The 57,671-nt window shown below is 40.8% G+C and carries 44 protein-coding genes and 1 tRNA gene (1 of these 45 running past the window's edge); 23 read left to right on the top strand and 22 right to left on the bottom strand.

The features are described from left to right. Positions 1-91, top strand: partial view of a DUF3067 family protein gene (locus AACW45_RS27815; protein WP_096646535.1) — the 3' end only. Its footprint begins 218 nt before the window's first position; 91 of the gene's 309 nt are visible here — the last part of the coding sequence; the start codon falls outside the window, past its left edge; its stop codon occupies positions 89-91. A gap of 39 nt (positions 92-130) precedes the next feature. Here the strand turns inward: AACW45_RS27815 and AACW45_RS27810 are convergent, their stop codons facing one another. From AACW45_RS27810 to ruvC, 3 genes are all read right to left on the bottom strand, one after another. Beyond that, a complete protein-coding gene (locus AACW45_RS27810; RefSeq protein ID WP_190546423.1) occupies positions 131-730 on the bottom strand; it encodes a cytochrome b/b6 domain-containing protein in 600 nt (199 codons plus the stop codon). Positions 731-814: 84 nt separating this feature from the next. Beyond that, a complete protein-coding gene (locus tag AACW45_RS27805; protein ID WP_313933735.1) occupies positions 815-2,158 on the bottom strand; it encodes a DUF3131 domain-containing protein in 1,344 nt (447 codons plus the stop codon). 427 nt (positions 2,159-2,585) lie between these two features. Continuing rightward, positions 2,586-3,077, bottom strand: a complete 492-nt coding sequence (gene ruvC / locus AACW45_RS27800) for a crossover junction endodeoxyribonuclease RuvC (RefSeq protein WP_190629328.1) — start codon at positions 3,075-3,077, stop codon at positions 2,586-2,588. A gap of 170 nt (positions 3,078-3,247) precedes the next feature. Here ruvC and AACW45_RS27795 point away from each other — a divergent pair, with 170 nt between their 5' ends. The 3 genes from AACW45_RS27795 to AACW45_RS27785 all read left to right on the top strand — a co-directional run bounded on the left by AACW45_RS27795 (position 3,248) and on the right by AACW45_RS27785 (position 5,394). Next, positions 3,248-4,618: a gluconeogenesis factor YvcK family protein gene (locus AACW45_RS27795; protein ID WP_190629327.1), complete on the top strand. Its 1,371-nt coding sequence runs from the start codon at positions 3,248-3,250 to the stop codon at positions 4,616-4,618. 1 nt (position 4,619) lies between these two features. Then, on the top strand, positions 4,620-5,108 hold the full coding sequence (tsaE, locus tag AACW45_RS27790) for a tRNA (adenosine(37)-N6)-threonylcarbamoyltransferase complex ATPase subunit type 1 TsaE (RefSeq protein WP_313933737.1): 489 nt from the start codon (positions 4,620-4,622) through the stop codon (positions 5,106-5,108). Positions 5,109-5,253: 145 nt separating this feature from the next. After that, the gene (locus AACW45_RS27785) at positions 5,254-5,394 is read left to right on the top strand and encodes a hypothetical protein (RefSeq protein ID WP_190629325.1); all 141 of its coding nucleotides are present in this window, start codon (positions 5,254-5,256) and stop codon (positions 5,392-5,394) included. Positions 5,395-6,267: 873 nt separating this feature from the next. Here the strand turns inward: AACW45_RS27785 and AACW45_RS27780 are convergent. After that, entirely contained in the window at positions 6,268-7,449 is a 1,182-nt protein-coding gene (locus AACW45_RS27780) for a patatin-like phospholipase family protein (RefSeq protein WP_190629324.1), read from the bottom strand. 136 nt (positions 7,450-7,585) lie between these two features. Beyond that, the gene (locus tag AACW45_RS27775; protein WP_190629323.1) at positions 7,586-8,905 is read right to left on the bottom strand and encodes a dihydroorotase; all 1,320 of its coding nucleotides are present in this window, start codon (positions 8,903-8,905) and stop codon (positions 7,586-7,588) included. 253 nt (positions 8,906-9,158) lie between these two features. Between AACW45_RS27775 and lepB the strand changes: the two genes are divergently transcribed. The 7 genes from lepB to AACW45_RS27740 all read left to right on the top strand — a co-directional run bounded on the left by lepB (position 9,159) and on the right by AACW45_RS27740 (position 20,803). Continuing rightward, a complete protein-coding gene (gene lepB / locus AACW45_RS27770; RefSeq protein WP_190629322.1) occupies positions 9,159-9,797 on the top strand; it encodes a signal peptidase I in 639 nt (212 codons plus the stop codon). A 144-nt stretch (positions 9,798-9,941) separates the two neighbouring features. Then, positions 9,942-10,727, top strand: a complete 786-nt coding sequence (locus tag AACW45_RS27765) for an MOSC domain-containing protein (protein ID WP_190629321.1) — start codon at positions 9,942-9,944, stop codon at positions 10,725-10,727. 558 nt (positions 10,728-11,285) lie between these two features. Beyond that, positions 11,286-14,186: an ATP-binding protein gene (locus AACW45_RS27760; RefSeq protein WP_199330979.1), complete on the top strand. Its 2,901-nt coding sequence runs from the start codon at positions 11,286-11,288 to the stop codon at positions 14,184-14,186. Further along, entirely contained in the window at positions 14,183-16,018 is a 1,836-nt protein-coding gene (locus tag AACW45_RS27755) for a two-component system response regulator (protein ID WP_190629320.1), read from the top strand. Before AACW45_RS27760 ends, AACW45_RS27755 begins: the two co-directional genes overlap by 4 nt. 178 nt (positions 16,019-16,196) lie before the next feature. Next, positions 16,197-17,474, top strand: a complete 1,278-nt coding sequence (locus AACW45_RS27750) for a hybrid sensor histidine kinase/response regulator (RefSeq protein WP_190629319.1) — start codon at positions 16,197-16,199, stop codon at positions 17,472-17,474. A 430-nt stretch (positions 17,475-17,904) separates the two neighbouring features. Beyond that, positions 17,905-19,023, top strand: a complete 1,119-nt coding sequence (ldpA, locus tag AACW45_RS27745) for a circadian clock protein LdpA (RefSeq protein WP_190629318.1) — start codon at positions 17,905-17,907, stop codon at positions 19,021-19,023. Between the two features lie 40 nt (positions 19,024-19,063). Beyond that, the gene (locus AACW45_RS27740; RefSeq protein ID WP_190629317.1) at positions 19,064-20,803 is read left to right on the top strand and encodes a R3H domain-containing nucleic acid-binding protein; all 1,740 of its coding nucleotides are present in this window, start codon (positions 19,064-19,066) and stop codon (positions 20,801-20,803) included. A gap of 127 nt (positions 20,804-20,930) precedes the next feature. Here the strand turns inward: AACW45_RS27740 and AACW45_RS27735 are convergent, their stop codons facing one another. Then, entirely contained in the window at positions 20,931-21,503 is a 573-nt protein-coding gene (locus AACW45_RS27735; RefSeq protein WP_190629316.1) for a nitrate transporter, read from the bottom strand. Between the two features lie 584 nt (positions 21,504-22,087). Next, complete coding sequence (locus AACW45_RS27730) at positions 22,088-22,666, bottom strand: TIGR04376 family protein (protein ID WP_190629315.1); 579 nt, start codon at positions 22,664-22,666, stop codon at positions 22,088-22,090. A gap of 503 nt (positions 22,667-23,169) precedes the next feature. Between AACW45_RS27730 and AACW45_RS27725 the strand changes: the two genes are divergently transcribed. After that, the gene (locus tag AACW45_RS27725; RefSeq protein WP_190547615.1) at positions 23,170-23,364 is read left to right on the top strand and encodes a type II toxin-antitoxin system HicB family antitoxin; all 195 of its coding nucleotides are present in this window, start codon (positions 23,170-23,172) and stop codon (positions 23,362-23,364) included. Between the two features lie 252 nt (positions 23,365-23,616). Here the strand turns inward: AACW45_RS27725 and AACW45_RS27720 are convergent, their stop codons facing one another. Next, on the bottom strand, positions 23,617-24,465 hold the full coding sequence (locus AACW45_RS27720; RefSeq protein WP_190629314.1) for a D-alanyl-D-alanine carboxypeptidase family protein: 849 nt from the start codon (positions 24,463-24,465) through the stop codon (positions 23,617-23,619). A gap of 180 nt (positions 24,466-24,645) precedes the next feature. On the opposite strand from AACW45_RS27720, the gene mnmG reads away from it, so the two are divergent. Together mnmG and AACW45_RS27710 are read left to right on the top strand one after the other, a co-directional pair. Continuing rightward, entirely contained in the window at positions 24,646-26,589 is a 1,944-nt protein-coding gene (gene mnmG / locus AACW45_RS27715) for a tRNA uridine-5-carboxymethylaminomethyl(34) synthesis enzyme MnmG (RefSeq protein WP_190629313.1), read from the top strand. A gap of 211 nt (positions 26,590-26,800) precedes the next feature. Beyond that, positions 26,801-28,114 carry a hypothetical protein gene (locus AACW45_RS27710; protein WP_190629312.1) on the top strand — a complete coding sequence of 438 codons (1,314 nt, stop codon included), beginning with the start codon at positions 26,801-26,803 and terminating at the stop codon, positions 28,112-28,114. A 596-nt stretch (positions 28,115-28,710) separates the two neighbouring features. Here the strand turns inward: AACW45_RS27710 and AACW45_RS27705 are convergent. The 7 genes from AACW45_RS27705 to AACW45_RS27675 all read right to left on the bottom strand — a co-directional run bounded on the left by AACW45_RS27705 (position 28,711) and on the right by AACW45_RS27675 (position 37,965). Further along, positions 28,711-29,490, bottom strand: coding sequence for an N-acetylmuramoyl-L-alanine amidase (locus tag AACW45_RS27705; protein WP_190629311.1), 780 nt, complete (start codon positions 29,488-29,490; stop codon positions 28,711-28,713). 286 nt (positions 29,491-29,776) lie between these two features. Next, entirely contained in the window at positions 29,777-30,361 is a 585-nt protein-coding gene (locus AACW45_RS27700) for an HPP family protein (RefSeq protein ID WP_190629310.1), read from the bottom strand. Between the two features lie 1,002 nt (positions 30,362-31,363). Then, complete coding sequence (locus AACW45_RS27695) at positions 31,364-31,594, bottom strand: EF-hand domain-containing protein (protein ID WP_190629309.1); 231 nt, start codon at positions 31,592-31,594, stop codon at positions 31,364-31,366. A 145-nt stretch (positions 31,595-31,739) separates the two neighbouring features. Beyond that, a complete protein-coding gene (locus AACW45_RS27690) occupies positions 31,740-32,474 on the bottom strand; it encodes an ATP-binding cassette domain-containing protein (RefSeq protein WP_190629308.1) in 735 nt (244 codons plus the stop codon). Then, complete coding sequence (locus AACW45_RS27685; RefSeq protein WP_190629307.1) at positions 32,467-33,954, bottom strand: ABC transporter permease subunit; 1,488 nt, start codon at positions 33,952-33,954, stop codon at positions 32,467-32,469. Before AACW45_RS27685 ends, AACW45_RS27690 begins: the two co-directional genes overlap by 8 nt. 1,081 nt (positions 33,955-35,035) lie before the next feature. Continuing rightward, positions 35,036-35,266 (bottom strand): DUF433 domain-containing protein, encoded by a 231-nt coding sequence (locus AACW45_RS27680; protein ID WP_190547598.1) that lies wholly within the window; start codon positions 35,264-35,266, stop codon positions 35,036-35,038. A gap of 101 nt (positions 35,267-35,367) precedes the next feature. Continuing rightward, positions 35,368-37,965, bottom strand: a complete 2,598-nt coding sequence (locus tag AACW45_RS27675) for a M1 family metallopeptidase (protein ID WP_190629306.1) — start codon at positions 37,963-37,965, stop codon at positions 35,368-35,370. A 738-nt stretch (positions 37,966-38,703) separates the two neighbouring features. On the opposite strand from AACW45_RS27675, the gene AACW45_RS27670 reads away from it, so the two are divergent. From AACW45_RS27670 to AACW45_RS27655, 4 genes are all read left to right on the top strand, one after another. Continuing rightward, complete coding sequence (locus AACW45_RS27670) at positions 38,704-40,398, top strand: DUF3352 domain-containing protein (RefSeq protein ID WP_190629305.1); 1,695 nt, start codon at positions 38,704-38,706, stop codon at positions 40,396-40,398. Between the two features lie 257 nt (positions 40,399-40,655). Next, positions 40,656-41,315: a Uma2 family endonuclease gene (locus AACW45_RS27665; protein ID WP_190629304.1), complete on the top strand. Its 660-nt coding sequence runs from the start codon at positions 40,656-40,658 to the stop codon at positions 41,313-41,315. A gap of 822 nt (positions 41,316-42,137) precedes the next feature. Next, a complete protein-coding gene (locus tag AACW45_RS27660) occupies positions 42,138-43,058 on the top strand; it encodes a class I SAM-dependent methyltransferase (RefSeq protein ID WP_190629302.1) in 921 nt (306 codons plus the stop codon). After that, the gene (locus tag AACW45_RS27655) at positions 43,051-44,004 is read left to right on the top strand and encodes a PrsW family glutamic-type intramembrane protease (RefSeq protein ID WP_190629299.1); all 954 of its coding nucleotides are present in this window, start codon (positions 43,051-43,053) and stop codon (positions 44,002-44,004) included. The genes AACW45_RS27660 and AACW45_RS27655 overlap by 8 nt, the downstream gene beginning before the upstream one ends. A 173-nt stretch (positions 44,005-44,177) precedes the next feature. On the opposite strand, the gene AACW45_RS27650 is transcribed toward AACW45_RS27655, so the two are convergent. From AACW45_RS27650 to psbD, 6 genes are all read right to left on the bottom strand, one after another. Continuing rightward, a complete protein-coding gene (locus AACW45_RS27650) occupies positions 44,178-44,864 on the bottom strand; it encodes a J domain-containing protein (RefSeq protein ID WP_190629297.1) in 687 nt (228 codons plus the stop codon). A gap of 16 nt (positions 44,865-44,880) precedes the next feature. Then, positions 44,881-45,843, bottom strand: a complete 963-nt coding sequence (gene cysK / locus AACW45_RS27645; protein WP_096646484.1) for a cysteine synthase A — start codon at positions 45,841-45,843, stop codon at positions 44,881-44,883. Positions 45,844-45,958: 115 nt separating this feature from the next. After that, entirely contained in the window at positions 45,959-46,396 is a 438-nt protein-coding gene (locus AACW45_RS27640) for an RrF2 family transcriptional regulator (RefSeq protein ID WP_190629295.1), read from the bottom strand. 557 nt (positions 46,397-46,953) lie between these two features. Beyond that, positions 46,954-48,699, bottom strand: a complete 1,746-nt coding sequence (locus AACW45_RS27635) for an iron uptake porin (RefSeq protein WP_190629293.1) — start codon at positions 48,697-48,699, stop codon at positions 46,954-46,956. Between the two features lie 424 nt (positions 48,700-49,123). Next, the gene (locus AACW45_RS27630) at positions 49,124-49,405 is read right to left on the bottom strand and encodes a 4a-hydroxytetrahydrobiopterin dehydratase (protein WP_190629290.1); all 282 of its coding nucleotides are present in this window, start codon (positions 49,403-49,405) and stop codon (positions 49,124-49,126) included. A gap of 725 nt (positions 49,406-50,130) precedes the next feature. Next, the gene (gene psbD / locus AACW45_RS27625; RefSeq protein WP_096643895.1) at positions 50,131-51,186 is read right to left on the bottom strand and encodes a photosystem II D2 protein (photosystem q(a) protein); all 1,056 of its coding nucleotides are present in this window, start codon (positions 51,184-51,186) and stop codon (positions 50,131-50,133) included. Between the two features lie 332 nt (positions 51,187-51,518). Between psbD and AACW45_RS27620 the strand changes: the two genes are divergently transcribed. From AACW45_RS27620 to AACW45_RS27600, 5 genes are all read left to right on the top strand, one after another. Beyond that, positions 51,519-51,791 (top strand): hypothetical protein, encoded by a 273-nt coding sequence (locus AACW45_RS27620; RefSeq protein ID WP_096646489.1) that lies wholly within the window; start codon positions 51,519-51,521, stop codon positions 51,789-51,791. Between the two features lie 13 nt (positions 51,792-51,804). Beyond that, a complete protein-coding gene (locus AACW45_RS27615) occupies positions 51,805-52,482 on the top strand; it encodes an ABC transporter ATP-binding protein (RefSeq protein WP_190629288.1) in 678 nt (225 codons plus the stop codon). A 361-nt stretch (positions 52,483-52,843) separates the two neighbouring features. Continuing rightward, positions 52,844-53,395 carry an NYN domain-containing protein gene (locus AACW45_RS27610; RefSeq protein ID WP_190629286.1) on the top strand — a complete coding sequence of 184 codons (552 nt, stop codon included), beginning with the start codon at positions 52,844-52,846 and terminating at the stop codon, positions 53,393-53,395. Between the two features lie 151 nt (positions 53,396-53,546). Next, positions 53,547-53,618 (top strand) — tRNA-Asn (locus AACW45_RS27605). A gap of 23 nt (positions 53,619-53,641) precedes the next feature. Further along, entirely contained in the window at positions 53,642-54,835 is a 1,194-nt protein-coding gene (locus tag AACW45_RS27600) for an aminotransferase class V-fold PLP-dependent enzyme (RefSeq protein WP_190629607.1), read from the top strand. Positions 54,836-55,368: 533 nt separating this feature from the next. Here the strand turns inward: AACW45_RS27600 and AACW45_RS27595 are convergent. Next, positions 55,369-57,564: a CHASE2 domain-containing serine/threonine-protein kinase gene (locus AACW45_RS27595; protein ID WP_190629284.1), complete on the bottom strand. Its 2,196-nt coding sequence runs from the start codon at positions 57,562-57,564 to the stop codon at positions 55,369-55,371. Positions 57,565-57,671 lie beyond the last annotated feature (107 nt).

Genomic DNA, 57,671 nt, shown 5'->3' with positions numbered 1-57,671 from the left:
TATTACACAGACAAGGGAGCGTCCCCGCTTAGGCAAGGCTGTGAGCATCCCCCTAGATTTAGGCGAACGCAGCTCCGAATGGATATTATGACTTGATTGGGTGCAAATTGCACGCTTTTTGCTGTTGAGTTCACCAAAACATCGATTCTGTTAGTTGCTCACCCCCTGCTTTGCGTCCTAGTAGAGAATGAGCGATCGCAAATCCAATGACTATTGGGACTGAACAAAAGTGAGCAATTCGCAGTCCTTGCCAACTTCCAAATAAATTAACTATCCAAGGAAACTGTGCAGGTTTATACATACCTATGCCTGTAAATATAGCGATAAGCAAAATAGGAATAATCGCTGTATATACTAGGCGATGCCAAGCATAAATTAGCCGCTTGGAGTTGTGGCTTTTTTGTAATGCTTTCATATCGTTCCCACCCACAAATCGATGTCGCCAACGACGGGTAATTAAAATATAAACTCCATACCACAATAAATTTACAGAAAAAAACCACATGGCAAAAAAATGCCAGTGTCTACCTCCTGCTAACCAACCTCCTAAGGTAAATATGGGCGGAATATGTAAACCTGCACGTCCGCCAAAAACCGGATTAGCATTGTAAATTTGTAGTCCACTGGTAAGCATAAGAAATAAGCTAATAATATTTCCCGTATGGAAAATCTTAGCCCCTATGGCTTGTTTGGGTAACTTACCTCTTTGCGTGGGAATGGTCGAACTCATAGATATTTGATCTAGCCGCGATTGTCTATTTCCTACCTCCAAAATAATTTCACAACTTGCATCAAATAGCTATAGATCTAATTTTTAAGTAATCTTATTCGCCGCCCCACGTGTCAATTTTACTCCAGCCCAAACAATCAATGGTTGTCCCACAGATTTATAGAGCAAACTCTCCAGAATTAGCCCGTTATTATTAGCTGTTAAAGCTTGATTTATTTGCTTGAGAGATTCATAAAAGCCGTTGTACCAGCCTTTATTAGACATGAGATTTCTTTGGACAAAATTAAATAGCTGACGAGTGTAAGCAGTGTTATACAATACATGCCAGCCAATCGCCGCTTTGGTACTCAAAAAGCGTAAATCATGGTGTTTTTCGAGATTTTCTGTAATTGTCGCCCAAGGTTCTTTATTCACAAACAAACTACTGTAAACAAAGTAGGGAGGACGATCTATATAGTCGGCGGTTAAGGCTGTTAATTGTTTTGTCGTTAAATAACGAGCTTCTTGGGCGGCTAAAACTCTATCGGCGTAAGCTTTTGGTACAGTTTGAAAACCGGTTTCAATCCCATCGAGAATATAAGGTTCGCTGACAACGTAATTATTCGCTCCCGAATTTTCGTGATTGCGTTCGTCATAGGGTACGCCCTTACCATAAAGATTCACAAAGGCGACATGAGACTGATAATTTAAAGCTTCCTTTACAGGTAATCCCCAAAGTTTTAACCCAAAGGCGGCATAATTTTCATAACCTAAACGTCCTTCTTGATGGTAATGTTCTTTACCATTAATTATGGTAGTACCGTACAATTGTCCGTTTTTGGTGAGGCGTTGTACTTGCCAATGCTGCCAAATAGCTTCGGTTTGCTGGAGAAATTGGGGATATTTTGTGCCTAAAATCTTCAGCCAAATGGCCAAGCGTCCGATATCAATGGCAGACCAGCCAATTTCTTGTTTTTGCTCTAGCTGACCATAATTTATTGGTACTAAAGTTTGAGAATTATAAACTTTGTTGGGTAGTTCGCCTTTATACAAAGGTAGAGATGCTAGAGTTTGCAGCATTCTGCCGATTTTGACTTCAAATTCATATCCAGAGACAAATTTGAGTTCTCTAGCACTAATTAAAGCTGCGATCGCCACCGCTTGATCGGACATAGTCACAGAAGTCACGCCATCAAGGGAATTCACTAAGCCTGTTTGCTCATTCCAGTTTCGTTGGAAATATAACCAAGCTTGATGAGCGATCGCAGTTTCTTCCAGACTTAACGATCCGGCTTGAGGCGCGATATAAGGAGTTTTAGCGATTGTCGCCTGACTAGGACTAATAGGCGTACCTGGTAAGGCTAAGGATTGAGCATCAAGTGTGGCAATGGCTTGGGCAGCATTGCCCGTAGTATCAGAGTGAGATGTAGAAATTTCCGTTTTTAGCACAGTATCAGTACTATTAAGCTGGTTGTAATTAATAATTTAGACTAAAAAAGCTATTATAGCTGTAACTATTACTTACACAGAAGCTTTAATAGATAAGCCTTTGGGTATTGATTTTACATCATAGAATATATATTAGTTAGCAAGTATGTGTTAAATGCTACTTTTTGTGGTTAAATCCGAAATTTCTAGGAGATTACAGCAGAAATTAATACAAATTAATTAAGAAAATAGTACCGATATAGTTAAAATGCATAAATCATTACAAAATTAAACAAGATTTACGCAAAAATTACCAAAAATCTTAATTTATTAACAGGTAATACCAATTGAAAAAAAGAATGCGCCAGATTGTAGGGGCACTGGCACTGCCATGCCCTCTAGCATATTTTGATGTGTCGCAAAGACTATTTGAATTGGTATAACAAGGTTAAATCTGAAACCAAGCCGTTAAAGCTACCGCCAAAGCATCCGCCGCATCATCTGGTTTAGGAATTTCCTCTAAATCTAACTCCCTAGCCACAGCCTCTTGCACTTCATATTTTTCAGCATTACCATATCCCGTTAACGCTTGTTTGATTTGAGCAGGAGTAAATTCGACATAGGGAAGACGACGCTGTGCTAAGACTAACATGAGTACACCCCTAGCTTGTGCAACCAAAATAGTACTTGACATACGATAGAAGAATAACTTCTCAATCGCCACTAAGTCAGGTTGCAACTCCTCTACCAGGGTGTGTAAATCGTCAAATAAGGTACACAAGCGTTGTCCCATTTCCGCAGATGCAGGCGTACTAATCACGCCAAAATCGAGCATTTGCACGCTTGTGTCTTGGATCTTGGCTGGATTTTGTTTACAGGTAATTACTCCAAATCCTAAAATCGCCAGTCCTGGATCTAATCCTAAAATGCGTTTTTCCATTCAATTTACTTTGACTATACAGGTGTTTTTGACTGGGGATGCTGGCAACTTTAATAACTTACTCCAAGTCTAAGGAAATGAAAAATTTTCATCAGTCTATGCTTGCTGTTTCAAGCAGGTAGTGTACATTTTCTGTTAATTATTGTTTGTTCCACTGCTTTGAATCAGGTATGTCAATGGTTTTTTTTAGACAAGCCCTCCACGCCCTGCAACAGCAGTCCCGCCGGCGTACTCCCTATCGAGTTAACCAGTGGTTCAAGTGGTTATCTCCTGGACTATCCATCAAACGTTGGTTACTCATTAGTGTTGGCGGCGTACTAATGGCAAGTCTGGGTTTGGCTATTTGGATTAAGCTGACCCCAATTTTTTGGACAATAGAATTGCTCAGAGGGTTATTAGGATTCATAACTGACATCTTACCCAACTATATCAGCGGCCCTTTAGTCCTGCTGTTTGGTTTGCTGTTGCTACTTTGGGGACAAACTCGTACAGTAGGCTCAATTACGAAGGTACTTAGACCAGAAGGCGAAGAGGAACTGATTGATGTTCTGTTAGCCCATCATCGCTTGTACCGAGGGCCGAAAATTGTCGTGATTGGTGGTGGTACAGGTCTTTCGACTTTGCTGCGGGGGCTAAAAACCTACAGTGCGAATATTACGGCGATTGTGACTGTCGCTGATGATGGCGGATCTTCTGGGCGGTTGCGTCAAGAATTTGGCGTATTACCACCAGGGGATATTCGTAACTGTTTAGCTGCACTTGCAGATGAAGAAAAATTACTTACAGAATTGTTTCAATACCGCTTTCGGGCTGGAGATGGGTTAAGCGGTCATAGTTTTGGTAATTTATTTTTAACAGCGATGACGGAAATTACTGGGGATTTGGAAAGGGCTGTTGCAGCTAGTTCCAAAGTTCTCGCAGTCAGGGGACAAGTTTTACCAGCTACCCTCAGTGATGTGCGTCTTTGGGCAGAATTGGCGGATGGTCGGCGGATTGAAGGGGAATCGAGTATTCCCAAAGCAGGGGGTAAAATTGTCAAACTGGGCTGCATTCCTGCTAATCCCCCAGCTTTACCGGCAGCTTTAAAAGCAATTAAAGAAGCAGATTATATTATTATTGGCCCCGGCAGTCTTTATACTAGTTTAATTCCTAATTTATTAGTCCCAGAAATTGCTGATGCGATCGCTCAATCTCAAGCCCCCCGCATTTATGTCTGCAATATTATGACTCAACCGGGAGAAACTGAAGGTTATACTGTTGCCGATCATATTCGCGCTATCGATGCGGCTACTTCTCATCGTAAGCTATTTGATGCTGTACTAGTACATAAAAAATCCCCCTCAGCTAAATCACTGATTCGCTACGCCCAACAAAATTCTCATCCTGTGTTTTTAGATAGAGAAGCTGTGACTTTGTTAGGGCGAAGAATTGTCCCAGCTAATGTGTTATTTGAAGATGATACTGGTTATGTCCGTCACAATCCTCAAAAACTAGCAAAAGTTTTATTTCGCTGGTACAGTGGTGCGCATCATGGGAAATGAAATCAAGATTTCGCTCAAAAATGCGGAAGCTACGGTGAATTTGGGTATAAGTTTGGGTCAATGTCTGGATGCTGGGATTGTAATTTTGCTTGCTGGTGATTTAGGCGCGGGTAAAACTACCTTAGTCCAAGGTATTGGTAAGGGTTTGGGGATTAGCGAACCGATTGTGAGTCCGACTTTTACCATCGTTAATGAGTACACAGAAGGAAGGCTTCCCCTTTACCATTTGGATTTATACCGCTTAGAACCACAGGAAGTTGCTGATTTAAATTTAGAATCTTATTGGGAAGGTTTTGAAGTTACACCGGGAATTGTTGCTATCGAATGGGCACAAAGAATGCCCTACCAGCCAGATAATTATTTAACGGTCAATTTGATTTATGGAAATCAGGGCGATCGCCAAGCTAAAATAACTGCATTTAATTATTCTCTTAGCCAGATAATCGCCGCGATTACTCCTGAAAATCAGGATGCTGAATGGGAAAAATAGAGTTATTTCCGCGATTAGCTATCTACCGCTACCACGTTCATCAGTTGCATTAATTAACATAATTTTCTTAATCTCTCCGATTTTTATCAAATAGGTAAAAAACCAAATACCGAATGTTATTTTTCAATCAAATCCTTTATTGCTGATGAGTCATCAGCTAATAGCAATTGCAAAGAGTTATCGACAGTCAACAGTCAACAGTCAACAGTCAACAGTCAACAGTCAACAGTCAACAGTCAACAGCCAACAGTCAACAGCCAACCGATATTTTTCACAATTGAAATAAGATTGCAATAGATGGATCTTGGCTGATACCTCACCAAACTACACATCTGTTTTCTTGTTTTCCTAAATTGTGATTAGCAATTACTAGGTGTTATCAGTCCAGACAATCTAGCAAGATTTATTGGCAGGATTGTGCTGATTTTTTCGGCAAATATTGCTAAAATGCTCGGATTTTATGGCACTGTATTGTTTCATCCTGAAATTACTTTGATAATTGGGATGTTTGTTTTTGGTGAAACACTTTTTGGTCATTCCTGTGCAAATTTGCCAATCAGTAATAGTTTATCTGGCTGTATTTTCCCGATACAACAAGTAATTTTGTTAAACCACAGATTTTGTTACTGTGTAAATTAAGCATATATAGACTTGTATTTCTCTGCAAACAGAGTTTTTACAGAATAAATTTAAATTTATTTATCCAAAGTATTTTCTTAAATTACGGCAGTATGAGAATATAAATACCTACATTTCCCCAGCTAAACGCCCAAAATTATAAATTTACTCCATTTTTGTCAGCACTACAACTTATATTGGTACTAATTTTTTACCTACAAGTTCATTATTTATACAGATAAATATCAGATTGAGCGGTTCGGAGTAAAAATAAATTAATCAATTATTCTATTTATAAAAGATATTTTTATACTAGGAATATCGATAAAGGATAAATAATTATCAGATTTAGGTAAGCAAACCTCTATGAATCTATTTTTAATCTGCTTTTTTTAGGTATGAGTTATAGTCTATCTCACATATAAATAACATTGGATAAATAAAGGTTAAGATAAACACGCAAAAATATCGTATAAATACGAGATTGGCGGCAAAATAGTTTGATAATTAAACTTTATCAAGAAATTTTTCCGTAGATATACTAATTAATGGCGATAAAAGATGCGATCGCCTGTTTGACCTTCGGCCCTAAATCATTTCTGGTAGAGTAAGCATGGCCTTGCTCGATAAATGCAGCAGTTGCTTCTATCAAATTTTGAATCACATCCGGGCTAGCATCATCTATTTCTTCGCTAACTTTTCTACCTGTATACTGGTTTGTGCGCTCATGAGGTTTTAAGAGAATGCGAGTATCTTTAGCTGTTTCGCCTGGTTTCGCCTTAAATCTCTCATTTAAGTCAAATTGCAACCGTAAATAGCGTTTGGATTCATAGCCACCCATTAATTGACGGCAAATCGTGCTATCAATCTCAGATGTAGGCTCCATAAATACATCAGTAATATGTTGCGCCCATTCCAAAGGCTTCCATTGATGTATTTGCTCAAATTGGTAAGGTTCGCCAGTTTGTCCGGTTCCAATGGAGAGAATGGAGATATCTTCCATCTGTAGGTTTTCTAGCTTATATTTGCGCTTCGTTTCTGGAGAAACCAATAAATCTGAACATTGACTAATGCGCATCGCCAAACTTAGCGCGGCTAAAGCGGGATTATTCGCCGATACTCCACCATCTATATGGGGAAACACCCAATCACCAAATTTTTCTTTATTGACAGGCTCTAATTTATACGGAGGAAAAAACGTAGGGGCGGATGCAGAAGCTACACATATTTGCCATAAATAGCATTCATCGTACCAACGGTAGCCTAAATCTGGATGGCAATTAGTAAAAAATGTAGTGTTGCGATATAGGGTATCGTAAGCCAGAATCAAAATTATCGGACTATCGATATCTTTGATTCTCTTATATCCCAATTTTTCGATTAAGACATCGATTAAGCCATCATGAGAATATTTGCTGGCTGAAAATGCTTCGAGAATTGGCTGGATAAATGCGGGAAACTTATGATAACGGTGTTTGCGTTTGAGGGGAAATATTCGCTGACCTTCGTTGATGTATAAATCAATTAATTCTCTAGTAGTTTTACCTACAGCCAGTCCAGCAGCGAGAATTGAACCTGTAGAAGTACCTGCAATCAAGTCAAAATACTCATTTAAACTCTGACCTTTCTGTTTTTTTACCTGTTTTTCAACTTCTTGGAGGATTCTGGCGGAAATTACTCCCCGCATCCCACCACCATCTAAACTGAGGATTTTGAATGTCATATTGATTAGTCCAAAGTCAATCGTCAATGGTCAATCGTCAACAGATGAGAGATTCTTAACTGCTGACAATTGACCAAACACTTAGAAGTGTAACGATTTACAGTTGTATGCTAAGTAAGTTGAAAATTAAGATTGACTACAAGAAAGTTAAAACTTGACCTCGGACTGCGGTATTTAATTTACCTTTGTCATAGACAATTTCCCCACCAACAATAGTTGTTACAGCCCAGCCTGTCAAATTCCAACCTTCAAAAGGACTCCAACCACATTTAGTTAAAAGTTCTTCCCGGAGGACTGGGCGGTAAGTATCTAAATCTACCAGCACTAGATCGGCATCATAACCGGGTGCGATCGCTCCTTTGTTGGGAATACCATAAGCTACAGCGACAGCTTTGGACATCCAATGCACAACTTGAGCAACTGTACATTTTCCTTCTTTAGCAGCAGTTAACATCACCGCTAGAGAAGTTTCTACGCCAGGCATACCAGAGGGACTGTTAGGATATGTTTGAGCTTTTTCGGCTAAGGTATGGGGTGCGTGATCTGTGGCGATAAAGTCAATGACACCATCACGTAAAGCTTGCCATAAAACTTCATTATCATGGGGCGATCGCAACGGCGGATTCATTTGCGCCAGAGTGCCAATTGTCTCATAGGCGCTGGTATTTAAAACTAAATGCTGTGGTGTTACCTCTGCGGTTACCCAACTAGGTTTATCTTGACGCAGTAACTCGGCTTCTTCGGCTGTGGACATGTGGAGAATATGCAAGCGTCGCTGATATTTTTTAGACAGCTTTAATGCCAGTTTAGTTGCTAATAATGCCGCTTCATTATCTTGAATTTGGGAGTGAATCGCCAGATCGTGAATTCCCGCAAATTCTTGACGACGTTGATTAATTCGCGCTTGATCTTCCGCATGAACCGCAATTAAGCGATCGCCTTGCGAAAATATTGCCTCTAAAGCTGCATCTTGGTCAACTAGTAACTGACCATGCATTGACCCCATGAAAATTTTAATGCCTGGTGTCGGTTTGGCGGTGAGTAAATCTGGCAGATTATCTGCTGTTGCCCCGATAAAAAAGCCATAATTAACTAAGCACTTATTGGAGGCACGTAGTAGTTTATCGTCTAAAGCTTCTTGGTTAATTGTCAACGGACGAGTGTTGGGCATTTCCAAAAAGGAAGTTACGCCACCTTTAGCACAAGCACAACTGGCTGTAAACAAATCTTCCTTGTGTTCTAACCCAGGTTCGCGGAAATGCACTTGAGGATCGATGACTCCTGGCAACAATGTTAAGCCAGTTGCGTCAATTTCACTAGTAGCTGTGTTTGTGGAGATTTCTGGTGCAACTTCGACTATTTGGCGATCGCGCGTCAGCACATCCCCAACCATTAATTCCCCATTGGGTAAAATTATTTGGGCATGGCGAATCAGTAAACTTTTTGCAGATGACATGGAGTTAACAATATTGGTGATAGAGGACTATGCATAACAGAGAACTATCTTTTTAGGTTAAACTTGGTTGCACTCTTAGTAGTCAATTTTTGCCGCAGGTGAAAAAAAAGTTTATTGTATCGTATGTATATTCCTGTCACCATGACAACATAAATACCAAATCAGAGTTCTGCGGTTAAAATTCATAAATATAGTTCATAGTTCCCCCTTGGTAATTTAATTACCTGCATCTTTTCGTTACTTCAGCAATTTCATGCAAAATCAAGTGTCTGATAAAAATTCTAGTCAACAACCCGATCATTCCTGGATTGGAGAGCTAGGTAGAACGGTTATATTAAGCATAGTTCTAGCCTTAGGAATTCGTACTTTTGTTGCCGAAGCGCGTTGGATTCCTTCGGGATCTATGGAACCCACCCTGCATGGTACTCCAAACCAGTGGGAGGCAGACAAGATAATTGTAGATAAATTGAAGTATAAGTTTTCTCAGCCACAGCGAGGAGACATCGTAGTCTTTTCGCCCACAGACGAGTTAAAAAGAGAACAATATCACGATGCCTTCATTAAACGCATCATTGGTTTACCTGGGGAAAAAGTAGAACTCAAAGATGGCAAAGTCTATATCAATAACAAACCCCTACCAGAAGATAGCTACATCAAAAACCAACGTACAGTAATTGACGTTTGTACCTCAGGCGCACAAGTACCCTTTTTAGCAAAACCCCAAACCATACCCCCAAAATCATATTTGGTGCTAGGTGATAACCGTAACAGTAGCTATGACAGTCGCTGTTGGGGTGTTGTACCACAACAAAATATCATCGGTCGTGCTGTGCTACGATTCTGGCCTCTCAATCAAGTTGGTGGTTTAGATAAATCACCGTTATATCCCTAGATTTAACAGTTTATCCTAGGTTTGTAGTCAGCACTTCAGTGCTGATTACGAACTAGCTGGAAAATGGGCATTGGGCATTGGGCATTGGGCATTGGGCATTGGATAATTTACAACTGACAACTGACTATTGACATAATCTGTATAATGCCATACTTAGCCAAGATTGTTCTCTACCCCATTAAGTCGTTGGATGGTGTTGAAGTTGAGAAGGCGAAAGTTCTCCCTAGTGGAAGCCTAGAGTGCGATCGCGAATTGGCAATTTTTGATGAAAACGGCAATTTTGTTAATGGTAAACGCCATGCCAAAATTCATTTGTTGCGCACAGAATTTGCACTGGCGCAAAGAACTATATCTGTGCAACTTCCTGGTGGCGATTCACCAATCAATTTTCATTTAGATAGAGAAAGACAGGCGCTAGAAGCAACTCTCAGCGATTTTTTTGGCTTTAAAGTCACATTAGGACAAAATTTACAATCAGGCTTTCCCGACGATCGCAACTGTCTAGGGCCGACTGTAATTAGTACAGCAACTTTAGAAGCAGTAGCTTCTTGGTTTCCAGATATGACTGTGGCGCAAATGCGGCGGCGATTACGGGCTAATATTGAAATTGGTGGCGTCCCGGCGTTTTGGGAAGACCAATTATTTAGCAATAATAGCGATGTCGCTGTTTCTTTTCGCATTGGTGATGTCTGCTTTTTGGGAATTCAGCCTTGTCAACGCTGTGTAGTTCCCACCCGCAATCCTGATTCTGGTAAAGCTGATAGTAATTTTCAAAAAATCTTTGTCCAGCAGCGACAAGCCACTTTACCAGATTGGGCGGCTTTATCCCGATTTAATCATTTTTATAAATTAAGTATTAATACTAGGCTAGCTGAACTCTCAACTGCTAAAAATTTACAAGTTGGGGATGAAGTTGTAATACTAACATAAGGTTTGTAATCTTTCTTAAAGAAAAAAAGTAAATGGTAAAAATATCGCAAATTTCTTTACCGTTTAATCGCCTAAATTATCTAGTATTTTTCCCAGTTTTGTAATTGAATATGTATGATTGTTTGCCAAGAACTAGAAATTTAGAGACTAGTTACGGTAGCGGTAAACAATTGAAAATTCCCTATATACTCTGGTGTCGATTGTAACAGTTAATATTGGCTGGCATACTGTAGTTAATTAGTTAAATTTAAACCAAGATAGATGCCATTCCGAATCAGTGTAAACCGAGATTTTGCACTACTCAGAGAAAATATGCCTCAGCATATTCCCGTAAAATTCCACAAATTAGCCTATTAAAAGCAAACTCTAAGATTAAGTTGAGGAGGCACAGAGTTAGCCTAGAAATTATATTAACCCAAAGACTGCTATCTTTTATACAAGATTAGACAGAACGCAAAGTATGTCTTGCACTTGAAGATAGTAGTAATTCTGATATTTTTTGTATTTTATTTGACATACCATCCCCAAATGTAGCAAGGGGTACAAAATCTCACAACAATGTTATCTAAACTTCAGTCTATTAAATGTCTCAACCTGGTAGTTGAGAGAACTTCTATCAATATGATGCGCCGCAAATATGTTGTAATTATGCCGATTGTGTTGCAATTTTGGGGAACTGTCGGGTTTTTCGGCTATATTTCACTTCAAAACGCACAAGCTGGACAAAATTTAGCAACTCAGTTAGAGAGTGAAATCTGCGATCGCATCGACAAATACCTCGGTAAATACCTGAAAACCCCCCAGCCAATCGATCAACTAGGTTTGCTGAGTTTTGCTGACTTACAAGCAGCCAAAAATTATCTGTGGGAACAAATACAAGTTTTGCAGATTGGCGATCGCCATTTTACCCACCCCCAACGGGGATTGATTGCCATTGAACAGCTGCATCGGGGCGCTTTATTGATGCCAGCAGTTTCCCGAACCCAGAGTATACTTTATGTTTACCCTACCAAGAGTCAAGTAAATCGCCGCTATTTCCAGAATGTTAACAATCGCCATGAATTAAGGATGAATTGGTTGATTGTTGGATTTATTCACAAAGCCAACTCGCTAAAACAACTTAAGCCACTCCAAAATATTAACTTGTTATCCCTTGTTGCCTTTTTAATAGTGGCGCAATTTGCGATCGCGATTACCTGGTTAACGATCAAGTTAATTATGCAACTCAATAAATCTTCTCAGACAGCGACAAACAAGACTGACTCAGAAGCAGTGGTAAATAATGAATTAAATCAACTTAATATCTCTGAAAATCATCCACATAGTGAACCGCAGAAAAGTTACACATTTTTACCCAAAAACTCTACAGCCTTAAACAGAGTTTTATCTGTAAATCAAAATCCAGCATCTATATTTTTGACTGCAATTCCTCAAGGGAAAAACTTGACCAAACAACCAAGCGATCGGGAAGATATGCATCGTCTTGACCAGCAGATTTTTTCCCAACAATTTACTACATCATCACGGGTAACCTTAGCAGCATTTAAACAAATGTATCTCAACGACAACGAATCAAAAAAACAAGATATAGACAAAAAGCAATTTGTCTTTAAATATGGGCTTCCCGGAGCAAAGGCGCTACCAGGACAAAGTTTTAGAGTTAAAGAAATAGGAGTGCGTCATCCAGAGAAAACAATCCTAATTGAAGCCTTGAAAATGCCCATATATGACGAATTGCGCAATATGAAAGACGAGGCAAATAACTCACAAGAAGTAAATCAACAGCAAAAAACTGACAAAGTACTCACCCAATACAATCGCCTCCTAGAATCGCAAGTTAGAAAGCGAACTCAAGAACTTTTAAAAGTTATTCAACAACTGCAAACGACCCAAAAACAGCTAATTCAATCCCAAAAAATTGCTGCTAGGGGTAGATTAGCAGCAGAACGGGCAAACCGGGCGAAAAGTAAATTTCTGGCAAATATGAGTCATGAATTGCGGACTCCACTCAATGCCATTTTAGGTTTTACCCAAGTCATGAGTAATGACAATTCTTTATCATCGGAAAATAAAGAAAATTTGGCGATTATCAATCGGGCTGGCGAGCATCTTTTAAATTTAATCAATGACATTTTAGAAATGTCGAAAATCGAAGCCGGTAAAACTAGCTTGAATATCAAAAGTTTCGACTTAATTCGGCTGTTGACAAGCTTAGAAGAGATGTTTGGTTTGCGGGCTGCGGCTAAAGATTTACGCCTAGTCTTTGAATATGCGCCGAATCTTCCCCGATATGTGCAAACCGATGAAAGCAAACTACGCCAGATTTTACTCAATCTCTTGGGCAATGCGATCAAGTTTACTCGTAAAGGCAACGTCATTGTCAGAGTCAGTGGCGGAACCCTGGAAGATCGCGATCTTCGGCTTTACTTTGAAGTCGAAGATACTGGCCCGGGAATCGATCCGCAAGAAATTCATTTGTTATTTGAAGCGTTTGGACAAACCGAAACCGGGAGACAATCGCAACAAGGAACCGGACTAGGCTTAACTATTAGCCGCAAATATATCCAAATGTTGGGTGGAGATATTACAGTTACTAGTAATCCGGGTGAGGGTAGTAAATTTACCTTTGATATTCAAATTAGCCCAGCTTGTGATAACGAAATTCAAAATCAGCAAAATAAACAGAAAATTCTTGGTTTAGCAGCAAATCAAGGCGAATACCGTATTTTAGTAGTTGACGATGTCAAAGAAAGTCGGCTGGTGTTAGTGAAAATGCTGACAGCTATCGGATTTATTGTTCAAGAAGCTACAAATGGCCAAGAAGCGATCGCTCAATCTTTAGCATGGAAACCACATTTGATTTTCATGGATATGCGAATGCCGATTATGGATGGCTACGAAGCTACAAAAGCTATTAAAAAACAAATCCAAATAGGGTATAAAGAAAAGAACTTCACACCCAAATTAGGAAACCTAACTAACCAGCTAACTGACCAATTATTAACTATCCCCGGATTTACTAATCGGGAAACTAGCCATGTACCAATTATTGTTGCCTTAACTGCCAGCGCTTTTGAGGAAGAAAGACAGAAAATTTTGTCAATCGGTTGCGACGATTTTATTCGTAAACCATTTACTCAAGAAGTATTACTAGAAAAAATCAGCGAACATCTGGGTGTAAAATATGTCAGCCCAGACGAGACTGTAAATCCAGCTGCTAGTCAAGAAACAGACATATTTCCCAGTGAAGCGGAAGTTATCTGGCATTTATCACAAATGCCCCAGCCTTGGTTAACAAATATCCGTCATGCCGCAGCTAGCTGTAGCGATGACATGATTTTAGAGTTGCTTGCCCAATTACCTCCAGAACAAAGCCAAATTTTCCGGGTTTTGGGAGAATTAGCACACAACTATCAGTTTGAAAAAATTATGGAATTGACTAGAACAAAAGCAGAATGAACTACGAGCGGTTAGAACCAGAGAAAAAAGATATATTGCTGATTGACGATATGGCAGATAATCTGCGAGTATTATCGTCACTGCTGACTAGAGAAGGGTATAACGTTCGCAAAGCTTTAAATTGGCAAATGGCTTTGACTGCTTGTCAAACCGTATTACCAGACTTGATTTTACTAGACATTATGATGCCGGAAGTTGATGGCTATGAAGTCTGTCAGCGTTTAAAGGCTTGGGATGTAACGGCACATATTCCCGTAATTTTTATTAGTGCCTTAGATGATGTCTTTGATAAAATCAAAGCTTTTAAGGTAGGTGGTGTAGACTACATTACCAAACCTTTTGAATTGCAAGAAGTCTTAATTCGGGTACAAAATCAACTAGCGCTCAGAGCCGCACAATTAGAAATTATTAAGTTGAATGTGGAACTCGAACAAAGGGTGAAACAACGTACTTGGGAACTAGAAAAAGCGCTGCAAAAACTCCAGGGAGAAATTAATTCGCGGCAACAACTACAAAGTAAATTACTAGATTTAGCCTTGCATGATTCCCTGACTGGGTTGCCGAATAGAGTGTTATTTATTCGGAGAATCGAAAATGCCCTGAATCGTGCCAAGCAACAATCTCACTATCAATTTGCGATTTTGTATTTAGACTGCGATCGCTTTAAAGTTGTCAATGATTCTTTAGGTCATTTAGTAGGCGATGAATTGCTGTTAGCTATTGCTCATCGTCTACAATCAACTTTAACGCCGATGGATACTATCGCTCGATTGGGTGGCGATGAATTTGGCATTTTGTTAGAAAATCCCACAGATATCAATATGGTAATTGAAGTGGCAGAGCGTCTGTTGCAGCAGCTCTCACTTCCCTTCAAACTTACCAGATATGAGGTATTTATGAATGCCAGTATTGGTATTGCTTGGGGAAATAAAGATTACGATCGCCCAGAATATTTACTCCGGGATGCTGATACGGCTATGTATCGCGCTAAGGCATTAGGGAGAGCCAGATATCATGTTTTCGATCCGATCATGTATCAAGAAGCTATTCAGCTGTTAGAGATTGAAAACGATCTGCGTCGCGCTGTAGCACGGCAAGAATTTATTGTTTATTATCAGCCGATTGTTTCCCTGCTTACAGGTAAAATTGCTGGCTTTGAAGCTTTAGTACGTTGGCAACATCCAATTCGCGGCTTAATTCTTCCAGCAGAGTTTATCCCTGTGGCGGAAGAAACCGGACTGATTACTTCAATTAACACCTGGGTATTACAGTCAGCTTGTCAACAATTACGTTTATGGCAACATCACCCAGCTATTCCCGACAGCTTGACGATTAGCGTCAACTTGAGCGCGCGTTTATTTTCTCAACCGAATTTAATGGCACAAATTGACGAAATTCTCTATGAAACCCAAGTAAATCCCGAAAATTTAGAACTGGAAATTACCGAAACTGTGATCATGGAAAATAGTCATGCCGTGAAAACAATTCTGCAACAGTTAAAAGAGCGAAGAATTAAGTTAGTCATGGATGATTTTGGTACGGGTTATTCTTCTTTAAGTTATTTACATAGTTTTCCTTTAAATGCTTTAAAAATCGATAAATCTTTTGTCAAGAGAATGCAGGAAAATCAAGAAGATATGGGCTTAGTACCTGCCATGATTAACATTGCTGATTCAATGGGGATGAGAGCGATCGCAGAAGGTGTGGAAACTACGGAACAATTAGCTCAACTAAGAAGTTTAAACTGTGAATTTGCCCAAGGCTTTCTTTTTTCTAAGCCCATAGAACAGCAATCAGTTCTGAATTTACTCACAACTGCACCTCAATGGTGAATTATTTTATTTGTTCAGTTGTCATTTGTCATTGCTGAAAAATTCTGATTTTCATACTGTCAGTACTCAGATTTTGCGCTTTGCTGTTTGTCTTGTGTATAAATAGAATTGATCAATGTAACATGACGTATAATTCATGACAAATGACCAATGATAAATGACCAATGACAAATGACCAATGAATTTAAATCACCACAACAATCATAAAGGGAATATTTTGGTGGTAGATGATACCCCCAATAACTTGCGTCTGCTTTCAGCTATGTTAACGGCGCAAGGTTATGAAGTGCGCAAAGCCTTAAATGGAAAAATGGCACTGACTGCTTGTCACGTAGTGTTACCAGATGTGATTTTACTTGATATTAATATGCCAGAAATGGATGGGTATCAAGTTTGTCAACAACTCAAAAGTGACAAAATTACGGCGGAAGTCCCTGTAATTTTTATTAGCGCCTTAGATGATGTTTTAGATAAAGTTAAAGCTTTTGATGTAGGTGGGGCTGACTATATCACTAAACCGTTTCATGGTGCAGAAGTGATATTACGGATAGAAAATCAAATTAATTTGCGCTTATTTCAACTAAAACTGCAAGAAAAAAATATATTACTCGAACAGGCTCTAGCTAATTTGCAAGCGGCGCAGGTACAACAAATTCAAAATGAAAAAATGGTAGCATTAGGCCAATTAGTAGCGGGAATTGCCCATGAGGTGAATAATCCTATTAGTTTTATCTATGGGAATTTGCAATATGCTAATCAATATGTCCAAGATTTAATAAATATTATTAATACATATCAACAAGAATATCCGCAACCAAATCAGAAAATTGAGAAAATTCTGCAAGATTTAGATTTGAATTATGTAACTAAGGATCTGCAAACTCTCATGGGTGCTATGCATAGAGGTGCAGAGCGAATTACAGATATAGTTCTGGCATTACAAAATTTTTCTAGACATGATGAATCCTTGATGAAACAGGTGAATATTCATCAAGGTATTGATAGCGCTTTGATTATGTTGCAACATCGATTGCGGGAAACCAAAAATCATCCGGCGATTGATATTGTGAAAGATTACGGAAATTTACCTTTAGTTAATTGTTATGCTAGCGAACTTAACCAAGTATTTATGCATTTATTGAATAATGCCATTGATGCTTTTGATGGATGGGTGAGTCAAGAAAAGCCACAAATCCAAATTCATACACAACTAACACAGACAAAGACAGTGAAGATTGCGATCGCGGATAATGGCCCTGGTATCGAAGAGTCATTGCGATCGCGGTTATTCGATCCATTTTTTACCACAAAACCCGTAGGTAAAGGTAGCGGGTTGGGATTATCTATTAGTTACCAAATAGTCGTGCAAAAGCATCGAGGACAAATAGCTTGTTTTTCATCACCAGGAAAAGGCGCAGAATTTTTACTAGAAATTCCCCTAGAACAATCTGAGTAAGCTCATGCGCATCTAAATTGCAAACTACTAATAAGGGCAGTCAATAGTCAACAGTCAATAGTCAATAGTCAACAGTCAATAGTCAATAGTCAACAGTCAATAGTCAACAGTCAATAGTCAACAGCCCTCACAATGGATTGTGCGAGGAAAATTTTGGCATTTTCAATTAAAATATGCTTATATGCATTTAATTATATTTATATATGTATATTAAAAAATTAGAAATTTTTGATACCTGCTGTTTAATTTCTGTAACTTCAACCAAAAGCATCAAACTAACTTTAGAAAGGCTGAAATCTATGTCTATCAGGGGTTGACAGGCAAATCTACAATTGATTGGTAAAACCCCTCAGACGTAAAAATGAGGAAATTGGGATTTTTTCTCTATAAGAGACTACATTTTTCAGTCGCAGAAAAGCATAATAGAGATGTGACTGATCTGTTTACCCCTTTACAATCCCTAAAAGAAGGTCACTGGTTCAAACTAATTTGTGGAGCCAGTTTCCAGCATCTTCCTGCGGTCAGAAGTTTAACATTAGCCTACACTTTGGCGGGCGCTGACTGTATAGATGTCGCGGCCGATCCAGCAGTGATTGCAGCTGCTCAAGATGCACTTGCAGTAGCTAAGGAACTAGCTTTTGAGGCTCAAAAACGCGGCTTTGGTTTTCAAGGCAACTTACCATTTTTGATGGTGAGCCTGAATGATGGTGAAGACCCCCATTTTCGCAAAGCCGAGTTTAATCCCACTGATTGTCCCCCAGACTGTCCTCGCCCCTGCGAACGGATTTGTCCAGCACAAGCGATTGTGTTTAACAGTATAAAAGATAACTACTCAGGTGTCCTAGAACAAAAGTGTTATGGCTGTGGACGTTGCATCCCAATTTGCCCATATGATATAATTTATACAAGCTCATACATGTCAACGCCGGGAGCGATCGCTCCATTAGTCATGTCAACAGGAGTAGATGCTGTCGAAATTCATACACAGGTAGGGCGATTTACAGAATTTCAGCAACTATGGCAAGCAATTTCACCGTGGATAGATAAATTAAAGTTAGTAGCGATCAGCTGTCCCGACGGCGAAGGAATGATAGATTACCTTCAAGCACTATATAACCTAATGCACCCCCGTCCCCATGCTTTAATTTGGCAGACAGACGGCCGTCCCATGAGTGGAGATATTGGCGATGGCACCACTTTAGCGGCAGTGAAATTAGGACAAAAAGTTTTGGCAGCACAGTTACCCGGATATGTGCAGTTAGCAGGCGGCACAAATAGCTATACCGTTACCAAGTTACAGGCAATGGGAATGCTAAACGATTTTAGATTGGCAGATACCAATTTAAAATCCAAAATTGCCGGAATAGCCTACGGTAGCTACGCCCGCGTACTGCTGTCACCAATTTTGGCACAATTAGAAACTCAGGAGGTGAGTAAAACCAGTGTTAAGGCGACTACCCGCCTGGAAGAAGACGATATATTGCTCTGGCAGGCTGTAGAGCTTGCCCATTCTCTCGTTTCCCAGCTCAAGTCACAACAGGAGCGCTAATCGCTCGTTCGTTATCTCGCAAAACGTCACCATAGAAAGCATGACGATTACAGACGATCTCCAAAAGTTGTTAGACATTTTGCCCCAAGACCTGCGACAAATACTAGAGGATCATCCCAAAAGAGACTATTTAGTCGAAGTGGTTTTGGATCTGGGCCGTCGCCCAGAGGCTCGCTTTCCTAATCAAGCTGAGTATCTGAGCGAACAGCCTGTCACTCAAGAACAGATAGATGATTGCATTCAGCGAGTTGGAACCTTTGGCGGAGATAATCGGGCAGGAATTGAGCAAACTTTGCACCGAATTAGCGCCATTCGCAACCGCACGGGTAAGATTATTGGCTTAACCTGTCGTGTCGGTCGGGCGGTATTCGGCACCATTGGCATGATTCGCGATTTGGTAGAAACTGGTAGATCGATTCTGATGCTGGGGCGGCCAGGAGTCGGTAAAACTACTGCCTTACGGGAAATTGCCCGGGTTTTAGCCGATGAACTCAACAAGCGCGTGGTAATTATCGACACCTCCAATGAAATCGCTGGAGATGGCGATGTTGCCCACCCTGCCATTGGTCGCGCCAGAAGAATGCAAGTGGCTCATCCAGAACTGCAGCATCAAGTGATGATTGAAGCGGTGGAAAACCACATGCCAGAAGTCATCGTTATTGATGAAATTGGCACAGAATTGGAAGCTTTGGCAGCTCGTACCATTGCCGAACGCGGCGTACAGTTGGTAGGTACTGCCCATGGTAACCAAATCGAAAACCTGATTAAAAACCCCACCCTGTCAGATTTGGTCGGGGGTATCCAAGCGGTGACCTTAGGAGATGACGAAGCGAGACGCCGGGGCAGTCAAAAGACTGTTTTGGAACGCAAAGCCCCTCCCACCTTTGAGATTGCTGTGGAAATGTTAGAACGGCAACGCTGGGTAGTTCACGAAAGTGTTGCAGACACGGTAGATACTCTCCTGCGGGGTCGCCAACCTAGCCCACAAACCAGAACTGTTGATGACAATGGCAAGGTGTCCATTACCCGCCAACTTTCAGTAGTTAACGGTCGCGGTGCGGTAAATCAAGCAGGTGGGGAAGAATCCTTTGGGAGTTCTCGCCAATCTAACGGCTGGCGTTCATCTGGGCAAATGGTAGCCTTACCACCCCCATCTCTAGAGCGGGAGAGAGTTACTGGGCGCAGTGAATTTGACCGCTTGCTGGATGAGTCGTTTAATTATACCGACACCATTGATTTTAGCGGCGGTAAAAAGCCAGGCCCCAATGGCGAAGATTTACCACTACACGTTTACCCCTATGGCGTCAGCCGCCATCAACTAGAGCAGGTAATTAGCGTGCTATCTTTGCCTGTGGTATTGACAAAAGACATCGATAGTGCTGATGCAATTTTGGCATTGCGATCGCATGTCAAAAACCACGCCAAATTAAGGCAAATGGCTAAGGCTCGTCATGTACCCATTCACATGATTAAGTCCAGCACCATACCACAAATTACCCGTGGTTTGCGGCGACTGCTGAACATTGACGAGCCGGAAATCGCTGACGATCAAGAACTGCAACTGTTTTTACACAGTGGTAGCGATGACGAAATGGATGCCCTAGAAGAAGCTAGACTCGCTGTAGAGCAGATAGTCATTCCTAAAGGACAGCCAGTTGAGTTATTACCCCGTTCTCCCCAAGTCCGCAAAATGCAGCATGAGTTGGTAGAACATTATCGGCTCAAGTCTCATAGCTTTGGTGAAGAACCAAATCGTCGCTTAAGGATTTATCCGGCGTAATCTCAACGAATTTTAGATTTTAAATTTTGGATTTTGGATGAAATATTCAAAATCCAAAATTTAAACATTGTGTGGCATTGTGTGGATGGTGCGATGCCTGTGGGGAACGCAATCTAATTAAATCTAATTAACTAGACTTCTTACTGGCGGAAACCATTTGTACCAAAAGATAGGTACTGAAATCTAAAAACTGATCGAGTAAACAGCCAATCACACCAATATAAATTATTGCCTGGATTAAGTAATTAATATTGCCAGCTTTATAAGCATCCCAGACTAGTAAACCCAGTCCCTTTGGGCCGATGAGCATTTCTATAGCAATGACTGTAAACCAGGCTATCCAAATGCTAACTTTCAAAGCATGAAATGTATGGAATATTGCTGCACGAAAGCTTTTATTCTGTCTGTAAAAATGCCCCATTCCTATCGCCATATTTAAAATCATTGTCCAGAGAGTGCCAATAAAAATTACCATTACAGATGCAACTTCACTATCTGGAAATAAGATGAGAGAAATTGGTAGCAATGCTATAGGCGGGATACTATGAGGTATTTGAAATATCCGCTTAGTTAGCTGATAGATGGGGTTATTTAAACTGATTAAGTAACCAATGAAACCACCTAAAATTGCGGCTGGGATATAGCCCACAAATAATTTTTGCAGGCTAGATAAAATATCTAGAGGTATACTATGTTCCATGCCTCAGTTCTAATTTGGCAAGTCTAGGAAATACTGCGGCAATTGCAAACAACAAGGTAGCGCCTCGGTTTCCCTCAATAACTAGAGCAAAGGGAAGGGAGACGAAGAGATAAAAAATGCCCAATTAGGGCTGACAGTCTTATTAAATTAAATTTAACAATAAATTAAAGCCAAGTTGAAAAATTAAATAAAATTTCCATAATTCAATTTTAAAATTAACTTTTAGATGCTTATAAGCTAAATAATCCCAAAAATCTATCAAATAGATAGCAAATTGTAAATTATGCCAAATTGTAGGGCTACGGTTACCCCGCCCCTACGAGTTGAGGGTTTGGTAAGTTAATGATGGAAATATTTTTTTATTTGCAAGTAACCGAGCGGGGCACAATATGATTGTGCCCTACCTATTTACTTTATTTAGTTAAAAATTGCTGTAATCAATAATTCATAATTCCTAATTAAGGATTGCATAACAACTTAATTGAAAATACAGCAACTTAAGGTACTAATATGTATAAGCTGAGTATATGAAAATTGTTAAATTACGAATTACGAATTACGAATTACGAATTACGAATGATAAATTATTTTTTGCCCAAATTGCGTTTCATTTGTTCTAGCTCATCTTCTGTTTCCCAACGCTGAAACTTTTCTTCTAAGTCGTCAAAACTACTAGAATAACTACTAGATGCCTTTGACCAACCATCGGTTTCTAAACGCTGTTGAGCTTGCGCTCTGGCGCGTGCTTGTTGTGCAGCAGAGGCTTTGGCTTGTACCTCTTGTCGCCGTGCCTGAATTTTTTGTAGTAATTCTTGAGATTGGTTAATCCGTTCTTTTAAGCCTTGCATGTGTCCCCAGCGCTGATTACCTTCGCGCAAAAGGGCGGCTTCTCGTTCTTGGGCTGCGAGGGCTAAATCATCTCTACCAGCAGCTTTAGCCTTTTGAACGCGGATGTGCCAACGCTGAATTTCTTGTGCTGTAGATAGAATATCTTCTTGCGATCGCTTTTCCTGCAATTGTAAATCAGCAACCAGCTTTAAAGTATCTTCTTCTTGCTCCCGTAGCTGTTCTAACAGCGCTTCTAATTCCAAATGGGGATTATTCCGCAAGAATTCTTCTAAACGGTTTTCCAGAAACCGACTTAAATCATCAAATAAGCCCACTGCCAGCACTCCAGATTCAAGTATGTGCCTTTATTGTAATAATTATTATCGTCTGGGGAAAGCTACTGGTAAAATTTCAGTCCCAAGATTCAATACAGTTCAGTTAGTGCCAAAACCTTTAACAATTCAAAATTCAAAATTCAAAATTCAAAATTAAACAGGACTTACGCAAGAATCATCAAAAACCTTAATCTATTGAACCGCCAAGACGCCAAGAACGCCAAGAATTCGTAGAGTGTGCGTAAGTCCTATTAAAGACATTTTCAGACGGGGATTTAAACCCCGACTGAAAATGATACTACGTATAGACGTAGGGGTCTTAAACCCTTTTATGTACGATAAATGTTTCTAAAACTACTTTTTTGCTGAAAATGAATAATGTATGTCAGTACATCCTCAAATCTATTCTGGACAATTAATAGTTCCAGTTTGTGCAGTATCACAAGATAAATTTTTGTTTAATTTAAGAAGTTAAAATAACAAGCAAAAGCGGTTTTGTAGATATGCGTTACAAAGTCAAGTTAAACAAAACGAAAACAGGATATGCTATTTGGTGTCCCGCTTTACCAGGATGTTGGACTTTGGGAGAAACCGAAGAAGAAGCATTAGAGAACATCAAAGAAGCAATTAAAACCTATTTAGAAAATTTTGATGAAGTTACTCAAAATGCAGAGTTACGCTATGTAGATGTGCGATAAATAGGTGACAATGGCGAGTAAGTCAAAAGTCAAAAGTCAAAAGTCAAAAGTCAAAAGCCAAAAGCCAAAAGAATTATATTATCTACTTTTGCACCATTGGGAATGGTATATTAATTTACGCCTTAACGCAGTGGTTTCCTAAAATACAATAAGCTAAATCGGATATTTGGGGCTAACTGAACCTTATTGGCAGATAATACCCAAATTTCATAATTATGAATTACGAATTACGAATTACGAATTACGAATTAACTAAATTGGTGTAATCCAATAAGCGATACCTTTGACTAATTTTTTCTGGAAACCAAACACAGGTAATTGTGACTCATTTAAACCTAAATAAGTCCAATGGGGGGTATCACCTTCTACAGTTTGAAACCAGCCATTTTGATTTAAAGCCTGTCTTTGCTTTTGACTTGATAAGCGTAAATCAATAGCTAATCCCCAGAGATGTTGTGATGTTCCTGGCGGTGCAACTATGCTTAAAATTGCTGTTTCTTTACCCTGGCGGACTTTGTCTAAGGTTCTGTTGTTAGCATATTTGCGCCAAAATCGCAGATTCGTGCTGTAAGTTCGCGTACAATCACCGCCACCATAACCTGATTTGAGAGAAATTTTTTGGATTGTTTTGGCTTTATTTAAAGCTAATGCTGCGGCTTGTTGTAAATAACAATCCTTAGTTCCATCAACTTTAATCATTGTTAAAGTTGATTGAAACTCTTTCGTTTCTTGCTCGTTAGCTAAGATAACTTTCTCTGGTAACTTAATTTCTGGCTCTTGATTAACAAATACTGCACCATATTGACGCAATAAAATATATTCATAAGTACCTGATTGGGGAATTGTCGGTAATTTAATTGCAACTGCTGATAAAAATCGCTGCTGCTCGGTTAATTCAGGATTGGGAGTAAATGGTGCAATTGGACTAGGTGAAGATGTCGAATTGGGAGAAATCAGACATTGTGCATTATTTAAGCAACTGTTGAAATTAACGCTTTGAATAACTGTTTGGTGGTGAGCAATTCCATTACTAGCGACCAAGGTAAAAGTAATCAGAAAAATTATTGTTATTAGAGATGATTTTTGCCATATTTTGTGCATATTTACATAATTATGAAATTGTTTAAACAAATTCTTATTGTATAGAATATTCAGTTTATTTAACGATTGATAAATAATTTTCAATTGTGGAATAGGTTAACCTGCAATTCCCAGCACATCCATGAAACTACGGTATCAGCTAAAATTGAAAATAACTCTCAGTTTGTTGACCTTGTAAGTATGACCATGCACAATTCAGTGGAATTTCAAGACGCTTTTGATGTTATTGTCGTCGGTGCAGGTCACTCCGGCTGTGAAGCAGCCCTGGCTACTGCGCGCCTTGGTTGTCGGACTCTGCTGTTGACGCTGAATTTAGATAAAATTGCTTGGCAACCATGTAATCCGGCAGTGGGCGGCCCTGCTAAGTCTCAATTAACCCATGAAATTGATGCTTTGGGTGGGGAAATTGGGAAAATGGCAGACCGGACTTACCTGCAAAAGCGGATTCTCAATTCTTCACGGGGGCCTGCTGTGTGGGCTTTACGCGCCCAGACTGATAAGCGCGAATATGCAGCCGTGATGAAGGGAATTGTGGAGAATCAAGAGAATTTAACCATCCGTGAGGGAATGGTTACAGACTTAGTACTGGGTGCTAATGATGAAGTCATCGGTGTTGAGACTTACTTTGGCGTAGCTTTTCAATGTACAGCAGTTATTTTGACGACTGGGACATTTTTGGGCGGAAAGATTTGGGTAGGAAATAAATCAATGGCGGCGGGACGCGCCGGAGAATTTGCGGCGGAAGGCTTAACAGAAACCTTAAATCGCCTGGGTTTTGAAACTGGAAGGCTCAAAACTGGGACACCAGCACGGGTAGACAAGCGATCGGTAGACTATAGTAAAATGTCTCTCCAGCCAGGGGATGAAGAAGTACGCTGGTTTAGCTTTGACCCCCAAGTTTGGGTAGAACGGGAACAAATGCCTTGCTACATTACCCGGACGACGGCGGAAACTCATCGCCTAATTCAAGAGAATTTACATTTGTCGCCTGTATATGGTGGTTGGGTAGAGGCGAAGGGGCCTCGCTATTGTCCGAGTATTGAAGATAAGATTGTCCGCTTTGCCGATAAAGAAAGCCATCAAATCTTTATTGAACCAGAAGGTAGGGATATTCCCGAACTTTATATTCAAGGGTTTTCCACAGGTTTACCGGAAAATTTGCAAATCCAAATGTTACGCAGTCTTCCTGGTATGGAAAACTGCGTGATGCTACGTCCGGCTTATGCTGTGGAATATGACTATTTACCTGCAACTCAGTGTTATCCGACAATGATGACCAAAAAAATTGCGGGGCTGTTTTGTGCTGGACAGATTAACGGTACAACAGGTTATGAAGAAGCAGCCGCCCAAGGATTTGTGGCTGGTGTGAATGCGGCGCGGTTTGTGTGCGGTCAGGAAATGATTGTTTTTCCGCGTGAGCAAAGTTACATAGGAACTTTGATGGATGACCTATGTACAAAGGATTTACGCGAACCTTACCGTATGCTTACGAGTCGGTCTGAGTACAGATTAATACTGCGTTCGGATAATGCTGACCAGCGATTGACGCCCTTAGGCAGGGAAATTGGCTTAATTGACGATCGCCGTTGGGAATTATATACCCGCAAACAAGCGCAGATTATTGCGGAAAAAGAACGGCTACACGGTACGCGCATTAAAGAACATGATGAGATCGGAAAAGCGATCGCATCTGATACTCAACAAGCCATTAAAGGTTCGATTACCTTAGCTGATTTATTACGTCGTCCGGGATTCCACTATATCGATCTCGATAGATATGGATTAGGTAATCCCAGCTTGAACCAGCTTGAGAAAGAAGGCGCAGAAATTGACATTAAGTATTCTGGTTATCTAGCTAGACAACAAAATCAGATTGAGCAAATTGCCCGTCAAGCCAATCGCCAGTTACCTGCTGATTTAGATTACACAACAATTGATACCCTGTCTAAAGAAGCGCGAGAAAAGTTAAGTAAAGTAAAACCACTTACCATCGGTCAAGCAGCACGTATAGGTGGCGTAAACCCGGCAGATATTAATGCTTTATTAATATTTCTGGAATTACGTAAAACCAAGAGCCAGTCAGAGTTTTCGGCTTTGGCTTCAAAAAAACTTCATGAAGCTTGAGTATAGTAGTAGGGAAGAGATGGGTATGATAGATGACATGAATCCAGAAATAGCATTATCAGCAATCTCTAGATTCTAAGTTGAATTTAATACCACAAACCAATCAACTCGTCTAGTATGGACGGAAGATTGAAAGTTTCACAAAAAATACTCATTTCCAGGCAGTAGGGGCGGTATTGAGCCGTCCTCGCAACTACCACCCACAAGCCTTATGTTAAAAGAAGCCAGCACTCATATCATTATTCCAGAACCATCAGATGAATTGATTACCAACGAGCCTTGGACTTTTGAAGTCTACGCTGATGGCTTGATGGATGAAATCTTTGCCGATATCGATAATGTTCTGGATGCTACCGGGGATTACCACCACCAAACTGTGAATGTAGAGTATGTGCCTCTGCAAACAGTGAAAATGCCGCAGATTGTCTTGCCAGATGAACTACATCAATCGGTGGAAGGAGTTTCCCAAATCAGGGAAAAGACTGTCAACCCAGTAGTAGTTGATACCCCTGCGAAAAAAGCAGTTATTCGCAAGGTGAAAAAAGGCAAGAGTCCTTTTAGTGGATTAATTATTTTTGGAGCAACGATTATCGGTGTAGCGATCGCGGGCATAATTTACTTATTCAACTCCAGAGTGCTAACTTTCGCCACCTCTAAGCCCATAACATCCGCATATATCCAGGAACCGCAGCCGCAGTTACCGAAAAAAGTTGATGTTCAAGCTGAGTTGGTTGATTATATGCTAGGGGCGCTGTCAATTATTGAACAGCAACAAAGCAAAAATAATCAAAGCTACGCTACTCCGGGAAATACCACCTTGAATGAAATTCCCAAAACAGCAGCTTTACCTGTAGTTAGCGAGCAAAAAAACCTGATTTTACCCACACCTCTAGCCGTAAATAATCCACCACCAGCCCCAAGAATCACGAAGAACATTGTTGAGCGCATATACATTCCTGTGTATCAAGCACCAGCCCCGATGCGCAATGTACCGTCTCTACTACCGCAAATTCCCAAAACTAAATCGCCTGTAGCGACTGTATCAAAAATTTCCCGTCCTAGCGCGGTTAAAAATGTTTTAACTGCCGTGCGCAAACCCGCTAAACCTGTCAGCGTTAATATGTTTGCTGCGGCTGTACGCACAGATTTGAAGCCTGTAAATGTACGTACTGCACCAGTGCTAGTTGGGCAATCATCCAATCTGCTACCCACGTTACCAGTTGTCCCATTCCGGGCTGCACCAGCACAGATGTCTACAATGACAACATCTACAGAAGCGGTATCTACTCCATCGCTGCAACAGGCTGTGTCAGTTGTGCCACAACCTACTCATATCTTAGAAGGAATATTAGAGTTAGGAAGCAAATCTGCTGCTTTGTTTAAAGTTGATGGGACTACACAACGCTTTGCAATTGGTGAAAACATCGGTTCTAGCGGCTGGACACTAGTAGATGTGAGTAATGGGGAAGCGATCGTTCGTCGGAATGGCGAAGTCCGCTCAATTTATACAGGACAGAGACTGTAAAACAATTTACAACTTTATAATTGACCCAAATGGATATTTACCATAGGTAGGGCTGATATCAATTCGTTATTCGTAGATTACGAACATCGGACATAATCTAGTGCCGAATTTTAGTAACTTGATATTATGCCTTACCTACTTAATCTGATGATGTCTAGACTGAACCACTAATTCCAAATAAAAATATGTGGATAATTGGCTGGTGACATTCACTAGTATTAACTAGTTATTTTTGCAGAAATTATTTGCTGCTCGATTAATTTAATAAATAATACAGTATTTTCCCTTATCTGCTATCAGGGGTGTGACACCTCATTACCTTCTAAATTCAGTAATTAAACATAATTGCTGCTATGAGTTAGCTCAATACTTCTGCGTATATCTGCGGTAATTGGGCATGGGGCATTGGGCATTGGGCATTGGTTATTTTATTTTTAAATAATGTTTGTGCCACATCAATATATTTTAGAGGGCATGGCAGTGCCATCTACGGTTTGTCATGGGTGGGAGCGACGATCGTGAGGCTTCGCGTCAATTTATCATAGGTAATTAAGATTTTTGTAGGGGCGGGGTTTCCCCGCCCTTGTATGGTTTGATTACACAACTTTACAGTGTCCAGCAAACACAAAATGTGTATCTCGGTTTCCTTTGGTTTTGTCAGGCCACTTCACCCAATAATGCTGTTCTTCAAAACGAGCGTCTAAGACTGGGTATTTTCCAGGAGCAATCTCAATTAAACTCTCTTTAGGTAAATCTGAGGATTGATCGGTAGAGGGTTTTAATACAGTTGCTGTTGTAATTTCCACAAGATGCTCTTTATTATCTTTATCATCTTTATCAGATTTATCAGCTTTAGCTGTTTCTTCCCCTGAATCACCAATTAATCCATCTTTGATGGCTTCAGCCATTTTTTCGGCATCAAAAATATCCATATCTGTTTGGGAATCACAAAAGCAGCATTCAACTAAAATAGCTGGCATTTGTGTATTTCTTAAGACGAATAAAGGTGTATTTTTGACGCCACGATTAGCAAATCCTAATTTGACAATCTCTTTGAGAACTGATTGCGCTATTCCTTTGGAGGCGTTACTCATGGCGAAAACTTCTGAGCCATGAACTTTACCATTGAATGCATTAAAGTGAATAGAAACGTAAATATTCACATTATTGGCATTCGCTTTATTGGTTCTTTGCGCTAGAGAGTTGGTGACGTTACTAGCTGTTTTTGGGGTGCAATCAATTACTGTATGACCGGCTGCTTTTAATTTTTGCATGAGCAGCGTACCGACGGCTTTAGTTAAATCATCTTCTTTTTTAATACCTAATGCGCCTGTATCTGGTGGGCAATTATGTCCCATATCAATAGCAAATTTCATATTTATCTCCTGTGTATTAGCTGAAAAATATAAGTTGTCTGTATCAGCAATTACCTATGGTAGTCTAAGAGCGATCGCCTGATTGGTCAGAATAAATCGGTAATTACTGTATCCTTAGGTAAAGATAACCGTAATTTGCGGTTAAATTAGTCAAACACAGCCAAACTTCAAGTAATAGAGCAGCTTGATTAGCAATTAAGGCTGAATATCTCGCCTATATCTTATCTGCTTCTCTGTAACTCTACTCTCTGATTGTGAGAATGTGCTGGCTTAAGAGTGTAAAAGCTTACAACCAATGTTTGGGATAAGACCTCTCTTGTGCCAGGTTATTGAAGACTACAGCACAAAGTAACAGAATTACGGAACCTTCTAATGCTGGTGTGAGCAAAAATTGCCATTGCGCTTTTGTCATCATCACGACTAATGCAATTGCGCCTGAAGGTGGGTGTAATGTGTGGGTAAACTGCATGATTCCAATAGCTGTGGCTACAGCCATTCCCATTGTCCAAGGTTCGGAACCGAAAAGATGTAAGATAGTGAGGCTAACTAAAGCTCCTATAAGGTTACCGCCAATCACATTCCGGGGTTGAGCTAAGGGACTGTCAGGTACAGCAAAGATTAAAACGCTGGTTGCGCCAAAGGGAGCCATGAGCAGAGGTGAGCCAGTTTTCGCGGAGATGTAACCTGTGGCGGCTATGCCAATAAAACTACCCAGCCAAGACCAGAAAATATGTTTATGATGGGGTCTATCTAATGGGACTGTTCGCTTGGTTCCGCAGAGCTTAACACAATAATTTTTACATCTGGATGAAATGCTTTTGTAATTGAATCTGGGTAGATAGGTGTAATTAATTCGCTCTTTCGGTAACATAGCTTGTTTTCAGCCTCATTAATAACCACATCAAAAAAACAGCAAACTCAAAAAGTTGGCTGCACAATACTGCCTTTGCCAATATTGAAATTTAGAGGATGTCTCTTGAAGTATAAAATATCGCCCTAGATCCCCCCTACCCCCCTTAAAAAAGGAGGGAATTTCTTAAAGTCCCCCTTATTACAGGAGTTTTCACCTATTTGAACCACATCTATCGTAGGGGCACGGCATCCACAATCTTCTCATATATACAATAATTTTACTGGTGCCGTGCCCCTACAGTGTGGTCTATTTACAGGAAGATGCTGTAAGGGGGATTTAGGGGGATCTACAGGTCTAAATACAGCACTAAAAAGTTTTCATACATCCTCTTAAGAATCAACAAAGGAAATCGCTCAAAGTTCTTTGTTTCAGCAATATCTCAAGCTTGTATAATTGCTGATTTTAAGGTGCAAAAATTTAGCCTAAATTGCTATTTTGCAAACAAGGCTTTTACTGCATAAATCAGCATTTTTAAGGCAAGATATACTCTCACCCAATGAATACCAACTTAAGAACTTTGTTTAATTATTATTGAATGTCATGATTCCTTAATATTTTAAACTTAATTTTACTTTAAATTACTGAGAGTAAAGTTTCAAAATATATAAACAAATCATAAAATCTATAAAAAATGCTTATCAATTAAGTGTGGTAGTAGATGCTTATATGCATATAGCAATCCTATTTGATATGCAAATAAAAGGGACAAGGAAGATATGTGTTTGTCAATCATTTAGGACTGCTATATACAGGCTAGTGCTGCATGGCGTAAATAACCATACCATTTTATAAATTCATTTTGATAATCTAGAGTAGTGCGAGCATCTTGCTCGCGTTTGTCAGCGAGCAAGATGCTCGCACTACAATGGTATGCTCATTTCCGCCGACCTGTACTAGAAATTGCAAATCCCTCAAAATGCCCATGCTTTGAGGGATTTTGGGTATTGGGTTTTTTGACTGCTAGGTTAAATTACTTGCTTTCTTAACTACTTCCTTTAACTCTTCAAAGGAGATACTACCGTTTTTATCTCCATGCATAGCTAGCAATTCCTGGGGGCTACTGACACCAGTTTCAGCCGAGATGACTGCACTTAAACCAGGGCTTAAAAAAAGCTCATTAATGGAGATTTTGCCATCTTGATCAATATCTAAGGTATTAAAAAGGGATTGAAGCTCTTGCTCGGTTGCCATAAGTTTCTATCTAATATTAATTTTTCAATTTAATATGTCTTAATTAAATAAACTAATATCTTTAGACGTAAAAACAGGTATCGCTGGGGCTTAGATCGGATTTACAATTATTTGAGAGTCAAAAGCCTGCTAATGCGGGCTTTTGCTAAAGCATTTTTTCTAAGAATTGCTTGGCGCGATCGCACTGGGGATTGTGGAAGAATTGGCTAGGGGTGGTATCTTCTGCTAAAATCCCACGATCGAGAAACATAATCCGGCTAGCGACTTCTCTAGCGAATCCCATTTCATGGGTGACAATCGCCATTGTAATTCCGGTGTGGGCTAAGTCTTGCATGACTTCCAGCACATCTTTAACCATTTCTGGATCTAAGGCTGAGGTAGGTTCGTCAAATAAAATCATCTCTGGTTCCATCGCCAAAGCACGAGCGATCGCTACTCTTTGTTTCTGTCCCCCTGATAATTTAGATGGGTAAACATCTGCTTTTTCGGCTAAACCTACTTTTGTTAATAATTCTAGTCCTTTAGTTTTGGCTAACTCTTTATCTACTCCCTTGACTTTTATCGGCGCATAGGTGACATTTTGCATCACTGTCATGTGGGGAAATAAGTTAAAGTGTTGAAATACCATGACTAATTGTTGGCGAACTTGACCAATATTTATTTTAGGATTTGTAATTTCTTTGTCGTGAAAATAAATTCTACCTTTTGTCGGGTGTTCTAACAAATTCATGCACCGGAGAAAGGTAGATTTACCAGAACCAGAAGGGCCGAGAATTGCGACAACTTCACCTTGATTAATCTCTGTAGAAATATCTTTGAGGACATCAAGTTTGCCAAAGGATTTGCACAAGAATTCTGTACGAATTAGGACGTTACTCACTTTGTCTCAATCTCCTTTCTAAAACCGATGCACTCCAAGTTAGACCCATAACTAAAACATAGTAGATTAACCCAGCAAATAGCAGTGGTTCAAAATAAATATATTTATTTGCGCCGACAATTTGGGCGCTGCGTAATATTTCCACTACACCAATTGTTGAAACTAAAGCCGAATCTTTCAATAGTCCAATAGTTTCATTTACTAAGGCGGGAAGAATATTTTTCAAGGCTTGGGGGAGAATAATATCCCACATCATCAATCGGTAAGGAACGCCCATCGACATCGCCGCTTCAGTTTGTCCTTTATCTACAGCTTGGATTCCCCCGCGAATGGTTTCCGACATATAAGCGCCGGAGTTGAGTGTAAAAGTTAACACCCCAGCTTGTAATGCTGAGATATCATAGCCTGTAAGCTGAGGTGTGGCGTAGTAAACCAAAGCTAATTGTAATAATAAAGGTGTACCGCGAAATACTGAGGTGTAAGCATTAGCTAGCCAAGTTAGGGGTTTGACTCCGGTAATTTTGCATAACGAGAGAACTGTACCCCAAATTAACCCCAGAAATACGGAGAACAATGTAAATAATAAAGTTAAGGGTATACCTTTGAGGATAAAGGGAATTTCCGGGAGAATGCGGGTAAAGTCGAGATTTAACCCAGTTTTAGCAGGTGAGGATAAAGTGGGGGCTGAGGTACTTTGGGTAAACCACTTGGTAACTAATTTTTCGAGTTCGCCATTGTCTTTCATTTGTTGCAAACCTTGATTAAAAGGTTTTACCAACGCCGAACCCTTAGGAAATGCGATCGCGGAACCACTAGCTTCTTCAGAAGAAATGACGTTAAACTCTAATTCTGGGTTAGCTTGAGCAAATCCCCTAGCCACAGTATCCTCAATAATGGCTGCATCAATTCGCCCTGATTTAATTTCTTGAACAATTTCCGGGACTTTATTTAATTGTTTTAGTTGAATTCCTGTAACTTTTTCGGCAATTTTTTTAGCATTTTGTTCTTGAATAGTTCCCAATTGAATACCGACTTTTTTACCAGCTAAATCTTGCGGCTGTTTGAGATTGCTATTTTTAGGAGCGACAATGGTATCTTTAGCTTCGTAATAAATCAGAGAAAAATCGACATTTTTCTTGCGTTCTGGAGTTGGAGTCATCCCCGCCATGACAAAATCGGCGCGATTGGCTTGGAGTGCAGGAATTAAGCCATTAAAATCCGATTCCATGATTTTGAGTTTAAACCCCAGCTTTTGCGCCAAATTTTTGGCAATATCTACATCAAAACCAACAATTTGCCTTTCACCGCCTTGGGTATCATAAAATTCATAAGGCGGATAATCGGGGGAAGTCACCATCGTTAGGGTATCTTTACCTAAAGGTGAAGCCGCTTTGAGAGTATGACTTTGACCTGCGATGATGGTGATAAATAGTATGGCTGCAAACAGCATCGTTAACAGCCGGAATTTTCTTCTTTGCATCAGAATTACTCCGGTAAACCTCTACATCAAACAATTTAGATGTTACTCATCGAAGAAGGGAATAGGGAACGGGGAACGGGGAACGGCTCCTTGTTCCCTATTTCCGTCAGGGGAGTTAGAGACTCCTGCTTCTTTTCGCAGCAAGTTTCAAGTGGGGATTTATACCCCACTTGAAACACTCTGTTCCCTATTCCCTGTTCCCTGTTCCCTTTTAAAAACATCGAACTAGATTTACTCAAGGTGTCCTAGACTCATAAATATTATTGAGTGCGGAATACACTGAAATGAGAACTCAATATCAGCTTTTGAGTGCGGAATACACTGAAATGAGAACTCAAACCCCAGTTTGAGAACTAAATATTAACTTTTGAGTGCGGAATACACCGAAATGAGAACTCAAACCCCAGTTTGAGAACTAAATATCAGCTTTTGAGTGCGGAATACACTGAAATGAGAACTCAAACTCCAGTTTGAGAACTAAATTTGCAGTTTGAGAACTCAAACCCCAGTTTGAGAACTAAATTCTGCTAATGAGTAAACAAATCGCTTGATGAGAAAGCAAACCGTAGTTTGAGAATACTGACAGGTTAGGGAACTCTAAAAAATAAATTATGCCAAATTGTAGGGGCGGGGTTACCTATTGGTGTCAACTTAAGTTCTCTGGCTTACCCAACAAATCGCCCACAGGCTGTAAGCCTGGGGCTAACGCTACAAAGCCCACCTGTGTGGGCTAAGAAAATTCAGCCCACGCAGGTGGGCTTTGTTCAATTAGCCGCACCCTTCGAGGGTGACGGCGGTTTATTGGGTAAGCGAGGGGTTGAGAATGATGGCAATGCCCACCCTACAAATACTTTTTTTTAGAAGTGAAACCCAACAAACCCCGGAAAATGTTGGGTTTCGTTCCTCAACCCAACCTACACAGTTTCTACTATTTGCTATATGGAATCATTAAATATTCGCACAAAAGTTATTGCAGAAATAAATCTAGTTCCCGAAGATAAATTAGAAGAATTATATAATTTTATTCATGATTTTCGGCTAGGTCTAGAAGTATCTAAAGAGTTCATATCAATCAATATTTTCATGCACTTTTTAGGGGAACTTCAATTTCTTCAGACCGCCAAGCAGCATATGCAAGTGCTTCATATATATCTGCTTCTTCTAAGTAGGGATATGCTGCGAGGATATCACTGGGGGTATGTCCTGAAGCCATTAAACCAACGATCGCACCAACGGTGACACGCATTCCTCGAATACAAGGTTTACCACCCATGACTTCTGGGTTGCGGGTAATTCTGGTGAGGTTTTGCATAACTATGACAGCAGATTACAACTTGGGGAGGTACAGATAATTATAAGGGCACAACAATGTTGTGCCCCTATGTGTTTAATTGATGAATTGTGCAGATTTAATTACGATGCAGAACTCTTAGATTTAGCTTCCAAATTTTCTAAGCGGCTGCGCAATTCTTGATTTTGCTGCTTGACTTGATCGAGTTCTTCACGCAAATTCCGCAGCGCATTTTCTGTACCAATATTACCTTGGACTCGCGTAATCTCTTCATCAGCATAACGCCGCACCCGCCCATCTGGGGTTTGATCGGCAAGCGATCGCAATATCCCAATGGCTTTAGGTGTCTCCATTTGTCCTAAGGCGATAACTACTGCTACTTGGGTTAAGAAGAAGCTTTCTTTGGCTAGTTCGCCTAATCTTTCTAAAATCCGTTCTAAATTGACAGGATTTTGCCCGACAGAGATTTTCCCTAAGGCGCGGATGGTGGCGAGGCGTAAGGCTTGGGGAACGCCGGGTTTGGTGTATTCTAAGAGCAGGTTTAAGGCTGCTTCTGAGGTTTTGAGTTCAGCTAAACCGGCGATCGCGCCACTGCGAACTACTTCATTCCAGCCTTGTCTTTCTTCTAAAACCGATTTCAGCAGTTTCAGGACTTTTTCTTCTCTGGGTTTTTCGTCTAGATTAGCAGATGCGATCGCGCCTATCGCCCGACAAGCTGCTGATTCTACATAGTAACTGCGATCGCCATCTTGAACTAAGCCTTTGATAGCCTTATAGCTTTCCGCAGTTTTAGTTTTCGCTAGCGCATCCACAACCGCGCGGCGTACATAAGGACTTTTATCTTCTAAACCAACGACTAACCCATCAAAGGCTTGATCCAATTTAATTTCGGCTAGTTGTTTGGCGACTTCAACGCGCACACCCCAAAATCCGTCATTTTTTAACGCCGCAGATAAAGCTTTTGTGGCTTCTAAACCGCCTTTCTTGGCTAAGGCTTCAGCCGCATAAATCCGCGAAAGTGGATCGGGATCGAATTCTAACTGCGCTTTTAATTCGGGAATTGGGTATTCCAAAGTCACAGTTTTTAGGTAATTATTTCCCACATCAAAGCTAATAAATTGGGGTTTAGTTTCGAGGGGGAAATAAAAACTTTGTTCCCGTTCGTTTACCCTCACTGTAAAGGTTTTGATTTGGGGAGATGTACCCGCTTCGCTATAACCAAAGCCAATAGGAATTTTTAAGTCAAATAACTCTTTACTTTGATTATTTTTAGCTTGAGTTTGGGTAACTGTTACCTTAGCTAAATCTGCATCGCCATCCCAAGAGTAAGCAACTTTAAAATCAGGATGACCGCCACGATAAACATATTGGTCAAAGAGGAAGGCTAAATTTCTGCCTGTGGCTTTTTCAATTGCTCTTAATAAGTCTACTGTTTCGACAGTTTTATGAGCATTATCTTGGACAAAGGTGTGAATCGCAGGCCAAAACAATTCCTCTCCTAATTCCGCCCGAATCATGTGATAAACACAAGAACCTTTTTCATAAATATGGCGGTCATAAAGTTCAATTGCTTCGCGGTAAACGTGGGTTACCATCGGGCGGCGATAACGTCCCCTATCTTCACTAATGTAACTCCGCGCTTCTAATAAGCGATAATATGCTGCTTCTTGGCTACCGTATTCTTTTTCTGTCCACATCACCTCAGAATAAGAAGCCATTCCTTCTTTAATCCAAGCATGTGACCAATGTTTAATTACTAGTAAATCGCCAAACCATTGGTGTGCTAATTCGTGAACTACTAAGCTTTCGGTGTTGCGATTATCTAATGCAGCGCGTTCATCTATTAAACAGCGATCGGTTAATAATGTGGTAGAAGTATTTTCCATCCCGCCGAAAATAAAATCATCAACGCAAACCTGCGCGTATTTGGGAAAAGCATATTTATAACCATACTTTTCACTTAAAAATTCGATCATGCGGGGAGTTTTGCCCATGCTGCGTTTCGCATCTGCTTCTCTACCCTTTTCTACATAATAAGTCACGGGTTTTCCTTGCCATTCATCGCGAATTTCGGCAAAGTCACCAATGGCTAATGTCATTAAATAGGTAGGATGAATTTCTTGCTGCGACCAATGGTAAATTTTATATTTATCATCATCCTTGGTTTCGATGAGTTCGCCGTTAGAAATCGCGATTAAATGTTTAGGAACGCGGACGCGAATTTCTGAGGTTGAAAGTTGTCCGGGATAGTCGAAGCAGGGAAACCAAAAGCGAGAATCTTCGTCTTCTCCTTGTGTCCAGACTTGGGTAGGCTTGTTGGGGTAGTGTTTGTCTGGTTGAATAAAGTAGATACCGCGCTGGGGTTTTTCGACTGCATAGGCGATCGCAATTAATAAGCGCTTACCCACCTCAGTTGGAGTAGCCAGTTTGATTACTAGCTTTTCGCCATCATAGTCAAACTTTTGCTCTACCTCATCCACCTGCACAGATTGAATATTCAAGTTGACAGCATCCAAAGTCAGACTATCAATTCCATTGCGGATTGGCGACAAGCGAATGCTGCAACTGCCAGAATAACTTTGGTTAGGAATATCCAAACTTAGATCTAAAAAAATATGCTCTACTTGTCCAGGGCGATCGGGGTTGTAATGGGGTTTTGCGCCTGGTAACTCAAATGATCTGTGACCGTTATTTTCTGTATCGAAATAAAAATTGGACATTGATGGCTACTAACCTTAATCTTGATAAGTCTGTTGGATGTGGTGAAAAATAGCGAGATTGGGTAGCTTTCCCAAATCAACTCAGCAATGTGGAAGGATTATCCTTTGGGGTTTGAGCATCGGGACTTACAAAAAATAAATTACCCAAATTCTGTAGTGCGAGCATCTTGCTCGCTTTTGAAAACCAGCGAGCGAGACGCTCGCACTACAAATTGATGGGGTATTTAAAAAATAGGATGTTCCATCGGCATCGATTAAAAGCGGCGAAAAACTTCATCTCCTTGTGGGTAGTTCTCGTCCCACCGCTTTAAACATCGGATATGCAGCATTGGTCATTTCTTCCCAATGCCCCCTCGCCCTATGCCCTATTCCCATCTCTCTCCCACATTTGCTTGCCCTGATGTAAGCTGATAACCTGCACTTTGTTGACATCAGCACAAGAGTCTCTTCTTGCTTAATGCCATTTAAGTACAAATGCTCCCAAGTATTTTTATAGCTTAGGACAGTTTGCTAAATACTAGCAGTAGATTTTTTAAGTGCAACAATATACTATTTACGGATTTGTTTCTCATTCTGTTGTAGTAATTCTAGGAATGGTTTAAAACTATTGGTGTATAGCAATACTAACTTCGTCAGTGAATACCGCCAAGCTAGTAAAACTTATAAATACTTCCAAAAACTCTACAATGACGTTTTTACAAGCCTTCAGCACAATTGAAGCAAGAGAGGATAATTACAATGCCTGCAAGTAAATCAAAGATTTTAATTCCTGTTATCAGTGCGGCTGTAGTCGTCACAGGAGGTATAGCTGCCTATATGTTTCTTAAAGGCGGCCCTGCTGGCGATGGTGCGGGCGCTCTCGGCAGTGCTAAAGTAGTACCTTCTTCCGCGATCATGGCTACTTACATTACCACCGATCCTCAAGCTTGGGCGAAGTTGCAAGAGTTTGGTACTCCCGAAGCTCAACAGCTACTTAATAAAGGTTTAGAGTCTTTAAATAAAGATGTATTTAAAGATAGTAATATTTCTTATGAAAAAGACATAAAACCTTGGGTTGGTGGTGTGATGGTAGCAATGTTACCGCCAAATCCAGTTAAACCAGCACAATTTAACCCGCCAACAGGGGCACCGACTCAACCCAGCAAGTTACAATCAGAACCGAAAATGCTGTTTGTCGTCGGCATTAAAGATAAAATTGCTGCTTTAAATTTTGGTAACAAATTAAAAGCACAAAAAGGAGTGAAAATCCAAGAAACTGATTACAAAGGAGAAAAGATTACAGAAACCTTTGAATCAGAAAATAGTAAACCTACATATAGTGTAGTTTTAAATAATAGCCAAATAGTATTAGCGCCAGAAAAACAAACTATAGAACAGGCTATAGACACCTATAAAGGTCAAGCTTCTTTTGCGAGTAAAGAAGGTGCCAATAGCATCCTCAGCAAAGGAGTAGATGTTAAAAATACCCTAGCCCAAATTTATATCCCCGACTATGTGGGCATGGTAAAACAGTTAGCGGCGGCGAATCCCCAAGGAACCCAATTACCACCCCAAACCCTGAAGCAATTAGAGCAGGTAAAATCGATGGTGGCGGGTGTGGGTGTAGATGATGCAGGTTTACGGCTAAAAGCGATCGCTAATTTAGATCCGCAACTCAACAAATTCCAGTATCAAAATACCCCAGCTAAAATAGTCGGACAATTTCCCGCCGATACCTTAGCTTTAATTAGCGGACAAGGTATCAGCCGCACTTGGACAACCGTACTCGAACAGTCAAAAGATTATCCCGAATTTAACCAAGCAGTCGCCCAAGTTCGCCAACAATTCAAATCAACCGTTGATTTAGATTTAGATAAAGAAGTTCTCGGCTGGATGGATGGAGAATTTGCGGTAGGTGCGATTCCCTCAAATCAAGGAATCTTAGCCAGCGTAGGTTTTGGCGGCGCATTATTATTTGACACAAGCGATCGCAAAACAGCAGAAAGCACCCTCAGCAAACTTGACGAACTGATCAAAAAGCAAACCCTAACAGTAGCGCAAAAAGATATCGGCGGTAAAAAAGTCACCGAATGGCAAACCCCCCAAGGTGCTTTACTAGCACATGGATGGTTAGATCAAGATACAGTATTTATCGCCCTTGGTAGTCCCATTGCCGATGCGATCGCTGGTAACAAAACTCAAACCCTAGAAAATAGCGACACCTTCAAATCCGTCACAGCTTCCTTACAAAAACCCAATGGTGGATACTTCTACTTAGATATGGACAAAACCATGACCATATTTAACCGTTTTGCAGCATTTCAACCAGTACCACCAGAAGCCAACGCAATTTTAAATTCCATTCGCGGTTTAGGTGTAACTGCTACCAGCCCTGATAAATCTGTCAGCCAAGTAGAAATGTTATTAGCACTCAAACCAAAAACCACAAAATAGAAAATCGCGAATAGCAACTCGTAGGGGCGGGGTTACCCCACCTCTCAAATTTGGCATAATATCTAGCTCCCATGCTCTGCGTGGGAGCTTTGATTTATGAGGCTCTGCCTCAATTTATCACAAGACGAGGCAGTAGCCCACGAATCCGCATTTCCAGGCAGAGGCGGGAAACGAGATATTACTATATAGATTGGCAAAGAGCGATCGCGCCACCATCACAGCGTTAAAATAAACCCATAAATCGCAACCCCATCACCATGTCCCTCGCCAAAGAATTAGACACCGTTCAAGACAGCCAAGAAGATGTTATTCTTCCTCCAGGTGACTTATACAGTGATGAACCTCCCTTGGAAACTGAACTGCATCTACGGCAAATAATTCTACTTTTCAAATGTCTGGAATGGCTATGGCGAGACAGAACAGATTTCTACGCCGCAGGAAATCTAACTATTTATTACAGCTTAAATAAAATCAAAACAGAGAGCTTTCGAGGCCCAGATTTCTTTGTTGTCCTAGACACCGAACGGAAAACCCGTAAAAGTTGGGTAGTATGGGAAGAAGACGGTAAATATCCTAACTTTATTCTCGAAATTCTTTCCGAATCAACAGCAAATACCGACAAAGATTTAAAGAAAAAGATTTATCAAAATACCTTTCGCACCCCTGATTATTTTTGGTTTGACCCTTACACCTTAGAATTTGCTGGGTTTCATTTAGTTGATGGTCAATATCAACCCCTAGAACCAAATCCTCAAGGACATTTGTGGAGTCAACAGCTAGGGTTATATTTAGGCATTCATCAGGGACTATTACGATTTTTCACCACAGCCGGCAAGCTAGTACCAACCCCAGAAGAAACCGCAGAAAAATTAGCCGCTAAATTGCGAGAATTAAATATAGATCCAGACACAATCTAATACTCATTTGAAAAAAGAATATCACAAGCAGCAGGGGAGCAGAGAGCAAGGGGTAAGACAAGTCTTTTTTGCTGAAAATGCGCCAGCTTTATCATTTACACATATTGAAGACTAATTTTTATAATTTTAGTAAACAAAAAAGGCGATCGCCTTCTCATTTATTTAAATCAAGTACTCATTTTCCTGTTTTAAGTAAGCAAAAAGCTATTTCACCTACTCATTAAGCCTTAACGAGTTCTCCTAAAGGTGTTTTCCGCAAGTAAAATACCATTTCACCTACTCAAAAAGCCATATTGTTTACTCATTTCAGTAAATCGCGCACACATTTTAGTGTTTTCCGCAAGTCAAAAGCCATATTGCTTACCCATTTCGGTAAATCGCGCACACATTTTAGTGTTTTCCGCAAGTAAAAAAGTATATTGCTGGCTCAAAAAATTATCCCACGACTTACGCGATAACTCTCCCAAACTCTCTTTACTTCGTGTTCTTTGCGTACTTCGCGGTTCGTTTTTTCATGATTTTGCGTAAGTCCTATATCCCTTGAAAAGAGCGAAGACTATAATTGTCTGATTCCTCCTCTGCTTATCCAAGGGATTGATTATTTCTTATTTGCAAGTCCCTAAATGAAGATTCGCAGCAGATATTTAGATAATTGCAACTGCTGCTAGACTAGCAACCAGCAACTATGTCATAAGTTAAAAAGTAAATAGACCACGCTGTATGGGCACGGCACCGACAATCTTTTGGTACATACAATAATTTTACTGGTGCCGTGCCCCTACGACAGATGTGGTTTAAATAGGTGAAAACTGCTGTAATTCTATGACTGCTGCTGTAAATAACCCTCCTGGTTTAGCTTCCCGCTTGGTAAATGGCGTACTCGCAATTAAGCCTTTAGCCAACCTAGCCAAGCACCGCGCCAGACAAATGATGATTAAACGTGCCGAGAAAATGGGCGTACCTTGGACGCAGGAAGTAGCACAACTCCACGCCCGTGATTGGACAAATGAACTAGCTAAAGTCGAAAATCCCCAGCTTTCCTACCCAGACTACTACCTCACCTCATTTCATGCCTATGAAACCGGTAATATGAGTTGGCAAGCTGCATTTGAAGTAGAACCTGCGGCTTATGCTGTTCACGCGAAAATCTGGCAAGGTGCTGAGGCGCAAGGTGATGTTAAATTGCGCCAAAATTACCACAATATCTTGAAAAATCAAATCCCAAACCCACCACAAGACATCTTAGATATCGGGTGCAGTGTGGGAATGAGTACCTTTGCGCTCCAAGAACTTTACCCCCAAGCCAAACTCACCGGTTTAGATTTATCGCCCTACTTCTTAGCTGTAGCCGAATATCGATCGCAACAACGTCATTCAAATATAAACTGGGTTCATGCACCAGCCGAAACCACAGGATTACCAGATGCTTCCTTTGATTTAGTTTCCATTTTTCTGGTTTGTCACGAATTACCCCAGTCCCCCACCAAGCAAATTTTTGCTGAAGCACGGCGTTTACTGCGTCCCGGTGGACACATAGGAATTATGGACATGAATCCTCAATCAGAAGCGTTCGTGAAAATGCCACCTTATATTTTGACGCTGCTTAAAAGTACTGAACCTTATTTAGATGAATACTTCAACTTAGATATTGCCCAAGCCTTAGTGGAAGCTGGTTTCCAAACTCCCACAATTACCACTAACAGTCCCCGTCATCGGACAGTCATTGCTCAAGTAAGTGGTTGAGTTTTTGGTACTGCTGTCGTCGGCAGTCATTCCACCACTAATACTGCTTTTTTACTATCGCTACCGTATTTTTACTGCCCCACCATTCATCAGGTTACTGTTGTTATTTTTCTGTGGGGCAATATCTGGGATTATCGCTCTCAATTTACAAATAGGTTTTGAATATGTCGCCAATTGGGTTGTGAATTGGCGACGAATCAGCTATTCACTTCCGGGTATTGCTTTACGGCAAATTGTGGAAATTGGGCCGATTGAAGAAGGTTGTAAGTTTTTAGCGGTAATCATCCCTACTTACTATTTCCAACGTCGGTATAAATTACGCCCAAGCACTATTTTCCTCTTTACCATAGTTGTAGCTTTGGGATTCACCGCCCAAGAAAACTGGATTTACCTGTACTACAACACAGCATCAATTCTCGATCGCAGTATTGGTACACCAGTTCATGCGCTGTTCTCTGCACCTTGGGGTTACGCCTTAGCCATGAGGTTGAATCATCGCAGAAATAGCCTGTTAACAGCTTGGCTAAATTCTGTGTTTTGTCACGCCCTAGTCAATGTTTTATCTAGTACGTGGCGTTATTTACCTCCTGTACAATTCCTCAGCTATGGCTTTTTTCCCTTTCTGTTGTGGATGTTTTGGCGCATGGAACAATTACTGCGAAGACTTGCAGGTAAACCGCCAATTCAACTTATATCCGCCCATACACCCCATATTCGTTACTGGCAGATGGGTTTAGCGGGATTTGCGCTAATTTTAGGGGGAAATGCCATTTTTGGGCTGTTTCTTTTAGGGAGAAAACTCAGCCCTCTAAATTGGCAGGATTTTCTCGATCCGATAGTCCTGTGGTATACAGTAACCAGGTTATTCATCAATTTAAACTTTGCCGCGATCGCCTGGTTGATTTATCGTTATTTACGCCGACAAGCCCGACGACGATATTTTTAACAATTCAAAATTCAAAAATAAATTAGCACATCAAACTAATACCAATCTGACAAAATAATGCGACAGATTGTAGGGGCATGGCATTGCCATGACCTCTAGAATATCTATATGTTTCGCTTTCAAATCAGTCAACAGTCAACAGTCAACAATCAACAATCATTTATTGCTATTATCTATTTCACAGCAGCTTTTGCTTCATAATGTAATCTTCTAGCAATGCGGAAGAGTTCTTGCCCCGTGTGCAAATAATGCTCATCGTAATTTAAAGGAAAATAAGCTAACTCTTCCAAACCATCAGCTACTTGATTCAAACTGTAATAAAGATGCGCTGCTGTCCTTGCTAAACTTGGCGGATTCGGTAGAGAACGAAAAGCTAATTGCGCTTGCTTCAGGTCATCTTTACAACCTGTTAAGTAATCTTGAAATTCTTCTAACAACTCATCATCAAAAGGATCTGCGGCTAGTTCATCAATTTGTTCTTCTAAAGAATTGAGAATGTCAGAAAGTATATCGTTAACTGGTTGATAAACTAAACGCAGCCATTCTTCAATTAGTTCATCAACATCTTTACCGGCGTGTTTTGTCGCGTGGTAATGTCTTTGTGCCGATGCTGTACGCTGTTGGCGGCTATTTAATTTTTGCAGACTATCTTTAAGCTGTTGGTCGTAATTTAAGCGAGTTTCCGCATCGCTTAAAACTTCATAAGCCGCATTAATCCGGATAATTTGCTCTTTATCTGCTGTTTCCTGATTACTGTCAGGATGAAATAATTTCACCAGGCGGCGATAAGCTTGCTTAATCTCCGCCTGGCTAGCATTGGGACTAACTTTAAGAATTTCGTAGTGATTAGAATCGACCATTAATCCAAATTGATAGCTAGCTGATGCTAGCGGCTATTCTGTCCTCCAAATCTTGAAATAATGGCGTAGTTAAATACCTTTCTCCAAAACTTGGCTGAATGACGACAATTAAACGCCCTTCGTTTTCTTGGCGTTGGGCAACTTTGACGGCGGCACATAAGGCGGCACCACTGGAAATCCCAGATAGTAAGCCTTCTTCTCTAGCTAAACGCCGACCATAAGCGATCGCTTCTTCATCGGTGACTGTAATCACTTCATCAATCAATTCTAGCTTCAGCACTTGAGGAATAAAACCTGCACCAATTCCTTGAATTTTATGTGCCCCAGGTCTACCCCCAGATAATACTGGGCTATTACTTGGTTCAACTGCGATCGCCTGAAAACTCGGCTTACGGGCTTTGATTACTTCTGCTACACCTGTAATCGTACCACCTGTACCTACCCCCGCCACAATCATATCTACCTGACCATCAGTATCTTCCCAGATTTCCTCGGCGGTAGTTTCTCGATGTACTTTAGCATTCGCCGGATTGCGGAACTGCTGCAACATATAAGCATGGGGCGTTTTATTCACTATTTCCTGCGCCCGACGAATTGCCCCACTCATACCTTCAATTCCTGGTGTCAGTTCCAGTTCCGCCCCATAAGCACGCAACATTGCCCGTCTTTCCCCACTCATAGTTTCGGGCATTGTCAAAATTAACCGATAACCCTTAGCTGCGGCTGCCATTGCTAATGCAATTCCTGTATTGCCAGAAGTAGGTTCCACCAATATAGTTTTTTGCGGAGTAATTAACCCTTCCTGTTCCGCCGCATTAATCATGCTGACCCCAATTCTGTCTTTCACCGATGCAGAAGGGTTGAGACTTTCCAACTTCACCACAATTTGCGCCACACACCCTTCCGCTTGGGGAATCCGGTTTAATTTGACTAAAGGTGTACGACCAACGAGTTCTGTAATGTTACTAACAATTCGCATAATTATTCCTGATTTTGGTTATAAATTCTGACGCATTTAACAAATGACAAAGCGCAAAGTCTGAGCGCCGGCTTCCGGCGAACAGAACTTTGTAAGAATGACAAATGACTATGGACTAAATGTAGTACATAATATCCAACTGCCGCCGCGAATCTCGTTTTTCACAAAGATCCTGCAGCGAATATTTTTGAAACACTGAGTTTGCCGCCTGACAAGCTTCTTGCCAGATTTCTGCGATTACGCCACTATCTACAGTCCTGGGATTAATGTCTATTTGAGTAGTCTGTACATCTAACCCTTCTAAACATTCTAAAATTTCTAAAACCGCGATTTTCTTAGGTTCTCGCGCCAAGAAATAGCCACCTTTAGATCCTCGTTGACTTTTGATGATACCACCGCGTCTCAAGGTTGCTAGCAGCTGTTCCAAATAGCGATCGGGTATATTTTGTTGCGCCGCGATTTGCCGAATTTGCATCGGTTCGCCGCTTTGATAATGACTCGCCATCTCAATTAAGGCTAAGATTGCGTATTCAGACTTACAGGATATTTCCACAGGCAGCAATTAAGAATGAAGGATAAAGCATGAAGGATCAATAATTTTCATACTTCATACATTTCTATTATACTCCGGCTCTTCACTGGGGTTTGTGTAGACTATCGATTTTTTGCAAAAAAGCCCTTGTGAAGTTGAAATTGGTCAATTCGGATGAAAGCAGCAAGGTAATACCAACTTGAAAAAACAATGCGACAGATGGTAGGGGCATGGCATTGCCATGCCCTCTAGAATATCTTGATGTGCCGCAAACATTATTTAAATTGGTATAAACCTCATACCATTTCACAAAAAATATGATGTGAATGTAGGTTGGGTTGAGGAACGAAACCCAACACTCAAAGTCCTGTAATTGTTGGGTTTCACGACCTTCTACCCAAGCTACGCATCTGTCTCATTTTTTCTTGAATTGGTATCACTTATCGTCGAGTTTTAGCTGTGCAAAACCCTCATCACATAAATGTCTAAGAGCATAAAAAAACCCCGCTATTAGGCGGGGTTTAATGAAATTCAAATTCTCATGTACACAGATGGAAATCAGAGCCAGACTCTAGATTCTAGAAGGTAAATGTGGTTCTGAGTGTACCGATGAATGCGTTTTCTTCATCGCCTTGACCAGGAGCTCTCAACCAGATAACACCGGGAGTAACGGAGATATTATCGGATACGCGATATTTGTAGAAGCCTTCAACATGAATTGGGAGATTACCAGGAGCACCAGCACGGCGAGCATAGGGTTCAGCACCTGCAAAAATACCTAGTACGTTACCTCTCTTTCCGAAGTCAGGTAAAGCTATACCACCGCCATAGCTCCAAGCTTCAAAATCGTTGCCAGCGCCTTGTTGAGTCACATCATGGTAAGAGATAAAGCCGCTAATTGACAATTTGTCGCTAGGTCTGAATGCAGCAGAAATACCGTAGGAGTTGCTGTTAGCTGGAGCATCTATCAAGTTGGCTGGACCCGTACCAACCAAACCAGGTAGAGCAGTATCATTAGTGAGACCAGCACCGGAATCAAATAAAACACTACCAGGGGCATGATAACCGTGGACGTAGGTAGCAGCTAATGCCAAGCGATCGCCTACAGCAAAGTTCAACTGTCCTAAAGCTGCATAGTTACCATTGAATAAACCTAAACCTTCACCTGTAGCTGTATTACCAGGATTATTTGCATCTGAAGCCAAGTAACCTACAGTTATAGAACTTGGTTTAAAAATGCTACCACCACTGCTAAAAGGTATATTCAGTGCTATACCTGCACCACCACCGATGCGATAGATTGGGCTTTCAGATGCAAAGGTAGACAATGCACCGTTACCACCGTCAGTTTTATCGAAGAAGTAGGGGTTGTTGACAGCAGCATAATGGCTATGACGACCACCAGCAGCTGCGAGGTAAACTTGAGCAGGTCCAAAAGGAGCTTCGTAGGTCAAGCGGTCAATTATTACACTGTTGTTGCCAGTGCTACCTGCTTGATAGGTTTGTGTACCTTCTCCGGTAGAAATAGAGTTACCATCTTGGTCTCTGAAATCAAACAATGATGCGTTACCAGCAGCCAGACGAGTTGTTAATTTGTCTCTACCAGTAAAGCTGGTTTCCAATCCTAAACGTACTCTGTCTTGGAATACAACATTGTTCGCATCACCAGTTTTGCCACCAAAAGCACCGCTAACAGCGAACACAGCTTCACCAACTAGCTTGGTGGTTGTAGAGAATTGATTGGCTTCCAATTCAGCTGTACGCGCTTCTAAGGAATCAACGCGACCGCGTAAGGTTGCGAGTTCGGCAGAAAATTCTTCTTGTAACCGTTGTAAGGTAGCTAAATCTTGTTTGGTTACCAAGTCAGCTGTTGCTGTCGCAATTAGTTCGTTAACCCGATCCAAACAAGCATTCAAACCAGCTGCAAATTCATAACGGGTTAAAGCACGGTTTCCGCGATATGTACCATTGGGATAACCTGCAATACAACCGTAGCGCTCAACCAAGGACTGTAATGCTTGGAATGCCCAGTCAGTTGGCTGAACATCAGAAAATTGCGAAACTGATGTAACTTGAGCCTGATTGTTGCTAGCACCCTCTTTGCTGTAGCGGTTAACCTGATCGAGAACTTTAGCATCATCGCTAGTGGGGGCGGCTTGAGCTATAATCTCTGCGGGCTTTTGTGCTAGTTCAGGCGCAGCTTGCTGATCGGATGCTACTTCTGTTGTAGTAGCAGGAGCTGCTATGGCTGTTGTGGAAACGAGCAGTGTTGCTCCTAAAACTGCTGGACTAATCGCCAGGGATTTCCATAGAATATTAGACATTTTTTCTCTTCTCCTCACACCTTGTATAGATAATTGTGTTCGTTGCACCTATTTTCAATATGCGACATCTTAATTGGGATTTTCGATGAGGCATAGTTGCCACTAATACAATTCTAGTTTTTGCGCAGCTAATAACTAAGTTAACTGATGTTAAATATTGATGTAATTAACTTATGCAAAAACACACCTCTATTAGCATATCATTATAAAACATTTCACACACATGGCAACATCAAAGCGATCGCCTCAAAAACTGTCACACACACAAGCTAATACATGAAAACCTAAATTAGGGATAGAAAATTTACTAAAATCCCTATTTACTTAAGTAATCCGTAGCAATTACGTACCTGAGAATGCATAAAAGCTATTGATTGTCTCCTATCTTTCGTATGTTTTTCACTCAACTTTCTCGCAAAAATTACTAATTTATTTGCGAAATTACTGCGGCTAAATCAAAGTCTTTTTGAGTTAGTCCACCAGCGTCGTGTGTAGTTAGTTGGATTTTCACCCTGTTGTAAGATATCTCTATATCTGGATGATGTCCTAGAGACTCAGAAGGTTCCACTAATTTATTAACAAATTCAATTGCCTGGATAAAATCCTGAAATTTCCGGGTAATTTCTAATTTCTTGTCTGCCACTGTCCACCCTGACAGTAAGCTTGCTTGGTTTTCAATTTCTTTCTCAGTCAGTAGCTGCGCCATATTCAGCAATTCCTTTGGTAATATATATTACTTTTTATTTAGCAATTACTACTGGTACTTGTACAGCATATTATATGAAGATTTTATCTATGCTGATGCGATCGCTTTGATAATTTAATAATTTTACCCCCTTCTAAAAACTATCCGCTCTGATTTAGATCGGTGGATCTAAGTCAGAGCGGTCTAGTCGGGTCTTCAGGTTGCAACCAGACTGCCGGAAGGAACTCCGTGCATCAGCCTAGCTACTTGAGCTACACTTAGTATCTTTCAGATAACTAAGGCTAACTTTTAGAGAACAGCCCCGGCGCACAGCCGGCTAACTGCAACCTGATGACCCATGCGTTTACTACTTTCTATCATGGGCATCACCTCCTTGTTGCCTAAGCGGTCTTAGTTTCAATAAGGCAGAGCATTTTGCTCTGGGTTTTTACCTTTACTCAATATAGCACATAATTTTCTTGTGAAATATCTTCAGGCTACTTACGAAATAATTAATTTTGTTAGTTGCACAGACTACTAAGCTATTCTGCTTTTAAGTTCCATAATCCATTGTGAGGACTGTCAACAGTCAACAGTCAACAGTCAACAGCCCTGATTAGTAGTTATGTAATTAATGTAGACGCCCATTAGCTTAAATCTGAACAACTCAAGGACATAAAAATCCCCCACCATTTATAAGGTGAGGGAGTATAAAGACTAATTAAAGCTTAATTAATCTCAGATTATTACAGAGCGTTACCACGAGGCAGTACTTCTTCAGGGAAGACAAATTGCTCGTGGGGCTGATCTTGAGGTGCCATCCAAGCACGGATACCCTCGTTCAGCAAAATGTTTTTGGTATAGAATGTTTCAAATTCTGGGTCTTCAGCAGCCCGTAATTCTTGGGATACGAAGTCGTAAGCCCGCAGGTTAAGTGCGATACCAACGATGCCTACTGCTGCCATCCACAGTCCGGTTACTGGTACAAACAACATAAAGAAGTGTAACCAGCGTTTGTTGGAGAAAGCAATCCCGAAAATCTGTGACCAGAAGCGGTTTGCTGTCACCATTGAATAGGTTTCTTCTGATTGGGTGGGGTTGAAGGCGCGGAAGGTGTTAGCTGCTTCGCCATCTTCAAATAGGGTGTTTTCTACTGTTGCTCCGTGAATCGCACAAAGTAATGCACCACCCAACACACCTGCTACACCCATCATGTGGAAGGGGTTGAGGGTGAAGTTATGGAAACCTTGAACAAACAGGATGAAACGGAAAATTCCGGCTACACCAAAGCTGGGTGCAAAGAACCAGCTAGATTGTCCCAAGGGGTACATCAAGAAGACGCTGACGAATACCGCGATGGGTGCAGAGAATGCTAAAGCGTTATAAGGGCGAATTCCCACTAGACGGGCAATTTCAAATTGGCGTAACATGAAGCCGATTAAACCAAAGGCTCCGTGTAGCGCTACGAATGGCCATAAACCGCCAAGTTGACACCACCGGGTAAAGTTTCCTTGGGCTTCTGGGCCCCAGAGCAATAATAGGGAATGTCCCAAACTGTCTGCTGGAGTGGATACGGCTACGGTGATGAAGTTACAGCCTTCTAAATAAGAAGATGCTAAACCGTGGGTGTACCATGACGTGACGAAGGTTGTGCCTGTTAGCCAACCGCCTAGTGCTAGGAAAGCGCAGGGGAATAATAAAATCCCTGACCAACCTACAAACACGAAGCGATCGCGCTTCAACCAGTCGTCTAGAACGTCAAACCACCCTCTACTGGGGGCGCGTCCAACTGCGATGGTCATTAGAGGAAATCTCCAAAAATTTATAAGTACAGGTTTTTACTTCTGTATTATAGATCGCTATTATTCTTTAGCTTTCCATAGACAGAAAGTTTACTGGGTTGTCAATCCAGTTTACAATTTTTTACTGACTCTAATCATATTAAGTGCAAATCTCTAATTTTTCTAGGTTAAATTTAATTTTTTTTAACAATTGGGCATTGGGCATTGGGCATTGGGGACAACTGACAACTGACAACTGACAACTGACCATTGACTATTGACTTTTGACTCTACACCAGTATCCTGACAGCTAGCGCTAGAATGAGTCCTACAGTTAAATTGTTTAATGCTAAATGTTTACCATCGACTTAACCGTCAGAAACACTGCTTATCCATTATCAGTGCAACGTAAGTCAGCAGAGGATGCTGAGGCTGTTTACCAGTTAATTTTGGCAGCGATGCGGTCTGGTAACCCTGACATTGTGGAACTAATATGTGAGGGCAAGACAGAGAAAAAAATTGCTGTTCGTGCTAGTGAAATTTCTGGGGTGCAAATTCTTCAGAAAGATGGTGTCACCACTAGTAGTGGTAGACCACCTGGTTTTGTGGCTCTAACTAGTGAGTGAGCAGGTGAGATAAATGGCGGAAGTGGGTATTGCGGTTCGCGATCTACAGTTCAATTGGCCTAGTGGTGCGAAAGCCATTAAATCTTGCTCTTTAGAAGTGCCTAGAGGCGAATTTTGGATGCTTTTGGGTACTAATGGTAGCGGGAAATCGACATTACTCCGATTGTTAGCAGGATTATTAGCTCCCACTTCAGGCGAAATTGGGGTGTTGCATCCCGTTGGCTTTGTGTTCCAAAATCCCGATCATCAACTGGTAATGCCAACAGTTGGTGCGGATGTGGCTTTTGGATTAGTGGAAGAAAAATTACCGCCTGCGACAGTCAGAGCCAGAGTAGAGGAAGCTTTAGGTGCAGTTAATTTACAAGCGCTGCAACGCCGTCCTATCTATGCTTTGAGTGGAGGACAGAAACAACGGGTAGCAATTGCTGGTGCGATCGCTCGCCAATGTGAAATCCTGTTATTAGATGAACCCACTGCTTTATTAGATCCCGATAGTCAACTGGATTTAGTAGCTAGCGTGCATCGCTTGGTCAAAACGCGGGGAATCACGGCTTTGTGGGTAACCCATCGCCTTGATGAGTTGAATTATTGTGACGGAGCTTTTTTATTAGACAATGGCTCTTTAGTAGATCAAGGTGAACCACTACGCCTGAAACAACGGTTAATGGAAGTAGACAAAGCCGCTTCATAAACTACCCAAACCTTCGCTGCATTTTGTGTTAGCTGAAGGTGTGAACTTCTGCATTTCGGGAAAAATCTGTATTTTTTGACAAGACTCATTCATGTCCAAATTGCACATTTTCGCCAGATGTAATTTACCAACATGAAACCCGGAAATTGCCTAGCAGCCTAGTTCTTTGTCGAAAACTCATAATTCAACACCAACAATTTAAACAACTCAAAAGCGCCGACAAAAGGCGCTTTTCCAGTTTTTAGATAATTCAATGCCAAGACTTTAGATTTCTGTAACATAGTGTTACAAGCAATGCTTCAAGTACTATATAGAGTTATGAACGAATTTTGCCAACTCTATATAACTGTGATTAAAAACCATGTCTCGTCCCTCATCCCCAGCCGTTTTATTAGTAGACGGCTACAATATAATTGGCGCTTGGTCTTGTCTCAAGAGAACCCGTGATAATGCTGGACTAGAAGCAGCACGGGGAGAATTAGTGGAAACGATGACTAGTTATAGCTCGTTTCAAGGTTATGACACCCAAATCGTTTTTGATGCCCAATATCAAAACGCTGCTAGCAACAAAGAGATTATTACAGAGCTTTTATCAGTTCATTACACTGATTTTGGGCAAACAGCAGATACATACATTGAAAAACTTTGTGCATCTTTACGCTACGAAATAGCACAATCGCGACTTTCGCGCGTGATTGTCGCCACCTCAGATAGGGCACAGCAATTGATGGTACAGGGGTATGGTGCTGAATGGTTGTCTGCACAACAACTCTGTGGTGAGGTGGAAATGACAGTTTGTCGGATGCGACACAAGTATCAATCACGCAAAAAATCCAATAGCAGGTTTTTAGCTAATTCTATAGATCCCAAATCCCGCGAGCGTTTAGCTGAATTGCGGATGGGCTTGAAATAGGGCTTGCTAGCTAGTCTCTGCTCTAAATCCAGAATCTGTGTTTACCAGCCAAAATCAATCACTTCAGCTATCGAGTTGAGAATTAAAAAAAATTTGGCGGCGGTACTTGCCAAAACCTATTTATTACTTTACTATTATAAATCGTGAGCAATCCTCAGTAGCTCAGCGGTAGAGCGATCGACTGTTAATCGATTGGTCGCTGGTTCGAATCCGGCCTGGGGAGTTTAAAAGGATAAAAGGTGAATGATGAAGGATGAAAAGGTAAATTTCAAACTTCATCATTCTCATTTTCAGGAGTTGTGGACTCTAGATCCAGAGATTACATTTTTAAATCATGGGTCTTTTGGTGCTTGTCCGAAAGCGGTGTTAGCAGTTCAGCAAAAATTGCGATCGCAACTCGAACAAGAACCATTACGTTTTTTTGGGAGAGAATGGGAACCACTAATAGATAATGCGAGAAATCAACTAGCAGAATTTGTTGGTGCAGATAGGGAAGATTTGGTATTTGTGAATAATGCCACCACTGGCGTTAATTCTGTATTGCGCTCTCTGACATTTTCGAGTGAAGACGAAATTCTCACCACCAACCATGAGTATAACGCTTGCCGTAATGCCCTAGATTTTGTTGCTAGTCGTACAGGTGCGCGGGTAGTTATAGCTAAGATTCCGTTTCCCATTGAATCGCCACAGCAAGTAATTGCAGCAGTCATGGAGCGAGTTTCGCCAAATACGCGATTAGCGCTGTTAGATCATGTTACTAGCCAAACTGGTTTAATTTTCCCGATTCAGCAATTAGTACAGGAATTACACCAGCTTGGGATAGATACTCTCATAGATGGCGCTCATGCTCCGGGAATGATATCGCTAAATTTGCGAGAAATTGGCGCAACTTATTACACTGGGAATTGCCATAAATGGCTATGTGCGCCGAAGGGAGCCGCATTTTTGTATGTGCGACGAGATAAACAGTCTCAGATTCGTCCGTTGACAATTAGCCACGGTGCAAATTCACCGAGAACGGATAAAAGCCGTTTTCAATTAGAATTCGATTGGACTGGTACAGACGATCCTACCGCTTATATGTGCATCCCGGATGCGATCGCTTTTATGGGTTCATTGCTACCTGGTGGCTGGAATGAGTTAAGACAGCGAAATCATCAGCTAGTGTTAGAAGCAAGACAGTTACTCTGTCAAACCTTAGAAGTTTTACCGCCTTGTCCGGAAGAAATGATAGGTTCTATGGCAGTTATACCAATGTCAGCTGCATTAGAAAACCGCCATTTTATGACCGTACATGATGAATTATTTGATAAATTTGGCATTCAAGCACAAATAGTACCTTGGCATGAATCGCCAAAATTACTGCTACGCATATCAGCACAAATTTACAATAGCCTGGAACAGTATATATATTTGGCGAATGCACTGAGGGAATTGTAATTCGATTTGACTGTTGACTGTTGACTGTTGACTGTCACTACTACATTGATACGCCTAAGGGACTTCCAGATAAAAAATATTCCAATCATTAACTTACCAAAACCGCAACTCGTAAGGGCGGAGTTACCCATACATGTCAACTTAAGGCCAAACTCTTCTACCGCAAAGAACTGAAGTTCCTTGCTAATAGCCAAAGTCATCTCAAGATGACTAAATATCCTCAAAATCTTGAGTCTACTTCAGTAGGGGCGGGTTCACAGATATGCTCCAATAATTCACGACTATCTCGCTTAACCCGCCCCTACTTGGGTTATTAGCCTTAGAATTCATTCCAAGGCGGGCGACAAAGCTAAGATACAAGGTTGGGTTGAGGCTTTGCGTAGGCGCAGCCTTCCTGTAGGGTAACCCAACGCCCGGACAAATGTTGGGTTACCCTACGGGAAGCCGCTCCGCGTCTACGTTCCTCAACCCAACCTACGCCTACGCCTAATACTATACTCCCATGCCCCATGCCCAATGCCCCATGCCCTATGTTAAAAACTTTCTAAATTATTCAATACTTCGCTTGCTGACTGATATCTTTGTGTAAAGTCCATATGTACCATTTTATCGATGAGTTTGGCAAAATCTTTGGTAGTTTCTGCTATTTCCCACCAATACTGCCAAACTTGCTCGCCAGTTTGAGATTCAACTTGGATAATGACTGTACCTGAATTCACATCTCTGCGAAATACTTTAGGATATATACCAGTTAAAGCTTGAATAGCAATCATCCCTAATGCATAAATATCACTATTCATTGTTGGTTGACCGCTCATTTGTTCTGCAGGTGCAAAACCAGGAGTACCAATGGCGATAGTTTGGCTATCTTGTTCTTGGGGTTGAATCTGCTTGACTGCGCCGAAGTCGATTAACACAATTTTGCCATCAGCTTTGCGCCTAATTAAATTACTCGGTTTGAGATCCCGATGAATCACGCCGTAACCGTGGATAAATACCAGCACTGGCAAAATTTCTTTGAGGATGGCTATAACTTCAGCTTGTGAAAACCGCTTACCGGGGGTGAGTTCATCAGAAAGCGGATTCCCAGAAATAAATTCTTGTACTATATAGAACTGCTGATTTTCTTCTAAGAAAGCTAATAGATATGGTATTTGTGGATGTTTACCTAAAACTTCTAAAATTTCAGCTTCTGTTTTAAATAAACGTCCCAAAATAGTTAAATATTCTGCCTCTTGGTTAGCCGGATGTAACTGTTTCACCACACATTGCGGATTACCAGGACGCTTGATATCTTCTGCTAAATAAGTATAGCTAAAGCCACCAGCACCTAAATTATTGACTATTTTATAACGCTTATTTAGGACAATACTTGGTGCTAATTCTTGAGTTTGTGCATAAACAGTATTGGCAAGTGTTGTTGGTTGTTGTGTATTGTACTGATTATTTGTTGTGAGAGCTTGCAATTGGGCAATTAATTCTTTTTGCTCTTGCACTCGTTGCAAGATGATTGCTTGCTGTTGCTTAGTTTGATAGGCGCTATATGCTAAAACGCTACCAGTTGCCAAGATTAACCCCAAACTAGGAGATACGACAGGAAACCAACCAGATTGGGTAAAAATCGCAAAATTGCTGCCAAATAAGACTAACAGGGTTGTTCCTGTTGCTAATCCTAAGCCTAGCGGATGCTGAATGCGCCAAGCGATTAACCCACCGATTAAAGTCCATCCCCAAATCCAGAAAACTTCTCCCCAACCAGGTAAAAACCAAAATAACGGCTGTTTGTTGAGAACAACGCTCAAAATTTGACTGACGCTGTGAGCATGAATTTCTACTCCTGACATTTTGCCAGAAATATCTGACCTGCCGCTAGTGTATGGTGTATTGAAAATATCATTTAAACTAGGTGCAGTAGAACCAATTAAGACGATGCGGTCTTTGACTAATTCTGGTTTTACTTGATTTTCTAGCAGTTCTGTAATTGTTACCTGTTTGGCAATTGCCCGGGAAGAACGATAATTAAGCAGGATTTGATAGCCATTGGTATCTGCTTTTTTATAACCGCCAACGTGAGGTTGTAAAGGTTTAAAAACAATATCACGTAGTTTTAGTTCTCGGTTAGGGGTAAATTCTGGTTGAATTCCTCCTACTGCTAAATATTTCAGCGCTAATTGTAAACTTAGAGAAGATACGCTTTGACAAGGATCGCTTGCATCTGTACTTACAGATAAAAGATTGCGGCGAATTACACCATCGGTATCTTCGACAACATCACTAAATCCAACTCTTTCGGCTTCTACTCCTGTGGGGGGTGGCGTTCCGGGATTTCCAGAACTTGAGGTGTCTGAATGTTTGCAGACAGGGACGATAATATCGCTTTCTTGTAGGCGTTGGAGTAATTTTTCGTGACCTGGTTCTACAGGTAAGTCGCGGAAAATATCTAGACCAATGGCGCGCGGTTCATATTCCTCAAGTTTACCTAGTGCTTGGTCTAATATTTGACTAGAAAGCGGCCAGTTCCATTTTTGTAGGTCTTTTTCACCAACAGCGACAATTAATAAACGCGGATCTTCCCCAGGATCGCTGCGCATTTGCATCATTTGGTCGTAGATTTTTAGTTCTAGCGGCTCTAAAACTCCAATTTTTTGAATTCCTACCAGTAAAAGTGTGATGACTGCGCTAGAAATTAGCGCTGGCTGTGTGAATAAATTTTTGAAATTTACAAACATATTATTTAGGACTTACGCATTGACAAAAAATATCATTGATGTGTACTAGGCAGCACAAGTATTGGTGAGATTGTTCACAATGTAATCACGCACAACTAAAGTGAACA

This window comes from Calothrix sp. FACHB-168 (assembly GCF_963889195.1).
GTDB classification, from domain to species: domain Bacteria; phylum Cyanobacteriota; class Cyanobacteriia; order Cyanobacteriales; family Nostocaceae; genus Aulosira; species Aulosira anomala_A.
The sequence above is the reverse complement of the archived record's forward strand: the minus strand, read 5'-3'. Positions and strand labels throughout refer to the sequence as shown.

Excerpts from the sequence above, each read along its gene's own strand:
- AACW45_RS27810 (WP_190546423.1), bottom strand. The coding sequence starts at position 730 with ATGAGTTCGACCATTCCCACGCAAAGAGGTAAGTTACCCAAACAAGCC.
- ruvC (WP_190629328.1), bottom strand. The coding sequence starts at position 3,077 with ATGGAAAAACGCATTTTAGGATTAGATCCAGGACTGGCGATTTTAGGA.
- AACW45_RS27795 (WP_190629327.1), top strand. The coding sequence starts at position 3,248 with ATGTCAATGGTTTTTTTTAGACAAGCCCTCCACGCCCTGCAACAGCAG.
- AACW45_RS27785 (WP_190629325.1), top strand. The coding sequence starts at position 5,254 with ATGAGTCATCAGCTAATAGCAATTGCAAAGAGTTATCGACAGTCAACA.
- AACW45_RS27780 (WP_190629324.1), bottom strand. The coding sequence starts at position 7,449 with ATGACATTCAAAATCCTCAGTTTAGATGGTGGTGGGATGCGGGGAGTA.
- AACW45_RS27775 (WP_190629323.1), bottom strand. The coding sequence starts at position 8,905 with ATGTCATCTGCAAAAAGTTTACTGATTCGCCATGCCCAAATAATTTTA.
- lepB (WP_190629322.1), top strand. The coding sequence starts at position 9,159 with ATGCAAAATCAAGTGTCTGATAAAAATTCTAGTCAACAACCCGATCAT.
- AACW45_RS27765 (WP_190629321.1), top strand. The coding sequence starts at position 9,942 with ATGCCATACTTAGCCAAGATTGTTCTCTACCCCATTAAGTCGTTGGAT.
- AACW45_RS27760 (WP_199330979.1), top strand. The coding sequence starts at position 11,286 with ATGTTATCTAAACTTCAGTCTATTAAATGTCTCAACCTGGTAGTTGAG.
- AACW45_RS27755 (WP_190629320.1), top strand. The coding sequence starts at position 14,183 with ATGAACTACGAGCGGTTAGAACCAGAGAAAAAAGATATATTGCTGATT.
- AACW45_RS27750 (WP_190629319.1), top strand. The coding sequence starts at position 16,197 with ATGAATTTAAATCACCACAACAATCATAAAGGGAATATTTTGGTGGTA.
- AACW45_RS27740 (WP_190629317.1), top strand. The coding sequence starts at position 19,064 with ATGACGATTACAGACGATCTCCAAAAGTTGTTAGACATTTTGCCCCAA.
- AACW45_RS27735 (WP_190629316.1), bottom strand. The coding sequence starts at position 21,503 with ATGGAACATAGTATACCTCTAGATATTTTATCTAGCCTGCAAAAATTA.
- AACW45_RS27725 (WP_190547615.1), top strand. The coding sequence starts at position 23,170 with ATGCGTTACAAAGTCAAGTTAAACAAAACGAAAACAGGATATGCTATT.
- AACW45_RS27720 (WP_190629314.1), bottom strand. The coding sequence starts at position 24,465 with ATGCACAAAATATGGCAAAAATCATCTCTAATAACAATAATTTTTCTG.
- mnmG (WP_190629313.1), top strand. The coding sequence starts at position 24,646 with ATGACCATGCACAATTCAGTGGAATTTCAAGACGCTTTTGATGTTATT.
- AACW45_RS27710 (WP_190629312.1), top strand. The coding sequence starts at position 26,801 with ATGTTAAAAGAAGCCAGCACTCATATCATTATTCCAGAACCATCAGAT.
- AACW45_RS27705 (WP_190629311.1), bottom strand. The coding sequence starts at position 29,490 with ATGAAATTTGCTATTGATATGGGACATAATTGCCCACCAGATACAGGC.
- AACW45_RS27700 (WP_190629310.1), bottom strand. The coding sequence starts at position 30,361 with ATGTTACCGAAAGAGCGAATTAATTACACCTATCTACCCAGATTCAAT.
- AACW45_RS27695 (WP_190629309.1), bottom strand. The coding sequence starts at position 31,594 with ATGGCAACCGAGCAAGAGCTTCAATCCCTTTTTAATACCTTAGATATT.
- AACW45_RS27685 (WP_190629307.1), bottom strand. The coding sequence starts at position 33,954 with ATGCAAAGAAGAAAATTCCGGCTGTTAACGATGCTGTTTGCAGCCATA.
- AACW45_RS27680 (WP_190547598.1), bottom strand. The coding sequence starts at position 35,266 with ATGCAAAACCTCACCAGAATTACCCGCAACCCAGAAGTCATGGGTGGT.
- AACW45_RS27675 (WP_190629306.1), bottom strand. The coding sequence starts at position 37,965 with ATGTCCAATTTTTATTTCGATACAGAAAATAACGGTCACAGATCATTT.
- AACW45_RS27670 (WP_190629305.1), top strand. The coding sequence starts at position 38,704 with ATGCCTGCAAGTAAATCAAAGATTTTAATTCCTGTTATCAGTGCGGCT.
- AACW45_RS27665 (WP_190629304.1), top strand. The coding sequence starts at position 40,656 with ATGTCCCTCGCCAAAGAATTAGACACCGTTCAAGACAGCCAAGAAGAT.
- AACW45_RS27660 (WP_190629302.1), top strand. The coding sequence starts at position 42,138 with ATGACTGCTGCTGTAAATAACCCTCCTGGTTTAGCTTCCCGCTTGGTA.
- AACW45_RS27650 (WP_190629297.1), bottom strand. The coding sequence starts at position 44,864 with ATGGTCGATTCTAATCACTACGAAATTCTTAAAGTTAGTCCCAATGCT.
- cysK (WP_096646484.1), bottom strand. The coding sequence starts at position 45,843 with ATGCGAATTGTTAGTAACATTACAGAACTCGTTGGTCGTACACCTTTA.
- AACW45_RS27635 (WP_190629293.1), bottom strand. The coding sequence starts at position 48,699 with ATGTCTAATATTCTATGGAAATCCCTGGCGATTAGTCCAGCAGTTTTA.
- AACW45_RS27630 (WP_190629290.1), bottom strand. The coding sequence starts at position 49,405 with ATGGCGCAGCTACTGACTGAGAAAGAAATTGAAAACCAAGCAAGCTTA.
- psbD (WP_096643895.1), bottom strand. The coding sequence starts at position 51,186 with ATGACCATCGCAGTTGGACGCGCCCCCAGTAGAGGGTGGTTTGACGTT.
- AACW45_RS27620 (WP_096646489.1), top strand. The coding sequence starts at position 51,519 with ATGTTTACCATCGACTTAACCGTCAGAAACACTGCTTATCCATTATCA.
- AACW45_RS27615 (WP_190629288.1), top strand. The coding sequence starts at position 51,805 with ATGGCGGAAGTGGGTATTGCGGTTCGCGATCTACAGTTCAATTGGCCT.
- AACW45_RS27610 (WP_190629286.1), top strand. The coding sequence starts at position 52,844 with ATGTCTCGTCCCTCATCCCCAGCCGTTTTATTAGTAGACGGCTACAAT.
- AACW45_RS27600 (WP_190629607.1), top strand. The coding sequence starts at position 53,642 with ATGAAGGATGAAAAGGTAAATTTCAAACTTCATCATTCTCATTTTCAG.
- AACW45_RS27595 (WP_190629284.1), bottom strand. The coding sequence starts at position 57,564 with ATGTTTGTAAATTTCAAAAATTTATTCACACAGCCAGCGCTAATTTCT.